Source organism: Bacillus pumilus (genome assembly GCF_900186955.1).
Taxonomy (GTDB): Bacteria; Bacillota; Bacilli; order Bacillales; family Bacillaceae; genus Bacillus; species Bacillus pumilus.
Genome location: NZ_LT906438.1, coordinates 57,672 through 115,342 on the forward strand (window position 1 = coordinate 57,672; position 57,671 = coordinate 115,342).

At 43.9% G+C, this 57,671-nt stretch carries 43 protein-coding genes, 11 tRNA genes, 6 rRNA genes and 2 pseudogenes (2 of these 62 cut by a window edge); all 62 read left to right on the forward strand.

All coding sequences use genetic code 11. The annotated features are described in order from the left end of the window. Positions 1-236: the 3' portion of a 2-iminobutanoate/2-iminopropanoate deaminase gene (gene ridA / locus CKW02_RS00310; protein ID WP_003217959.1), read on the forward strand. The gene continues 142 nt to the left of window position 1, outside the view; only the last 236 of its 378 coding nucleotides appear in the window; the start codon falls outside the window, past its left edge; it ends in the stop codon at positions 234-236. Between the two features lie 228 nt (positions 237-464). Further along, positions 465-758: pseudogene (gene spoVG / locus CKW02_RS00315) on the forward strand (septation regulator SpoVG); the annotation flags it as partial. A 198-nt stretch (positions 759-956) separates the two neighbouring features. Beyond that, a complete protein-coding gene (glmU, locus tag CKW02_RS00320) occupies positions 957-2,327 on the forward strand; it encodes a bifunctional UDP-N-acetylglucosamine diphosphorylase/glucosamine-1-phosphate N-acetyltransferase GlmU (protein WP_003217924.1) in 1,371 nt (456 codons plus the stop codon). Positions 2,328-2,349: 22 nt separating this feature from the next. Further along, on the forward strand, positions 2,350-3,303 hold the full coding sequence (locus CKW02_RS00325; protein ID WP_003217907.1) for a ribose-phosphate diphosphokinase: 954 nt from the start codon (positions 2,350-2,352) through the stop codon (positions 3,301-3,303). A gap of 137 nt (positions 3,304-3,440) precedes the next feature. Next, positions 3,441-4,067 carry a 50S ribosomal protein L25/general stress protein Ctc gene (locus CKW02_RS00330; RefSeq protein ID WP_003217956.1) on the forward strand — a complete coding sequence of 209 codons (627 nt, stop codon included), beginning with the start codon at positions 3,441-3,443 and terminating at the stop codon, positions 4,065-4,067. Positions 4,068-4,206: 139 nt separating this feature from the next. After that, a complete protein-coding gene (gene pth / locus CKW02_RS00335; RefSeq protein WP_003217909.1) occupies positions 4,207-4,773 on the forward strand; it encodes an aminoacyl-tRNA hydrolase in 567 nt (188 codons plus the stop codon). Between the two features lie 55 nt (positions 4,774-4,828). Then, positions 4,829-5,059, forward strand: a complete 231-nt coding sequence (locus tag CKW02_RS00340; protein ID WP_003217967.1) for an anti-sigma-F factor Fin — start codon at positions 4,829-4,831, stop codon at positions 5,057-5,059. 67 nt (positions 5,060-5,126) lie between these two features. After that, positions 5,127-8,660 carry a transcription-repair coupling factor gene (mfd, locus tag CKW02_RS00345; RefSeq protein WP_003217985.1) on the forward strand — a complete coding sequence of 1,178 codons (3,534 nt, stop codon included), beginning with the start codon at positions 5,127-5,129 and terminating at the stop codon, positions 8,658-8,660. A gap of 139 nt (positions 8,661-8,799) precedes the next feature. Further along, positions 8,800-9,336 carry a stage V sporulation protein T gene (gene spoVT / locus CKW02_RS00350; RefSeq protein ID WP_003217990.1) on the forward strand — a complete coding sequence of 179 codons (537 nt, stop codon included), beginning with the start codon at positions 8,800-8,802 and terminating at the stop codon, positions 9,334-9,336. Positions 9,337-9,529: 193 nt separating this feature from the next. Continuing rightward, the gene (locus tag CKW02_RS00355) at positions 9,530-11,134 is read left to right on the forward strand and encodes a putative polysaccharide biosynthesis protein (RefSeq protein WP_003217981.1); all 1,605 of its coding nucleotides are present in this window, start codon (positions 9,530-9,532) and stop codon (positions 11,132-11,134) included. After that, complete coding sequence (yabN, locus tag CKW02_RS00360) at positions 11,124-12,608, forward strand: bifunctional methyltransferase/pyrophosphohydrolase YabN (protein ID WP_003217954.1); 1,485 nt, start codon at positions 11,124-11,126, stop codon at positions 12,606-12,608. The genes CKW02_RS00355 and yabN overlap by 11 nt, the downstream gene beginning before the upstream one ends. After that, complete coding sequence (locus tag CKW02_RS00365) at positions 12,605-12,865, forward strand: RNA-binding S4 domain-containing protein (RefSeq protein WP_003217975.1); 261 nt, start codon at positions 12,605-12,607, stop codon at positions 12,863-12,865. The genes yabN and CKW02_RS00365 overlap by 4 nt, the downstream gene beginning before the upstream one ends. A 74-nt stretch (positions 12,866-12,939) precedes the next feature. Then, complete coding sequence (gene yabP, locus CKW02_RS00370; protein WP_003217974.1) at positions 12,940-13,248, forward strand: sporulation protein YabP; 309 nt, start codon at positions 12,940-12,942, stop codon at positions 13,246-13,248. Continuing rightward, a complete protein-coding gene (gene yabQ, locus CKW02_RS00375; RefSeq protein WP_003217942.1) occupies positions 13,245-13,883 on the forward strand; it encodes a spore cortex biosynthesis protein YabQ in 639 nt (212 codons plus the stop codon). Before yabP ends, yabQ begins: the two co-directional genes overlap by 4 nt. A gap of 18 nt (positions 13,884-13,901) precedes the next feature. Then, a complete protein-coding gene (locus CKW02_RS00380; RefSeq protein ID WP_003217952.1) occupies positions 13,902-14,276 on the forward strand; it encodes an FtsB family cell division protein in 375 nt (124 codons plus the stop codon). An 82-nt stretch (positions 14,277-14,358) separates the two neighbouring features. Next, the gene (locus CKW02_RS00385) at positions 14,359-14,757 is read left to right on the forward strand and encodes a S1 domain-containing RNA-binding protein (protein WP_003217901.1); all 399 of its coding nucleotides are present in this window, start codon (positions 14,359-14,361) and stop codon (positions 14,755-14,757) included. Between the two features lie 177 nt (positions 14,758-14,934). Continuing rightward, positions 14,935-15,008 (forward strand) — tRNA-Met (locus CKW02_RS00390). Between the two features lie 26 nt (positions 15,009-15,034). Continuing rightward, a tRNA-Glu gene (locus tag CKW02_RS00395) sits at positions 15,035-15,106 on the forward strand. Positions 15,107-15,310: 204 nt separating this feature from the next. Further along, entirely contained in the window at positions 15,311-17,794 is a 2,484-nt protein-coding gene (spoIIE, locus tag CKW02_RS00400; RefSeq protein ID WP_003217965.1) for a stage II sporulation protein E, read from the forward strand. Between the two features lie 77 nt (positions 17,795-17,871). Continuing rightward, the gene (locus CKW02_RS00405) at positions 17,872-18,606 is read left to right on the forward strand and encodes a vWA domain-containing protein (protein ID WP_003217969.1); all 735 of its coding nucleotides are present in this window, start codon (positions 17,872-17,874) and stop codon (positions 18,604-18,606) included. Then, the gene (locus CKW02_RS00410; protein WP_034620896.1) at positions 18,587-19,597 is read left to right on the forward strand and encodes a protein kinase domain-containing protein; all 1,011 of its coding nucleotides are present in this window, start codon (positions 18,587-18,589) and stop codon (positions 19,595-19,597) included. The genes CKW02_RS00405 and CKW02_RS00410 overlap by 20 nt, the downstream gene beginning before the upstream one ends. A 96-nt stretch (positions 19,598-19,693) precedes the next feature. Then, a pseudogene (gene tilS / locus CKW02_RS00415) lies at positions 19,694-21,116 on the forward strand (tRNA lysidine(34) synthetase TilS). Beyond that, positions 21,113-21,652, forward strand: a complete 540-nt coding sequence (hpt, locus tag CKW02_RS00420; RefSeq protein WP_003217950.1) for a hypoxanthine phosphoribosyltransferase — start codon at positions 21,113-21,115, stop codon at positions 21,650-21,652. The pseudogene tilS and the gene hpt overlap by 4 nt, the downstream one beginning before the upstream one ends. A gap of 95 nt (positions 21,653-21,747) precedes the next feature. Continuing rightward, positions 21,748-23,652, forward strand: coding sequence for an ATP-dependent zinc metalloprotease FtsH (ftsH, locus tag CKW02_RS00425; RefSeq protein WP_034620893.1), 1,905 nt, complete (start codon positions 21,748-21,750; stop codon positions 23,650-23,652). Between the two features lie 162 nt (positions 23,653-23,814). After that, positions 23,815-24,591 (forward strand): type III pantothenate kinase, encoded by a 777-nt coding sequence (locus tag CKW02_RS00430; protein WP_008341820.1) that lies wholly within the window; start codon positions 23,815-23,817, stop codon positions 24,589-24,591. Between the two features lie 15 nt (positions 24,592-24,606). Further along, positions 24,607-25,482, forward strand: coding sequence for an Hsp33 family molecular chaperone HslO (hslO, locus tag CKW02_RS00435; protein ID WP_003217983.1), 876 nt, complete (start codon positions 24,607-24,609; stop codon positions 25,480-25,482). Positions 25,483-25,534: 52 nt separating this feature from the next. After that, the gene (locus tag CKW02_RS00440) at positions 25,535-26,437 is read left to right on the forward strand and encodes a peptidyl-prolyl cis-trans isomerase (protein WP_223251241.1); all 903 of its coding nucleotides are present in this window, start codon (positions 25,535-25,537) and stop codon (positions 26,435-26,437) included. Between the two features lie 77 nt (positions 26,438-26,514). Continuing rightward, positions 26,515-27,438, forward strand: coding sequence for a cysteine synthase A (gene cysK / locus CKW02_RS00445; protein WP_003217917.1), 924 nt, complete (start codon positions 26,515-26,517; stop codon positions 27,436-27,438). A 124-nt stretch (positions 27,439-27,562) separates the two neighbouring features. Next, positions 27,563-28,981 carry an anthranilate synthase component I family protein gene (locus CKW02_RS00450; protein WP_003217936.1) on the forward strand — a complete coding sequence of 473 codons (1,419 nt, stop codon included), beginning with the start codon at positions 27,563-27,565 and terminating at the stop codon, positions 28,979-28,981. A gap of 13 nt (positions 28,982-28,994) precedes the next feature. Beyond that, positions 28,995-29,588, forward strand: a complete 594-nt coding sequence (gene pabA, locus CKW02_RS00455; RefSeq protein ID WP_003217897.1) for an aminodeoxychorismate/anthranilate synthase component II — start codon at positions 28,995-28,997, stop codon at positions 29,586-29,588. Next, the gene (gene pabC / locus CKW02_RS00460) at positions 29,585-30,433 is read left to right on the forward strand and encodes an aminodeoxychorismate lyase (RefSeq protein WP_003217905.1); all 849 of its coding nucleotides are present in this window, start codon (positions 29,585-29,587) and stop codon (positions 30,431-30,433) included. Before pabA ends, pabC begins: the two co-directional genes overlap by 4 nt. Positions 30,434-30,442: 9 nt before the next feature. Continuing rightward, positions 30,443-31,300: a dihydropteroate synthase gene (folP, locus tag CKW02_RS00465; RefSeq protein ID WP_003217987.1), complete on the forward strand. Its 858-nt coding sequence runs from the start codon at positions 30,443-30,445 to the stop codon at positions 31,298-31,300. Beyond that, positions 31,293-31,655 (forward strand): dihydroneopterin aldolase, encoded by a 363-nt coding sequence (folB, locus tag CKW02_RS00470; protein WP_034620891.1) that lies wholly within the window; start codon positions 31,293-31,295, stop codon positions 31,653-31,655. The genes folP and folB overlap by 8 nt, the downstream gene beginning before the upstream one ends. Then, entirely contained in the window at positions 31,652-32,155 is a 504-nt protein-coding gene (gene folK / locus CKW02_RS00475; protein WP_003217988.1) for a 2-amino-4-hydroxy-6-hydroxymethyldihydropteridine diphosphokinase, read from the forward strand. The genes folB and folK overlap by 4 nt, the downstream gene beginning before the upstream one ends. Beyond that, positions 32,107-32,340, forward strand: coding sequence for a helix-turn-helix domain-containing protein (locus CKW02_RS00480; protein ID WP_003217963.1), 234 nt, complete (start codon positions 32,107-32,109; stop codon positions 32,338-32,340). The genes folK and CKW02_RS00480 overlap by 49 nt, the downstream gene beginning before the upstream one ends. After that, positions 32,333-33,334: a tRNA dihydrouridine synthase DusB gene (dusB, locus tag CKW02_RS00485; protein ID WP_003217922.1), complete on the forward strand. Its 1,002-nt coding sequence runs from the start codon at positions 32,333-32,335 to the stop codon at positions 33,332-33,334. Before CKW02_RS00480 ends, dusB begins: the two co-directional genes overlap by 8 nt. A gap of 90 nt (positions 33,335-33,424) precedes the next feature. Next, positions 33,425-34,924 carry a lysine--tRNA ligase gene (lysS, locus tag CKW02_RS00490; protein ID WP_003217915.1) on the forward strand — a complete coding sequence of 500 codons (1,500 nt, stop codon included), beginning with the start codon at positions 33,425-33,427 and terminating at the stop codon, positions 34,922-34,924. A gap of 343 nt (positions 34,925-35,267) precedes the next feature. Then, a 16S ribosomal RNA gene (locus CKW02_RS00495) occupies positions 35,268-36,816 on the forward strand. A gap of 182 nt (positions 36,817-36,998) precedes the next feature. Beyond that, positions 36,999-39,929, forward strand: a 23S ribosomal RNA gene (locus CKW02_RS00500). A gap of 61 nt (positions 39,930-39,990) precedes the next feature. Beyond that, positions 39,991-40,106 (forward strand): 5S ribosomal RNA (gene rrf / locus CKW02_RS00505). Between the two features lie 792 nt (positions 40,107-40,898). Beyond that, positions 40,899-40,974 (forward strand) — tRNA-Val (locus CKW02_RS00510). 33 nt (positions 40,975-41,007) lie between these two features. Continuing rightward, positions 41,008-41,083, forward strand: a tRNA-Thr gene (locus CKW02_RS00515). Between the two features lie 37 nt (positions 41,084-41,120). Then, positions 41,121-41,196, forward strand: a tRNA-Lys gene (locus tag CKW02_RS00520). Between the two features lie 8 nt (positions 41,197-41,204). Beyond that, positions 41,205-41,287: transfer RNA gene (locus CKW02_RS00525), tRNA-Leu, on the forward strand. Between the two features lie 30 nt (positions 41,288-41,317). Next, a tRNA-Gly gene (locus CKW02_RS00530) sits at positions 41,318-41,389 on the forward strand. A gap of 12 nt (positions 41,390-41,401) precedes the next feature. Continuing rightward, positions 41,402-41,487, forward strand: a tRNA-Leu gene (locus CKW02_RS00535). 11 nt (positions 41,488-41,498) lie between these two features. Then, a tRNA-Arg gene (locus CKW02_RS00540) sits at positions 41,499-41,575 on the forward strand. 7 nt (positions 41,576-41,582) lie between these two features. Continuing rightward, positions 41,583-41,659, forward strand: a tRNA-Pro gene (locus CKW02_RS00545). Between the two features lie 8 nt (positions 41,660-41,667). Beyond that, positions 41,668-41,743 (forward strand) — tRNA-Ala (locus tag CKW02_RS00550). 126 nt (positions 41,744-41,869) lie between these two features. Then, positions 41,870-43,418 (forward strand): 16S ribosomal RNA (locus tag CKW02_RS00555). A gap of 182 nt (positions 43,419-43,600) precedes the next feature. After that, positions 43,601-46,531, forward strand: a 23S ribosomal RNA gene (locus tag CKW02_RS00560). A gap of 61 nt (positions 46,532-46,592) precedes the next feature. Beyond that, positions 46,593-46,708, forward strand: a 5S ribosomal RNA gene (gene rrf, locus CKW02_RS00565). Together the 16S, 23S and 5S rRNA genes with 9 tRNA genes alongside form the textbook arrangement of a ribosomal RNA operon. 177 nt (positions 46,709-46,885) lie before the next feature. Then, a complete protein-coding gene (locus CKW02_RS00570) occupies positions 46,886-47,350 on the forward strand; it encodes a CtsR family transcriptional regulator (protein WP_003217184.1) in 465 nt (154 codons plus the stop codon). Between the two features lie 14 nt (positions 47,351-47,364). Then, entirely contained in the window at positions 47,365-47,922 is a 558-nt protein-coding gene (locus CKW02_RS00575) for a protein-arginine kinase activator protein McsA (protein WP_034620770.1), read from the forward strand. A 4-nt stretch (positions 47,923-47,926) separates the two neighbouring features. Then, the gene (locus CKW02_RS00580) at positions 47,927-49,018 is read left to right on the forward strand and encodes a protein-arginine kinase McsB (RefSeq protein WP_003217181.1); all 1,092 of its coding nucleotides are present in this window, start codon (positions 47,927-47,929) and stop codon (positions 49,016-49,018) included. Beyond that, entirely contained in the window at positions 49,015-51,450 is a 2,436-nt protein-coding gene (gene clpC, locus CKW02_RS00585) for an ATP-dependent protease ATP-binding subunit ClpC (RefSeq protein ID WP_003216969.1), read from the forward strand. Before CKW02_RS00580 ends, clpC begins: the two co-directional genes overlap by 4 nt. 92 nt (positions 51,451-51,542) lie before the next feature. Continuing rightward, positions 51,543-52,922 carry a DNA repair protein RadA gene (gene radA, locus CKW02_RS00590; protein ID WP_034620767.1) on the forward strand — a complete coding sequence of 460 codons (1,380 nt, stop codon included), beginning with the start codon at positions 51,543-51,545 and terminating at the stop codon, positions 52,920-52,922. A gap of 2 nt (positions 52,923-52,924) precedes the next feature. Next, the gene (gene disA / locus CKW02_RS00595; protein ID WP_050945822.1) at positions 52,925-54,004 is read left to right on the forward strand and encodes a DNA integrity scanning diadenylate cyclase DisA; all 1,080 of its coding nucleotides are present in this window, start codon (positions 52,925-52,927) and stop codon (positions 54,002-54,004) included. 153 nt (positions 54,005-54,157) lie between these two features. Further along, on the forward strand, positions 54,158-55,258 hold the full coding sequence (locus tag CKW02_RS00600; RefSeq protein ID WP_003217214.1) for a PIN/TRAM domain-containing protein: 1,101 nt from the start codon (positions 54,158-54,160) through the stop codon (positions 55,256-55,258). A gap of 13 nt (positions 55,259-55,271) precedes the next feature. Further along, a complete protein-coding gene (gene ispD, locus CKW02_RS00605) occupies positions 55,272-55,961 on the forward strand; it encodes a 2-C-methyl-D-erythritol 4-phosphate cytidylyltransferase (protein WP_003217158.1) in 690 nt (229 codons plus the stop codon). 3 nt (positions 55,962-55,964) lie between these two features. Continuing rightward, entirely contained in the window at positions 55,965-56,441 is a 477-nt protein-coding gene (gene ispF, locus CKW02_RS00610) for a 2-C-methyl-D-erythritol 2,4-cyclodiphosphate synthase (protein ID WP_003216928.1), read from the forward strand. Positions 56,442-56,535: 94 nt separating this feature from the next. Next, positions 56,536-57,671, forward strand: partial view of a glutamate--tRNA ligase gene (gene gltX / locus CKW02_RS00615; protein WP_003217162.1) — the 5' portion only. It continues 316 nt past the right edge of the window; only the first 1,136 of its 1,452 coding nucleotides appear in the window; the start codon lies at positions 56,536-56,538; the stop codon falls past the right edge of the window.

Genomic DNA, 57,671 nt, shown 5'->3' on the forward strand with positions numbered 1-57,671 from the left:
AACAAACTCATCAAGTGTTCCGTAATCTTAAGGCCGTACTTGAAGCAGCAGGTGCTTCCTTTGAAACAGTCGTGAAAGCAACAGTTTTTATCAAAGATATGGAACAATTCGCAGAAGTAAATGAAGTGTACGGTGAGTATTTCCATACACATAAGCCAGCTCGTTCTTGTGTGGAAGTGGCAAGACTTCCTAAGGATGCACTCGTAGAAATTGAAGTGATTGCATTAGTAAAGTAAACAGGCAATCGTAACGAAAGCCGTTTGGTTTCATCATATGCAGGAAAAGACATCATCATGATGTCTTTTTTTCGCGCAGAGAATGTAAGCGTCGTCACTAAAATGACAAAAAATGTATAAATATCCCGATATTTCAAAAAAAGTTTAAAAAAAGAGCAGGAGAATCACCACAATCGTTGAATACCTAAGTAATGCTTTTATATTGGGAAAAGGTGGTGAACTACTGAGGAAGTTACTGACGTAAGATTACGCCGCGTGAATACCGATGGTCGCATGAGGGCGATTGCATCCATCACGCTGGACCACGAATTTGTTGTTCATGATATTCGTGTGATTGATGGAAACAATGGCTTGTTTGTTGCAATGCCTAGCAAACGCACGCCTGATGGAGAGTTTCGCGACATTGCACATCCAATTAATTCAGGTACTCGGGGAAAAATCCAAGATGCTGTATTAAATGAATATCATCGCTTAGGCGAAGAGGAAGAGACAATTGAATATGAAGAAGCTGGAGCTTCTTAATGATACGTTAACCTAAAAAGGCAGCTTTAAGAGAAAATGGATGTTTTCTTTTAAATGCTGTCTTTTTTGCGTTTTTCCTCATGTGTCTTATATGTTTCATCCGTTAGAAAAATATTGTACTTCCTCATGTATCCTTGAAATCAGTCCTTATTTAGGATATATTTTTCTATGGATAATAGGGATATTGGAGGCCAATCAATGGATAAGCGGTTCGCAGTGATTTTAGCAGCGGGAAAAGGAACGAGAATGAAGTCAAAGCTATACAAAGTACTTCATCCAGTTTGCGGAAAGCCAATGGTCGAGCATGTGGCAGATGAAGCGTTAAAGCTTTCTTTAGCCAAGCTAGTGACGATTGTCGGTCATGGAGCAGAGAACGTCAAAGAGCAGCTTGGAGACAGAAGTGAGTATGCACTTCAAGAAGAACAGCTGGGAACAGCACATGCCGTCAAGCAAGCAAAGTCGTTCCTTGCGCAGGAAAAGGGAACAACCATTGTCATTTGTGGTGATACGCCATTATTGACAGCGGAAACAATGGAAGCTATGTTGAGCGAGCATCAAAAACATCAAGCGAAAGTCACTATTTTAACAGCACATGCGGATGACCCGACAGGTTATGGTCGTATTATTCGTGACGAAACTGGTGCTGTCGTGAAAATTGTGGAGCATAAAGATGCGAATGATGCGGAACGTCAAGTGAATGAAATTAATACAGGGACTTATTGTTTTTCAAATGAAGATCTCTTCCGTGTGATTGAGCAAGTGTCGAATGAAAATGCACAGGGCGAATACTATTTGCCAGATGTCATTGAAATTTTAAAGAATGAAGGACAAACGGTTGCAGCATATCAAACACCGCATTTTGAAGAAACACTTGGAGTCAATGATCGTATCGCTCTATCACAAGCAGAGCAATTCATGAAGCGACGTATTAATCATCAGCATATGAAGAATGGTGTGACCTTGATTGATCCTGAGAACACGTATATTTCACCTGATGCAGTGATCGGTGAAGATACAATGATTTATCCTGGGACGGTCATCAAAGGGAATGTGAAAATCGGTGCAGACGCCACTATTGGGCCAAACACTGAAATTGTTGACAGCATCATCGGAGACCGCACAGTGATTAAGCAATCTGTCGTCTGCGATAGTGAGGTTGGAGTCGATGTGACAATTGGGCCGTTTGCTCATATTCGCCCGTTGTCGAAAATTGGCGATGAAGTGAAGATCGGGAATTTTGTCGAAATCAAGAAAACGGTTTTCGGTGACCGCAGCAAAGCATCTCATCTAAGCTATATTGGAGATGCAGAGGTCGGAACTGATGTAAACCTTGGCTGTGGATCTATTACAGTCAACTATGATGGGAAGAACAAATTCTTAACGAAGATTGAAGATGGCGCTTTTATTGGCTGTAATTCTAATCTCGTGGCACCAGTCACTGTCGGAAAAGGGGCATATGTTGCAGCTGGTTCAACGGTTACAGAAGATGTACCGCAGGATGCATTGTCTATTGCTAGAGCAAGACAAGTCAATAAAGAAGATTATGTGAAAAATATTCATAAAAAATAATCCAAATACCCGGAGGTTTACCATGTCTAATCGTTATGCTGATGCGAATTTAAAGATATTCTCTTTGAATTCAAACCCTGAACTTGCGAAAGAAATTGCCGATCGTATCGGAGTTGATGTAGGAAAGAGCTCTGTTAAACGCTTTAGTGACGGTGAAGTCCAAATCAATATTGAAGAAAGTATCCGCGGCTGTGATTGTTATGTCATTCAATCCACTAGTGCGCCAGTGAATGAGCACATTATGGAGCTGCTCATTATGGTAGATGCACTAAAACGCGCTTCTGCGAAAACGGTCAATATTGTGATCCCTTATTACGGATATGCACGTCAAGATCGTAAGGCAAAACCTCGTGAGCCAATCACTGCGAAGCTATTTGCGAACTTACTTGAAACAGCGGGTGCTACACGTGTCATTGCACTTGATCTTCATGCGCCGCAAATCCAAGGTTTCTTTGATATTCCAATCGATAACTTAATGGCTGTGCCAATCTTAACAAACTATTTCGAACAGAAAAACTTGAATGATATCGTCGTTGTATCTCCTGACCACGGTGGTGTAACACGTGCGCGTAAAATGGCAGATCGCCTGAAAGCACCAATCGCAATTATCGACAAACGTCGTCCAAAGCCAAACGTTGCTGAAGTGATGAACATCATTGGTAACATTGAAGGCAAAACGGCGATTCTCATCGATGATATCATTGATACAGCTGGTACCATTACACTTGCTGCAAATGCACTTGTGGAAAATGGAGCGGCTGAAGTCTATGCTTGCTGTACTCACCCAGTATTGTCTGGACCAGCAGTAGAACGTATCACAAATTCTAAAATTAAAGAATTAGTTGTGACAAACAGTATTCACTTAACAGATGACAAGAAAGTTGGAAAATTCATTCCACTTTCAGTTGGGCCTTTGCTTGCAGAAGCCATCATCCGTGTACATGAAGAAGAATCTGTGAGCTACCTTTTCAGCTAATTTTCTGATTAAAAAAGGCCCTAGGCACCCGCTTAGGGTCTTTTTGCTATCATCATTCACAGCAAATAGGTTTAAAATGATTCGGTTATGGGTAATTATGAGAGTAGTGACAAAAATGAAATAGGATGGTGCTGAATATGGCAACTTTAAAAGCAAATAAAAGAACTGATTTCAAACGTTCCACACTGCAAAAAATCCGTCATTCAGGACACGTTCCTGGTGTCATATACGGAAAAAATACAGACAACCTGGCTGTTTCACTAGACAGCATCGATTTATTAAAGACCTTACGTGATGAAGGGAAGAATACAATCATCACACTAGACGTGAATGGTGAAACAAAATCTGTGATGGTCACAGAATTACAAACAGACCCGCTGAAAAATGAGCTTGTCCATGCAGATTTCCAAGTGGTCGATTTACAGCGTGAAATTGAAGCGGATGTACCTGTTCAACTGATTGGCGAATCTAAAGGAGTTAAAGATGGCGGTGTGCTTCAGCAGCCACTATTTGAACTATCCATTACAGCGAAACCAAAAGACATCCCTCAGCATATAGAAGCAGATATTACAAACTTAGAAGTGAATGATGTCCTAACAGTCGCTGATTTGTCTGTTCAGTCATCATATCAAGTGAATAACGATCCAGAAGAAGTCGTGGCATCCATTTTACCGCCTCAGCAATCAGAGGTTCCTGAACCAGATAGCGCAGAGGAACCAAAAGAACCTGAGGCCATTAAAGAAAAGGATAACGATGGAGAATAACTGGTCATTTAGAGACGTAACCCTCCCGCGGTTGCGTCTTTTGTGCTAGAATGAAAAGAATTCATACGTTTTACATGAGGCAATCCTATTGGCTCATTTTTTAGGCGTGTGTTTTGTGACAAAGGAGGTTATTGGTTTCATGCTTGCATTCATTGGATTGGGTAATCCAGGAAAAGAATATGAAAAAACAAGACATAATGTCGGGTTTATGACAATAGATGAATTATCGAAAAAATGGGACATCCCTTTAAATCAGTCAAAATTCAATGGACTGTTTGGAACAGGGTTTGTTTCAGGGCAAAAGGTTCTACTTGTAAAGCCGCTTACATATATGAACTTATCAGGAGAATGCGTGCGTCCGCTAATGGATTACTATGATATTCCTCTTGAACATTTGAAAGTCATCTATGATGATCTTGATTTGCCAACTGGCCGGATTCGTTTGCGTACAAAAGGAAGTGCTGGCGGGCATAATGGAATCAAATCGTTGATTCAGCATTTAGGGTCACCTGAGTTTGATCGATTCCGTATTGGCATTGGACGCCCTCAAAATGGCATGAAAGTCGTCGATTACGTGCTAGGACGCTTTTCAGAAGAGGAGCAGCCTGACATTGCATCAGCCATTCAGGCGTCTGTTGAAGCTTGTGAGGCGGCTTTAACTAAGCCATTTTTAGAAGTGATGAATGATTTTAACAAAAAGGTATAAGAATGATAAGCAAAGCACATACTGATCATAAAATCTCAGCATGGGAGGATCACGTATGGCTTTGCATTATTACTGCCGGCACTGTGGTGTAAAGGTTGGCAGTCTAGATGAATCCGCTGTTCAAAGTGAAGCACTTGGATTTCATCACTTAACAAATGAGGAAAGAAACGATATGATTTCTTATAGGGAAAATGGTGATTTACATGTACAAACCATTTGTGAGGATTGCCAAGAGGCGCTCGAAAGAAATCCTGATTACCATCAGTATCATACCTTTATTCAATAAAAAGCTTTGGTGTAGATAATAGACCAAAGCGTTTTTCTGTTTTAAACAAGCAGGGAGGAGGAGCCAAATGAAAAATATACAATCATTTATCAAACAAAGTGATGATTTTCAGTCCATTTTTAATGGGCTAAAGGAAGGGTTAAAAGAACAGCTGCTCGCCGGACTATCAGGCTCCGTCAGATCTTTATTTACAGCCGCTATATCAGACGAACTTAAGCGGCCAATGTTTATTGTGACTCACAACTTGTATCAAGCGCAGAAGGTAACAGATGATCTTGCCAGTGTGATGTCAGATCGCTCGGTCCTTCTTTATCCTGTGAATGAACTCATTGCTTCAGAAATTGCCGTTGCAAGCCCTGAGCTCAGAGCACAGCGTCTAGATGTTCTGAACCGGCTGGCGAATGGAGAAAACCCCATTATCGTCACCCCGGCTGCTGCGGTGCGTCGAATGCTTCCGCCAGTTGAGCTCTGGAAGGAGAGTCAGATCCATTTAAAGCTTGGTGAAGAAATTGATTTGGAGGCGTTTTCAAAACAGCTTGTACAAATCGGTTATGACCGGACGTCAATGGTTGCTGCGCCCGGAGATTTTAGTGTGCGCGGAGGAATCATTGATATTTATTCGTTAACGGAAGATCACCCAATTCGTATTGAGCTGTTTGATACAGAAGTAGACTCAATTCGAACATTCCACTCGGATACACAGCGTTCATTAGAAACACTTCAAGAAATTAAAATCGGTCCCGCAAAAGAGCTGATTGTGAGAGGGCCTGAACGAGTGAGAGCCATTGAACAGCTTGATCAAGGACTTGCGAAGAGCTTAAAGAAATTCAACTCGGACCAGCAAAAAGAATTGTTGCATCAACATATTTCTGCTGATCGAGAGAAGCTGCTAGAAGGTATCGTGACACAGGAAATGACGAAGTACCTGTCCTATTTCTATGAAAAACCTGCTAGTTTGCTAGATTACACTTCACAGGATACGATTATTATTTTAGATGAAATTAGCAGGATTCAGGAGATGGAAGAACAGCTTGAGCAGGAAGAAGCCGATTGGACAATTAGCCTGCTTGAAGAAGGCAATATTCTTCATGATTTATCCCTTTCTTTCCCGTTCCAACAACTGATCAATCAGCAATCGCGGTCGATTCTGTACTACTCCTTGTTCCTGAGACATGTCCAGCAGACAAATCCGCAAAATATCGTCAATGTATCTAGTAAGCAAATGCAGAATTTCCACGGTCAGATGAATGTGCTTGCAAGTGAAATTGAACGCTACAAAAAACAACAATACACAGTTGTCTTCTTAGGTGCGGATGAAGAGCGGACAGACAAACTGTCTTCTGTCTTACATGATTACGACATTGAAGCCGCTCTTGCCAAGCCGGCCGCAGAGCTTGTAAGCGGGCAGGTGTATATTTTACAAGGTGAGCTGCAAACAGGCTTTGAACTGCCGTTATCGAAAATTGCCGTGATCACAGAAGGCGAGCTCTTCAAGAAACGTGTGAAGAAGCAGGCGCGTAAGCAAAAGCTGACCAATGCAGAGCGAATTAAGAGCTATTCAGAGCTTCAAGTCGGCGATTATGTGGTGCACATTAACCACGGGATCGGTAAGTATTTAGGAATTGAAACGCTTGAAATCGGCGGCATTCATAAAGATTATTTAAATATTCATTATCAAGGAAGCGACAAGCTTTATGTACCGGTTGAACAAATTGATCAGGTACAGAAATATGTGGGATCAGAAGGTAAAGAGCCAAAGCTGTACAAACTAGGCGGCAGCGATTGGAAACGTGTGAAGAAAAAAGTAGAGTCCTCTGTACAGGACATCGCAGATGATCTCATTAAGCTGTACGCAGAGCGTGAGGCAAGCAAAGGGTATGCCTTCTCGCCTGATCATGAGATGCAGCACCAGTTTGAATCAGCGTTCCCTTACCAGGAAACAGATGATCAAATCCGTTCGATTCATGAAATCAAACAAGACATGGAGCGGGAGCGTCCAATGGACCGCCTACTTTGTGGAGATGTGGGATACGGAAAAACAGAAGTGGCGATTCGAGCCGCCTTCAAAGCAATTGCTGACGGGAAGCAAGTTGCTCTACTCGTGCCGACAACCATCTTAGCGCAGCAGCATTTTGACACGATTATGGACCGATTCCAAGACTATCCGGTCAAAATTGCTCAGCTGAGCCGTTTCCGTACAAGAAAAGAAACAACCGAAACGTTAAAAGGGTTGAAAAATGGAACGATTGATATGGTTATTGGTACACACCGTTTGCTTTCTAAAGATATTGTCTATAAAGACTTAGGTTTGTTGATTATTGATGAAGAGCAGCGTTTTGGTGTGACCCATAAAGAGAAAATTAAACAGATGAAAGCCAATATCGATGTACTGACATTAACGGCTACGCCAATTCCGCGTACGCTGCATATGTCTATGCTTGGCGTACGGGATTTATCGGTTATTGAAACACCGCCTGAAAACCGTTTCCCTGTTCAAACCTATGTGGTCGAGTACAATGGCGCTTTAGTCAGAGAAGCGATTGAGCGAGAACTAGCACGCGGTGGTCAAGTGTACTTCCTGTACAACCGTGTCGAGGATATTGAACGAAAAGCAGATGAAATCTCTATGTTAGTTCCAGATGCGAAAGTCAGCTATGCACATGGGAAAATGAGTGAGAACGAGCTGGAATCAGTGATGATCAATTTCCTTGAAGGTGAATCAGATGTATTGGTCAGTACCACCATCATTGAAACGGGAGTCGACATTCCAAATGTGAACACGCTCATCGTCCACGATGCGGATAAAATGGGGCTTTCTCAGCTGTACCAGCTAAGAGGACGAGTAGGACGCTCGAATCGTGTCGCATATGCTTATTTCACGTATCGAAAAGATAAAGTTCTTTCTGAAGTAGCAGAGAAGAGACTTCAAGCTATTAAAGAATTCACAGAGCTCGGATCAGGATTTAAAATTGCGATGCGTGATTTAACGATTCGAGGAGCAGGAAATTTACTTGGTGCACAGCAGCATGGATTCATTGATTCTGTTGGATTCGACCTCTATTCTCAAATGCTGAAAGAAGCCATTGAGGAAAGAAGAGGCGATACAACGGCTCAAGATAAATTCGAACCGGAAATCGATCTGCAAATCGATGCTTACATCCCGGACACTTACATTTCGGATGGGAAGCAAAAGATCGAGATGTATAAACAGTTCAGAGCGATTGGATCAATTGAAGAGCGAAAAGAGCTTCAAGATGAGATGATCGACCGATTCGGTGAATATCCGCAAGAAGTGGCGGACTTGTTCACGATTGCGACGATGAAAGTATACGCAGTGCAGGAACGTGTCGAACTGATCAAGATGGAGAAAGGCATTGTCAGACTCACCCTTGAAGAGCAAGCAAGCAGTGAAATCGACGGTCAAAAATTATTTGCCCTCGGCAGTAAATATGGCCGTGATATTGGCTTAGGAATGGAAGGCAGCAAGCTAATTATTTCTGTCCAAACGAAAGGCAAGAAGACAGGGGAATGGCTTGAAATCGTTCTGAATATGCTTCGGGGTCTTCAAGATGTGAAAAAAGAAACCATTCCATCTTCATAAAAATTTGTTTGTCTCTCGTGTATATTACGGTTGATGTGACGGATACTAATCTCAGGGTCAAGTGGTGAATGTTGCATAAAGTGGACGCTTTTGCTCCATTCACCCAACACATCATCAAACGAAAGAGAGGCAGCAGTGAATGAAAGCAACTGGAATTGTACGCCGCATCGATGATCTAGGTAGAGTGGTTATTCCGAAGGAGATTCGCAGAACATTGCGCATCCGGGAAGGAGATCCGCTTGAGATTTTCGTCGACCGCGATGGAGAAGTCATTTTGAAGAAGTATTCGCCGATTAGTGAGCTAGGAGACTTTGCGAAGGAATATGCTGATGCATTATTCGACAGTTTGGGTCATTCCATCCTGATTTGTGATCGAGATACGTATATTGCTGTATCCGGCAGTTCGAAAAAAGAGTACTTAAACAAATCCATCAGTGATTTACTTGAACGAACAATGGACCAGCGCAATTCTGTATTAGAAGAAAGCAAAAAAGAAATTCAACTTGTCGATGGTATTGATGATGACGTATCTGCTTATACCATTGCACCTATTGTTGCAAACGGAGATCCGATTGGCGCCGTCGTCTTATTTTCTAAAGAGCGTTCAATGGGGGAAGTGGAGCATAAAGCGGCAGAAACAGCAGCTGGCTTCCTAGCCCGTCAAATGGAACACTAGGTCTAATAATTCTATATCATTTTGATGAAACGAAAGAATGCCGATGAAATCATTTGATTTTGTCGGCGTTTTTTATATGGAATGAAACAAAACGAGAAATGTGCCGTCTACTCCTTAGAAAGAAACGGCTTTTCATTCACGTATGATATAATGAGTGCGTTTAACTGTAGATCTATTTTTAAAGGAGTCATCCATGAAAAATGCTGTGAATCAGCCGCATTGGCTTTTCCAGGGTGCGGTGATTTTGACCATCGCAGGCTTGTTATCAAAGGTACTAAGTGCCGTTTATCGTGTTCCGTTCCAGAACATCGTAGGAGACACAGGGTTTTATATTTATCAGCAAGTGTACCCCTTCCTAGGTATTGCGATCATGCTCGGCACCACAGGGTTTCCTGTCATGGTGTCCAAGCTTTTGAGTGAGCATGGGGAGGAGAATCGACGAATTATTACAAGGGTATCCTTGGTCTATATCACTTTACTGAGCCTGGTCTTATTTCTTTGTCTTTACATAGGAGCAGGCAGTATTGCGAGCCTTATGGCGGACAGTCAATTAATCCTGCTCATCCAAATGAGTGCTTTCGTGTTTTTATTTCTGCCGCTTACCGTGATGCTGAGAGGCGTTTTTCAGAGTGACGGTATGATGCTTCCAACGGCTGTTTCTCAATTGGTTGAGCAGCTCATCAGGGTAGGCGTCCTGCTTGTTTTATCCTTCTATTTCGTCAGGCACGGCTATTCGCTTTATGAAACAGGGGCGGGTGCAGTCTTCTCCTCCATAGCGGGAAGCGCGGCCTCGCTTATACTGCTTCTTTTCCTTTGGCTGACTTACCGAAAACAGTCTTCTGCACCTATGACAGTCAAGCGGGCGACACTTCGGAAAAAGGATGTTTTGAAGAGTTTGGTGCTGTATACATTCACGATTTGTGTCAGCGGATTGCTCATTTTATGGATGCAAATGATTGATGCCTTTCATCTGTATGCGTTGCTGCGCAGTGAGGGACTGAGTGAAGCCGCGGCAAAGGCGGCAAAAGGTGTGTATGACCGAGGGCAGCCGTTTTTACAGCTAGGGACAGTGTTTGCCATTAGCATCGGGACCTCTCTTGTGCCATTTTTATCTGCTGCCATGAGGAATGGAGAGCATGAAGCGATCAGGCAAAAAGTACGTACATCGTTTAAAACCACGTCAGTTTTAGGGATTGGTTCCGCAGTTGGGCTGATTTGTATTCTTTCGTCAGTCAATACCATGCTTTTTCGTAATGATTTAGGTACCGATGCGCTGCAAATATTCTGTATTTCCATCGCATTTACATCGATTGCGATTACGCAAGCAGCTTTACTTCAAGGGCTTGGGCATACTGTGTATCCGGCTGTTGTGGTGCTTCTCAGTGTGCTAGTGAAATGGATACTCACGCTTGCACTTGTGCCGCTATTTGGCATCTACGGTGCCGCATGGTCAACCGTGTGCGGTTTTCTCGCTGCCGCTCTGCTCAATGCCGTTTATTTGAGGCATAAAGGATGGATTTCGTTGAGAGAGTTGTTCCCAGTGAAAATTCTTTTATCGGCCGCTTTCATGGCCATTGTCTTAATAGGGTATCAGGCACTGTTTTCTTGGGTCATTCCCTTTGAAAAACGTCCTTTTTCCGTTTTAGAGAGCCTGACGTCAGTTTTTATTGGTGGTTTCGCCTTTTTATATAGTATTCTTAAGCTAGAAGTATTTACGGACGAGGAATGGAGACTCATTCCATTAGGAGAAAAGATTTTATATTTTAAACAGATGAGAGGGAATCAAAATGGCAGGTAAGATTACCGTCGTCGGTCTTGGGGCAGGCGACATGGATCAGCTGACGCTCGGTGTATACAAGCAGCTGAAGCAGGCGAAAGAAGTATTTATGAGAACGCAGGACCACCCGCTTACCGCAGAGTTGATGCAGGAGGTTCCATCGCTGACCTTTTTTGATGAGATTTATGAAAAGCACGATCAGTTTGATTCGGTCTATCAGGAAATCACGGAAATTTTATTTACAGAGGCTGCGGAAAAGGAGATTGTGTACGCAGTACCAGGTCACCCATTTGTCGCTGAAAAGACCGTCCAGCTATTAGTTTCTCAGCAGCAAGAGCGCGGGATTGAGGTGTCCGTTGCTGGTGGACAAAGCTTTTTGGATGCGACGTTTAACTCCTTGCAGATCGACCCCATCGAGGGATTCCAATTCGTTGATGCAGGAGATATGAGAGCGGACGATCTGAAATTGACCCAGCATGTCCTCATTTGTCAGGTATATGATCAGCTCACCGCTTCGAATGTGAAACTCACGCTGATGGAAAAGCTTCCAGACGATTATGAAGTCTATATTGTGACTGCGGCTGGAAGCAGCCTGGAACAGATTACTGCCGTTCCTTTATTTGAACTTGATCGAGATGTGTCGATAAATAACTTAACGAGTGTTTATGTGCCTCCGATTCAAGATGAAAAGCTGCTTTACCAACAATTTGACACCTTCCGTGACGTCATCCGTACATTAAGAGGTCCGGGCGGCTGTCCATGGGATCAAAAACAAACCAATGAGTCACTTAAACCCTATTTAATTGAAGAATGCTATGAACTGCTTGAAGCGATAGATGAAGATGATCCAGACCATATGGTGGAAGAGCTCGGAGATGTGATGCTGCAGGTGTTACTTCATGCTCAAATTGGTGAAGATGACGGCTTTTTCTCAATTGATGACGTCATCCAGCATGTCACAGAAAAAATGATTCGTAGACATCCCCATGTGTTTGGTGACACAAATGTTTCTGAAGCAGAAGAAGTGGTCGTCAACTGGGAAAAAATCAAGCAGCAGGAGAAGCCGGAGCGGGCAGCCTCTATGTTGCAATCCATCCCGGCGACGCTTCCAGCATTAACAAAGGCATATAAGCTCCAAAAGAAAGCCGCCAAAGTAGGCTTTGATTGGACAGATGTGAAAGATATTTGGAACAAATACGAAGAAGAAAAGCAGGAATTTCTCGTTGAAGTGGCAGAGAAGCCGGACGAAAGTGCAACGAAGCAGATGAAAGATGAATTTGGAGATCTTTTGTTTGTTCTCGTCAACATTGGAAGGTTCTATCAGCTAGAGCCTGAAACGGCGCTCGCTTCCGCCAACACAAAATTCATGCGTCGCTTTCAGCATATCGAACAAAAAGCAAAGGACATGGGACGTTCATTAGAGGACTTAACGCTAGAGGAAATGGACGATCTATGGAACGATGCCAAACGTATAGAAAGAGGTGAGCATACATGAGATTAGATAAATTTTTAAAAGTGTCCCGTTTAATCAAAAGAAGAACATTGGCAAAAGAAGTCGCTGATCAAGGCAGAATTTCGATTAACGGCACACAGGCGAAAGCCAGCTCTGATGTGAAAGAAGGAGACGAGCTTAAAATCCGTTTTGGTCAAAAACTAGTGACGGTTCAAGTCAACGAGTTAAAGGACACAACGAAAAAAGAAGAAGCCGCTGGCATGTATACTGTGCTAAAAGAAGAAAAAACAGCAGAATAGGGCTTGTTCTAAATGATCCTCCTGTCACATACAATGCAGTAACAATGCAAGTATGAGATATGGGGGATGTATAAATGAATCAATATTATAATCAACCTCAAGGCACGAAGCTGTCATCAGAAGCGGAGCACAATATCACAATGCGAAACAGAAAGCATTTAGATATTACCGGCGTCAAACAGGTGGAAAGCTTTGATAATGAAGAATTTCTGCTTGAGACGGTCATGGGGATTCTCGCTATCCGTGGAGAAAATCTGCAAATGAAAAACCTAGACGTCGAAAAAGGCGTTGTGTCGATTAAAGGACGTGTCTTTGACTTAATTTATGTAGATGAGCAGCACGGGGAGAAAGCTAAAGGATTTTTTAGCAAGCTGTTTAAATGACGCTGACAGTCCAGTTTTATACGATGCTTTCGATGGTAGCGATGGGCATCTGGCTGGGCGCATCGCTTGATACGTACAAGCTGTTTGTGAATCGGGAAAAGACAGCAAAATGGCTTTTGATTATACACGATCTCCTTTTTTGGCTGGTACAGGGTCTCTTATTCTTTTATGTTCTGCTGCTGACAAATGAGGGAGAATTCAGGCTTTATATCTTTCTAGCCGTTGCACTAGGTTTCTCGATGTATCAGGCATTGATGAAACAGCTGTATATGAACATTCTCAAATTTATCACGATGTGTATTTATCAAACCGTTCTCATCCTTAAAAGGCTGGTCATGTCGATCGTCTTCCAGCCGATCCGTTGGATTGTCACAATGGTCATAAGTGTTATACTGTTCTTGTTCCACTCGCTCTTACGTCTTGTTCGTTTTACGTTTCGGCTCGTGTGGAAGGTGCTGTCCATTGTTTGTTATCCGCTCATCTGGTTACTTAATGTGACCATTATTCATCGGATTCCCGAAAAATGGCGAACATCAATGAGATTGTTTTTCTCTAAAGGAGCAGGAATTTTACAAGGGACCAAGAAATTATCTGGTACCATCAAAACGAAATGGAAACAATTCTGGACAAAGTAAGAGAGGAGGCCTTCAACCTTGAACAAGAGAAAAAGAAATATCGCACAAATTCAAAATGATTACCAAAAACAAATGGAACAGCAAGCGCAACGCTTAAAACGCAAACGCCGTGGACTCCTTAGAAGGCTTACCGTGTTTGGTGTGATCGTGCTCATGTTTGCTGTCTTGGTGACAAGTGCCCTCTGGTCGCAATCGTCCTCATTAAAGGAAAAAGAAGAGAAGAAGGTTGCGCTCGAAAAAGAATTAAAGCAATTACAAACAAAGCAGGAAGATATTTCTGATGAAATTAAAAAGCTGAAAAGCAAGGAATACGTACTCGAACTGGCACGACGAGACTATTATATGTCCAAAAAAGGCGAAAAAATCTTTGATGTGGGCAATAAGAGCGATTAGCCTTGTTGACACTTAAAATTCAGTTTATGTATAATTGAACAAATGAGATTTTTTTATAAGTCTAAGGAGGAGCACTTTTTTTATGTCGATTGAAGTTGGCAGCAAGTTACAAGGGAAAGTTACGGGCATTACAAATTTTGGAGCTTTTGTGGAGTTGCCAGGCGGTTCAACTGGTCTCGTTCATATCAGTGAGGTAGCCGATAACTATGTAAAAGATATTAATGAGCATTTAAAAGTCGGTGAACAAGTTGAAGTGAAAGTGATTAACGTTGAAAAAGACGGTAAAATCGGCTTGTCCATTAAAAAAGCAAAAGATCGTCCTCAACAACAACAATCAAGACCGAGCAGAAATGATTTCCGTCCGAAGGAATCGTTTGAGCAAAAAATGAACAAATTCTTAAAAGATAGTGAAGACCGCTTAACATCTTTAAAACGTAACACGGAATCAAAACGTGGGGGACGCGGAGCAAGAAGAGGTTAACTTGTTGCTGCTTTCTATATATCTTTCACAACAAAGCACCTGCTGTCCGCAGGTGCTTTTTTTCTTGATCCATACGACATTTTTTGAGATTTCGTCATTTAATTTAAAACTTCCTATTGACGGACAAGCGATTCCTTTGTATTATAGATCTTGTGCTTCTTAGCGCATTTTTATTATGGCGGTGTAGCTCAGCTGGCTAGAGCGTACGGTTCATACCCGTGAGGTCGGGGGTTCGATCCCCTCCGCCGCTATCCTTTTTATTAGAACATAAAAGCAAGGCCCGTTGGTCAAGCGGTTAAGACACCGCCCTTTCACGGCGGTAACACGGGTTCGAATCCCGTACGGGTCATCTTCGAAAACAGCTTTCTTTAGGAAAGCTGTTTTTTTGTGTCTTCGTAAAATTCTGATGAAAGACATCGACTTTCATGAAAGTATGCCTTTTTGACGAATAAAGCGTCGAACGTTTTATGGAAACGACAACTTCTTTTGACAAAATTTCTTTTTCACCTTCGCTATAATGACAAGCAACGAATATCAGGTGGGGGATGAAAAGATGGAAAAACTAGAAAGAAGAACTGATTTAACAGGAGCGGGGTTTGAAAGAATCAGTGCAGGGTTAAAAAAGATGAAAAACCTGTTTCTTCATCATACGCATTCTCTTTTTTTCTATAAAGGGTTTATTTATGTCGTTCTTGGTTTTTTATTAGGACGAGCCTTTATATTATCTGAAATTATGCCGTTTGCTCTGCCTTTCTTTGGCTCCATGTTGCTTATCAAAAGAGATAAGTCCATGCTTGCTTGTCTCGCTTTACTTGCTGGAGCCATGACGATTTCACCTCAAAATGCATTGTTTGTGTTTGCGTCGCTGATCGTATTCCTTCTTATGTCCAAGGTGGTTTCTTTCATCATCAAAGACCCAGTGAAAACATTGCCGGTTGTCATTGTGCTGTCAATGCTGATCACCAGAGGAGCGTTTGTTTACCTAGAGCAAGGTGCTGTGCAAAGCTACGATTACGTCATGGCGGGTGTCGAAGCAGGACTTGCCTTCATTTTGACACTGATTTTCCTTCAAAGCCTGCCGATTTTTACAGTCAGGAAAATCAAACACTCCTTAAAGGTTGAAGAAATTATTTGCTTTATGATTTTGATTGCCTCAGTTTTAACAGGTCTGGCAGGCATCACATTTCAAGGAATGCAGGCAGAGCATATTTTGTCACGATATGTAGTGCTGAGCTTTGCCTTTATTGGAGGAGCGAGTATTGGTTGTACAGTGGGTGTCGTGACTGGATTAATTCTCGGTCTCGCTAACATCGGAAACCTTTATCAGATGAGTCTTCTTGCCTTTTCAGGTTTATTAGGGGGATTGCTGAAAGAGGGGAAGAAAGCAGGCGCAGCCATTGGCTTAATTGTGGGTTCCTTACTTATTTCCTTGTACGGAGAAGGATCAGCAGGACTCATAACCACGCTATATGAATCATTGATTGCGGTTGCGCTCTTCTTGCTCACGCCACAATCAGTGACCTCTAAGGTAGCGAAATATATTCCTGGTACGGTAGAGCATGTACAGGAACAGCAACAATACGCCCGGAAAGTACGAGATGTGACAGCAAAAAAGGTAGACCAATTTTCTAATGTATTTCATGCGCTGTCTGAGAGTTTTGCGACATTTTACGATTCCATTCCTGAAGAAAAGAAACAGGAAGAGGATGTAGATCTTTTTTTAAGTACGATCACAGAACGATCCTGTCAAACGTGCTATAAGAAAAATAAATGCTGGGTGCAGAACTTTGATACAACCTATGAACTGATGAAACAAGTTATGCATGAATCTGATGAAAAAACCTACGAGCAAAACCGGAAATTGAAGAAGAAATTTAGCCAGCACTGCTCAAAATCAAAACATGTCGAGGAATTGATTGAAGAGGAGATCGCTTACTATAAAGCCAACCAGACTCTGAAGAAAAAAGTCCAAGACAGCAGACGCCTTGTAGCTGAACAACTGATGGGTGTCTCACAAGTGATGGAGGATTTTTCCCGGGAAATAAAACGGGAAAGAGAACAGCATTTTATTCAAGAAGAGCAGATGATAGAAGCACTTCAGCACTTTGGAATTGAAATTCAGCAAGTAGAAATTTATAGCTTGGAGCAGGGGAATGTCGATATTGAAATGAGAATCCCATATTGCCAGGGCCATGGTGAATGTGAAAAAATCATCGCCCCTATGCTCTCAGATATTTTAGAAGAACAGATTTTAGTCAAAGCAGAGCAGTGTGCAGAGCACCCAACAGGCTATTGCCACGTTGTATTTGGCTCTGCAAAATCATATCGAGTGGCTACAGGCGTAGCGCATGCAGCAAAAGGCGGAGGATTAGTGTCTGGAGACAGCTACAGCATGATGGAGCTGGGTGCGGGCAAATATGCCGCGGCTATTAGTGATGGAATGGGCAATGGAGCAAGGGCTCATTTTGAAAGCAATGAAACGATTAAGCTGTTAGAAAAAATATTGGCATCAGGCATCAATGAAAAAGTGGCGATTAAAACCATTAATAGTATTTTATCTTTACGAACGACAGATGAAATCTATTCAACGTTAGATTTGTCCATTATTGATTTACAGGATGCGAGCTGTAAATTCCTTAAGATCGGTTCAACACCCAGCTTTATTAAACGGGGTGATCAGGTGATGAAGGTACAAGCGAGCAACTTACCGATTGGGATTATTGATGAATTTGAAGTGGAGGTTGTGAGTGAACAGATGAAGGCAGGAGATCTGCTGATTATGATGAGTGATGGCATTTTCGAAGGACCAAAGCATATTGAAAATCATGATCTCTGGGTGAAACGCAAAATGAAAAGCTTTAAAACAGAAGATCCGCAAGAGATTGCTGATTTATTAATGGAAGAGGTCATTCGAACAAGATCGGGTCAAATTGATGACGATATGACGGTTGTTGTCATCAGGCTTGATCACAATACGCCTAAATGGGCATCCATTCCGACTGGTACATTCTATCTTGAGAAACAAGAGATTTCTTGAAATATCGTATAATATGAATTTCTTCTGGCGATGATGGGGATATAAAGCATTCAGTTACGATCCCAGGAGGAATGAAGATGCGAAAAGGTCACGTAAACCAAATCTTATTGATTACAGATGGCTGCTCAAATCACGGGGAAGATCCACTTGCGATTGCCTCATTGGCAAAGGAACAAGGGATTACAGTCAATGTCATTGGCATTATGGAGGAAAACAGACACGATCATGAAGCAATGAAAGAAGTTGAGGGGATTGCTCTAGCAGGCGGAGGCATTCATCAAGTTGTCTACGTCCAGCAGTTATCTCAAACGGTACAAATGGTTACAAAAAAAGCGATGACACAAACCTTGCAAGGTGTTGTGAATAAAGAATTGCAGCAAATCCTTGGTAAGGACACTGAAATTGAAGAGCTTCCGCCTGATAAGCGCGGGGAAGTGATGGAAGTAGTCGATGAGTTAGGAGAGACGGTTCACCTTCAAGTACTTGTGCTTGTTGATACAAGTGCAAGTATGAAACCGAAGCTGCCGACCGTTAAAGAAGCACTCATTGACCTCTCCATTAGTTTAAATTCAAGAATTGGTGAAAATCAGTTTGGAATGTGTATATTTCCCGGGAAAAACTCAGATGCTGAAATTGTGTTGAATTGGACGCCTCGATTCGATTCACTGTCATCTATTTTCCCGAAACTGACCACGGGAGGAATTACTCCAACTGGACCAGCGCTTCGAGAAGCACTCCAGCATTTCAAATCAGTTCGTTCACGTAAAGGGCTGCTTGAAGCAAAGGAAGAGCATGATGAATTCGGCTTCTAACATTCCGTTAGGCACGATGATTCAAGGGAAATGGCATCACCATCATTACCGCATCGTAAAAGAGCTAGGAAAAGGGGCGAACGGTATTGTCTATCTAGCCGAATCGCCAAATGGTCAAGTAGCCCTTAAAGTGAGTGATGACAGTATGCTCATTGCATCTGAAGTCAATGTGTTAAAATCCTTTTCTAAGGCTCCTGTGAAAACCATGGGGCCTTCTTTTTATGATATGGATGATGCGATTTATCCCGGCATGCTTCAAAAGCGTTCCTTTTATGTGATGGAGTATGTCAGAGGCCCATTACTACTTGAATTTGTAAAACAAAAAGGTGATGAGTGGATCGTTGTTTTAATGGTTCAACTTTTATCTAACCTGGCTCATTTACATCAAGAAGGCTGGATTTTTGGTGACTTGAAGCCAGATAATCTCATCGTGTCAGGTCCCCCGGCCGCGATCCGGTGCATTGATGTAGGGGGAACGACAAAAGCAGGCAGGGCAATCAAGGAGTATACCGAGTTTTTTGATCGAGGCTATTGGGGATTCGGCACAAGAAAGGCAGAGCCATCTTATGATCTGTTTGCCTTAAGCATGGTGATGGTGAACTGTGCGTATAAGAAAGAATTCAAAAAAGGAGCAGAACCGGAAAAGCAGCTTTACAGAGCCATTGAAGGACATCCTTTATTAAAGCGTTATGAAAGGGTGTTAAAGGCTGCTCTACATGGTAAATATCAATCAGCGGCGGCTATGAAGAGTGCAATGCTGAAAGAAGGACAGTTGATCGCTTCAAGAAAAGCGAGTCAAAAGAAGCAGCAGCAAAAAAACGGGCAAAAGCCCGCTGTTCAACAAAATCAACAGGCGACTTCACGATCGAGAGTTGCAGCAGCAAAAAGAACATCAGTACGCCAAAAATCAGGCGGGCTTTTTGAAACTGTTCTTATCGTGTGCAGTGTACTTGCTCTTTACTGTGCATATGTAGTTTTGTTCCTGCTATAGACCTGTAAAAAAGCAGGCTTCATCTTTGCTTGGAGCTACTGAAAGTGATAGGATATGTATATCTTTAAATTACCTGCTCTTTGTGAGGAGGAAGTTGTGAATAGAATTGAATCATTTTTGAAAAAACATGATGTTTACCTTGAAAATACGACAGTCATTGTCGGGGTTTCTGGCGGACCAGATTCCATGCTTTTACTGCACGAACTAAACAAACGTCGAAAAGGTTCATTTCAGCTGATTGCAGCCCATGTAGATCACATGTTCAGAGGAGAAGAATCCTTTGCTGATTTGGCATTTGTTGAGGCATACTGCAAGGAGCAAGGAATTCTTTTTAAATCGGCCCGCATACAAGTTGCCCAATATGCAAAAGAAAACCACTTAAACAAACAGGCAGCTGCAAGAGAGTGCAGATATGCTTTCTTTCGTCAATTGATGGAGCAATACAACGCTCAATTTCTAGCGCTTGCACATCATGGAGACGACCAAGTAGAAACAATGATGATGAGGCTTGTGAGAGGGACAGTTGGAATAGGACTCGCAGGTATCCAAGCAAAACGTCCTTATCAAGATGGATGGCTGATTCGGCCGCTCATTGGATATTCCAAGGATGACGTGCTGACCGCTTGTGAAAAAGAACATATTCCCTATGTCATTGATCAAAGCAATCACACAGATGACTACTTGAGAAACCGGATAAGAAGACACATTCTTCCTGTGTTAAAAGAAGAGGCACCTCATGTACATGAAAGCTTTCAGTTTGTAAGTGACATGCTGACTGAAGATGAGCAATATTTGCAGGCATTAACAAAGGAACAAATGAACCAAGTGATAACGAATCAATCGCCTAAGCAAATTAAGATCAAAACGAAGCCTTTGCTTGACCTGCCTTTGCCTTTACAAAGAAGAGGCATTCAACTAATATTAAACTATCTTTATGAAAACACTCAATCAGCGTTTTCAAACCAGCATATTCTAGGGACTTTGGACTGGTTATCTCATACCGAACAACCGTCTGGATCATTAGATTTGCCAAAAGGTTTACAAGCTGTCAAGTCTTATGATTACTGTATGTTTACCTTTGAACGATCGCTTGTACTAGACCAGACTTATGCTCTTCACTTAAAGGGTGAGCTTGGAGAGAAGCTTTTCCTTCCAAATGGGCAGTCTATCGTGGTATCAAATCATGTTCCGAAGGATGCACGGAACGGAAACCATTTTTTCTTGCTTCAAAAAGATCAAGTTCGTTTCCCTTTGATCATTCGCTCACGAAAAAATGGTGATCGAATGAAACTTAAAGGGATGAATGGATCAAAAAAGGTGAAGGATATATTTATTGATAAAAAAGTGCCTCTTGCAGAAAGAGACAGCTGGCCGATCGTCACTGACTCGGATCATCAAATCATCTGGATCCCAGGTCTGAAAAAATCCGTTTTTGAAGAAATTGATATGACAAACAGCGATCTCATTGTATTACAATATAGACAGCATGAAAATTTGTAGGGGGCAAGCAAAAGCATGAAACAAGATATTGAAAAGGTTTTGATCTCAGAAGAAGAGATCCAGCAAAAAGTGAAGGAACTGGGTGCAACATTAACCAGCGATTATGATGGTAAATTTCCCCTGGCTATTGGTGTTTTGAAAGGGGCTCTTCCATTCATGGCAGACCTGATCAAACACATTGATACATATTTAGAACTTGATTTTATGGATGTATCTAGCTACGGAAAATCTACCGTATCTTCAGGAGAAGTAAAGATCATAAAAGATCTAGATACTTCTGTTGAAGGAAGAGATATTTTAATTATGGAAGATATCATCGACAGTGGGTTAACTTTGAGCTATCTGGTAGAGCTTTTCCGATACCGTAAAGCAAACTCCATAAAAATTGTGACATTGCTTGATAAACCAAGCGGTCGTAAAGCAGACATCAAAGCAGATTATGTTGGATTTGAAGTGCCAGATGCATTTGTTGTCGGCTATGGATTGGATTTCGCTGAACGTTACCGAAACCTCCCGTATATTGGAGTGTTAAAACCATCTGTTTACGAAGGCTAATCAGCATACGTATACATGAGGTTATTGGTTGTATTGGAATGATTTTCTATGATACTATTGAACATAGTTGTGCTTACTGTGGGAGGAGGTAAGGAATGAATCGGGTTTTTCGTAATACGATTTTTTATATACTTATTTTATTACTTGTGATAGGGGTAGTCAGTTGGTTAGGATCCCCTAATCAAAAGCCTGAGAACATGTCTTACAGCAAATTTTCGCAAAATCTAAGTGCGGGAAAAGTGGAGAGTATCTCCATTCAGCCTGTAAGAGGGGTTTATGAAATTCGTGGTCAATTAGATGGCGCGAAGAAAGATGAATACTTCATTACCCATGTTCCAGATGGTCAAGGTGTTGACCAGATTTACAGTGCACTAAAGAATACAGATGTAAAAGTAGAACCAGCACCTGAAACAAATGGATGGCTGCAAGTTCTGACAACCATCATTCCGTTCATCATCATCTTTATCCTGTTCTTCTTCTTACTGAACCAAGCTCAGGGCGGTGGAAGCCGTGTTATGAACTTTGGTAAGAGTAAGGCGAAGCTTTACACAGAAGAGAAGAAACGTGTGAAATTTAAAGATGTTGCCGGTGCAGATGAAGAAAAGCAAGAGCTTGTAGAAGTGGTAGAGTTCCTGAAGGACCCACGTAAATTCGCAGAGCTTGGCGCAAGAATTCCTAAAGGGGTTTTACTAGTAGGACCTCCAGGTACAGGTAAAACATTGCTTGCGAGAGCATCTGCAGGAGAAGCAGGCGTTCCTTTCTTCAGCATCAGTGGTTCTGACTTCGTCGAGATGTTCGTCGGTGTCGGTGCATCACGTGTACGTGATTTATTCGAAAATGCGAAAAAGAATGCACCATGCTTAATCTTTATTGATGAGATTGATGCAGTGGGTCGTCAGCGTGGAGCCGGTCTAGGCGGTGGTCATGACGAGCGTGAACAAACGCTTAACCAGCTTCTTGTTGAAATGGATGGTTTTAGTGCGAACGAAGGTATTATTATCATCGCTGCGACGAACCGTGCAGATATCCTAGATCCTGCATTGCTGCGTCCGGGACGTTTTGACCGTCAAATTACGGTTGACCGCCCAGATGTCATTGGCCGTGAAGAAGTGCTGAAGGTTCATGCGAAAAACAAACCGCTTGATGATACAGTGAATTTGAAAGCCATTGCAAGCAGAACACCTGGTTTCTCAGGAGCAGATCTTGAGAACTTACTAAACGAAGCAGCACTTGTTGCTGCCCGTCATAACAAAAAGAAAATTGATATGCGTGATATCGACGAAGCGACTGACCGTGTCATCGCTGGGCCGGCGAAGAAAAGCCGCGTCATTTCGAAGAAAGAACGTAATATCGTGGCTTACCATGAAGCAGGTCATACCGTCATTGGTCTTATCCTAGACGAAGCGGACATGGTGCATAAAGTAACGATCGTTCCTCGTGGTCAGGCAGGCGGATATGCGGTCATGCTTCCAAGAGAAGACCGTTATTTCCAAACGAAGCCAGAGCTTCTTGATAAAATTGTCGGCTTGCTCGGCGGTCGTGTTGCAGAGGAAATTACGTTTGGTGAAGTAAGTACAGGTGCTCACAACGATTTCCAGCGTGCAACTGGCATTGCAAGAAAAATGGTTACAGAGTTCGGTATGTCTGATAAACTTGGACCACTTCAATTCGGTCAAGCACAAGGAGGTCAAGTATTCCTTGGCCGTGACTTTAACAACGAGCCGAATTATAGTGAAGCGATCGCTTACGAAATTGACCAAGAAATTCAGCGTTTCATCAAGGACAGCTACGAACGTGCGAAACAAATTCTCACTGAGAATAAAGATAAGCTAGAAATCATCGCACAAGCTCTTCTAGAAGTTGAAACATTAGATGCTGAGCAAATTAAATCTCTTTACGAAACTGGAAAGCTTCCAGAGCGTGTATACGCAGATGACGAAGAGAAAAACGATGATGTGAAAGTGAACATCAAGAAAAAAGAAGAAGATGAGGAGATCTAATCTCCTTCTGTGAAAGCTGCCGGGATCATCGGCAGCTTTTTTTATTTCGATTCCTGAATGGATCGGTTTCGAATTGTTTACAAATGGAACTCAATTCGTGTATGGTATGATAGAAAGTCGAAAAATGCTCTTTTTGAGAAACTATTCAAAGTGGTGATGAAGTTGTTACTCGTGATAGATGTAGGGAACACAAATACCGTTTTAGGTGTTTATCATAATGGCGATCTAAACTACCATTGGCGAATTGAAACAAGCCGTCATAAAACAGAAGATGAATTTGGTATGGCCATCAGGTCTTTATTTGATTATGTCGGGCTGATGTTTGACCAAATAGAAGGAATTATCATCTCGTCTGTTGTCCCGCCAATGATGTTTGCATTAGAAAGAATGTGCGAGAAGTACTTTCACATAACTCCCCAAATTGTAGGGCCTGGAATGAAGACTGGATTAAACATTATGTGTGACAATCCAAAGGAAGTCGGGGCTGATCGAATTGTGAATGCAGTAGCGGCGATTCATCTATATGGGGCACCTCTCATTGTCGTAGACTTTGGCACAGCGACAACCTACTGCTATATCAATGAACAAAAACAATACATGGGTGGGGCAATAGCACCTGGTATTACCATCTCAACAGAGGCTTTATATACAAGAGCGGCGAAACTGCCGAGAATTGAAATTGTCCGTCCAGATCACATTGTTGGAAAAAACACCATCAGTGCGATGCAATCCGGCATCCTTTATGGATATGTTGGGCAAGTCGAGGGAATAGTGAAACGGATGAAGCAGCAAGCGAAACAAACACCGAAAGTCATTGCAACAGGCGGTTTGTCAACATTGATTGGAAATGAATCAGACTGCATTGATATTGTCGATCCGTTCTTAACATTAAAAGGACTTCAACTCATTTATGAACGTAATCGTGTCGGTGTACTATAGGAGGTTTAAAATCGAATGGACTACTTAGTTAAAGCGTTAGCATATGACGGAAAAGTCCGAGCATATGCTGCAAACACAACAGATACAATCAACGAAGCACAAAGAAGACACCATACATGGCCAACAGCATCAGCAGCGATTGGCAGAACAATGACAGCTACAGTCATGATGGGTGCTATGCTGAAAGGTGAAAATAAGCTAACGGTCAAAATTGAAGGCGGTGGACCAATCGGTGCCATCATTGCTGATGGAAACGCAAAGGGCCAGGTGCGCGGATATGTCTCAAACCCACAAGTCCATTTTGACTTAAATGAACATGGCAAGCTGGATGTTAGACGTGCAGTCGGGACATCTGGAACGTTAAGTGTTGTTAAAGATATCGGGCTGAAAGATCACTTTACAGGACAAACGGAGATCGTTTCAGGTGAAATTGGAGATGACTTCACTTATTACCTTGTCTCTTCTGAGCAAGTGCCTTCCTCTGTAGGTGTAGGGGTTTTGGTCAATCCAGATAACTCGATCCTTGCAGCAGGCGGTTTCATCATTCAATTGCTGCCTGGAACAGAAGATGCTGTCATTGAAAGATTAGAAAAGCGGCTCTCAACCATTGAACCCATTTCTAAACTCATTGAAAAAGGGATGACACCAGAAGAAATCTTAGAAGAAGTACTCGGAGAAAAACCTCAAATTTTAGAAACTGTACCTGTCGAATTCTCTTGTAACTGCTCAAAAGAACGTTTTTCTAATGGCATTATCAGCCTAGGAAAAGCCGAAATTGAAGACATGATTGAACAAGACGGACAAGCAGAAGCTCAATGCCATTTTTGTAACGAAACGTATGTATTTACAAAAGAAGAGCTAGAAGAGCTACGTGAAGAAATAACCCGCTAAGCTCTAAGCAGCGGGTTTTCTTTTTAGAATGGAAAGGAGACGAAAGATGAGACTGAAAGCAAGAGTGGTATGGACATTTATTCTCGTGTTGCTTATGATCAATGCCGTTGTCATTGCATATGTATTAACAAAGTCGCAAATGTCACAGGCTTCTTCAAACGGGAAGAGCGGTGAAGAAATTGCGTCGATTGGAAAAGAGAAGGTGACACGTCAAGAATGGTTAAAGAAGATGGAAGACCGCTATGGAAAGGCAACACTTGAGCAAATGATTAATCAGAAGGTGGTCGATCAGCTTGCGAAAGAAAACAAGCTTGAGGTGTCCTCAAAAGAAATCAATCGTGAATTGTTAATGCTTAAAGCGGTATCAAATAATTTCTACGAAGATGGACATACGAGTGAAAAGGACTGGACAGAACAGATTCGTTATCAAATATTATTAGAGCAGCTTTTAACGAGAGATGCTGTCGTTTCTGAAAAAGAAGCGAAATCCTTTTATGAAAAAAACAAGGACTTATATCAATATGATGATTCATACCGTATTCGTCATATCGTCGTGAAGACAAAGGGCGAAGCTGAAAATGTATTGAAGGATCTAAAAGGCGGATCTAGCTTCGAAGCGGTGGCAGCTGAACGCTCCATTGACCGCTACACCTCTCCATATGGCGGAGATCTTGGGTTTGTGACAGAAGAACAAGAAAGTATCCCAGCCCTGTACATACAGGAAGCTCAAAAGCTTCAGCCAGATCAATGGACTAAAGAACCGATCGAGACCAAAAACGGGTATGCCATTATTCAATTGAAAGAAAAATTAGATGGCCGCTCCTTCTCGTATGAAGAAGTCAAAAATCAGATCAAAAGGCAGATTGCCATGGAAGATCTAGGTGAAAAGGCGAATGTTAAAACCCTGTGGAAAGAAGCAAAAGTCACATGGTTTTACGATGGCGAGCAGGACTAAAAGCATTGACAAAATTTTTCGAAATTGATAATTTAATATTAATACAATAAAATTACTCGGAGATAGAGGTGTTAGTGATGGCTCGTATTGCAAATTCAGTTTTTGAACTAATAGGAAATACACCAGTCGTTAAATTAAACCGTTTAGTAGATGAAGACAGTGCGGATGTCTACTTGAAACTTGAATATATGAACCCGGGCAGCAGTGTAAAAGATCGTATTGCGTTAGCGATGATCGAAGATGCTGAAGCGAAAGGTACTTTAAAAGCCGGCGACACGCTCATCGAACCAACAAGCGGAAACACAGGGATCGGTCTTGCAATGGTAGCGGCAGCTAAAGGAATTAACGCAATTCTAGTGATGCCAGACACAATGAGTCAGGAGCGCCGCAACCTTTTACGCGCTTATGGTGCAGAGCTTGTATTAACACCAGGTGCAGAAGGAATGAAAGGTGCCATCAAAAAGGCAGAAGAATTGGCAGAAGAGCACGGTTACTTCATGCCTCAGCAATTTAACAACGAAGCCAATGCGGAGATTCACCGTCGTACTACAGGAAAAGAAATTCTTGAACAGTTCGACGGCGAGCTTGATGCATTTATTGCAGGTGTTGGTACGGGCGGCACAATTACGGGTGCTGGTGAAGTCCTCAAAGAAGCCATCCCGTCGATTCAGCTTTATGCGGTAGAGCCGACAGATTCTCCTGTATTATCAGGCGGAAAGCCAGGCCCGCATAAAATCCAAGGGATTGGAGCAGGTTTTATCCCTTCCATCTTGAACACGGAAGTATATGACGGCATTATCCAAGTGAAAAACGAAGATGCATTTGAGCTTGCAAGAAAAGCAGCGAAGGAGGAAGGAATCCTTGGCGGTATTTCTTCAGGAGCAGCTATTTACGCAGCACTTCAAACAGCGAAGAAGCTTGGTAAAGGGAAAAAGGTTCTCGCAATCATCCCAAGTAATGGGGAGCGTTACCTCAGCACACCTCTTTATCAATTCGATTAAACCAATTACCCCAGCATTTGCTGGGGTTTTTTTATGAAATCTGTAGATGGAAAGCAAATACTATTTTCTAAATAAATTGGATTGCATTACAATAAGATTAATGAAAATGAAAAAGGATGATAACATGACACAACGCAGGCCGATGGGCATCAAAATTCCTTTTACGAAAGATGCATTCTTGAAAAGATACGAACAATTAACTGCTGGCGAAACACACCATGTTCTGCTTGAAAGTGCTCGCGGCGGTTCATACAGCATTGCTGGCATTCACCCAATCGCTAAAGCGAAGGGAAAAGACGGGATGACAACCATCCATTATCAAGATGAGGTGCTGTTCAAAGAAGGCGATCCATTTAGAGCGTTTACGGATTGGTTCCAAACCCTTCGAACCGAAACGAATGAGGAATACCCTGATTTTCAAGGTGGGGCGATTGGATTTTTAAGCTATGATTATGCTAGATATATCGAGCATTTTAAGATGCTGTCCATTGATGACCTGAAAACACCTGACCTTTATTTTCTCGTGTTTAATGATGTTGCGGTCTTTGATCATGAAGAAAACGTGCTGTGGCTGATCACTCACACAGAGGGAGCGGAATCTGTGAGTGACATTCATCAAAGACTCGAAGATTTGAAGCAAAAGTGGACAAGCTCTGCAAAAGAATCAGCACAATCACCTGTTTATGAACCTTCTGCAGAATGTGTACCAGCAGCACCTTTTACGGAAGAAACCTTTGGAGAAGCAGTAGAGAAGATTAAGCAATATATCGCAAGCGGTGATGTGTTCCAAGTGAATTTATCCATCAGACAAGATGAACAGCTCCACACCCACCCTTATGATTTATACAAAACGTTACGTCAAGTCAATCCATCTCCTTATATGTCTTATCTGCACACGCCTGATTTCCAAATTGTTTGTGGATCTCCAGAGCTGCTGATTAAGAAAAAGGGGACTCAATTAGAAACAAGACCGATTGCGGGTACAAGATCAAGAGGCAAAGACGATGCTGAGGATCAAGCGCTGGCAAAAGAGCTCATTGAAAATGAAAAAGAACGCGCGGAGCATGTGATGCTCGTGGATCTTGAGCGGAATGACCTTGGACGCGTGTCCACTTATGGCTCAGTAAGAGTGAACGAATTTATGGCGATTGAGAAATATTCACACGTGATGCACATTGTATCCAACGTACAAGGGGAACTGCGTGATGATTGTGATGCAGTAGATGTCATGAGAGCTGTATTCCCAGGCGGCACAATTACAGGTGCTCCAAAGGTGAGAACAATGGAAATCATAGAAGAGCTTGAGCCGACAAGGCGTGGGCTTTATACTGGATCTATAGGCTGGTTTGGATTCAATCAAGATATGCACTTTAACATCGTCATTCGTACGGCGTACTGCACTGAAGGCAAAGCCTTTATGCAATCGGGTGCTGGGATCGTCATCGATTCTGTACCAAAGCACGAATACAAAGAATCGATTAAAAAAGCCTATGCAGTAAAAAAAGCATTACAGTTGAGCAAAGAAGAGACTATTTTGAGTTAGAGGTGAGTAGAGCATGATATTAATGATTGATAATTATGATTCATTTACGTACAACCTGGTCCAGTATTTAGGTGAGCTTGGAGAAGAATTGATTGTGAAACGGAATGATCAAGTAACCATTCAAGAAATCGAAGAACTCAAGCCAGATTTTCTCATGATTTCTCCAGGGCCATGCAGTCCTGATGAAGCGGGAATTAGTATGGAGGCAATCAAGCACTTTGCGGGAAGTATTCCAATCTTCGGTGTGTGCCTGGGGCATCAATCCATTGCGCAAGTCTTTGGAGGGGATGTCGTTCGTGCTGAACGCTTAATGCATGGTAAAACGTCAGAGATTGCTCATGACGGAAAAGGTGTCTTCACTGGACTCCAAAATCCGCTCGTCGCAACGAGATATCATTCGTTAATTGTCAAAAATGAAACGCTGCCGGAGTGCTTTGACGCAACAGCTAGTACAAAGGAAGGCGAGCTCATGGCCATTCGCCATAAAGAGCTACCAATTGAAAGTGTACAGTTTCATCCTGAATCGATTATGACGTCCTTCGGAAAAGAAATGCTGAAAAATTTCATTGAAACCTATCGTAAAAAGGGGCATGAAGTAAACGCATGATCATTTATCTGAACGGTCAGTATATAGAGGAGAAAGACGCGACTCTTTCTCCTTTTGATCATGGTTTTCTATATGGCATCGGTGTATTCGAAACATTTACCAGCCTGGCAGGACAAGTCTTTCTGTTAGATTGGCACCTTGAAAGGCTCAATCAATCATTGCGTGACCTTTGCATCGAATCCACAATAGAGAAACCATTTGTACTCGACATCATTCGTACCTTACTGAATAAAAACGAAATAGCCGGTGCTCATGCGAGAATTCGCTTCAATGTTTCTGCAGGCAGAGGCAATGGATTTTCTGCAGATCCTTATGAAGAGCCTGTCGTGTTTGTCATGATCTCTCCATTCCGGCCCGAATCTATTTTAGATGAGAAGCAGGGGGTCATTCTTCAAACGAGGAGAAATACGCCGGAAGGTCCAAGGCGCCTCAAGTCTCATCATTATATGAACAACCTGCTGGCTAAAAGAGAAGTGGGAAATGATCCGTCGTTAGAAGGCATCTTTTTAACAAAAGAAAATGATGTGGCAGAAGGCATTACCTCCAATGTATTTTGGCGAAAAGGCGATGTGATTTATACACCGTCACTTGATACAGGCATTTTAAATGGGGTCACTCGTCGATATTGTATCGAAACACTCCAAGCGATGGAGGCGTCGCTAAAAGTAGGGCGATACCCGGTCTCCCATTTGCTATCAGCTGATGAGGCATGGATGACCAATTCTGTTCAAGGGATTGTGCCTTTCAGAAGTATAGGGGAAATCTCCTTTTCCCAAAACAGCCGGATCATCTCAATGAAATTGAGAACACAATATAAAAAAGAACGTCTAGAACATAAAGAGTAGGTGGACACAATGACACAACAAGTGATAAAACAGCCTAAAATCATACAAGCCAAGCACCACACCCTTAGTTATGAAGAAAAGACATTGGTCATGGGCATTTTAAATGTCACACCTGACTCTTTTTCAGATGGAGGAAAGTTTAATCAAGTGGATAAAGCGCTGGCTCATGCAGCGCAGCTGATAGAGGACGGGGCACATATCATTGATATAGGCGGAGAATCGACTCGTCCGGGAGCGGCATTTGTCTCAGAACAAGAGGAGCTTTCAAGAGTCATTCCCGTCATTGAAAAGATCACAAAAGAATTGGATGTACCGATTTCCATTGATACGTATAAAGCCCATGTGGCAGATGAAGCAGTGAAAGCCGGAGCTTCCATCATCAATGATGTATGGGGAGCGAAGGCAGATCCTCAAATGGCGCATGTGGCAGCGAAGCACAATGTGCCGATTATTTTAATGCACAATCGGCCAGAGCGAAACTATACACATCTAATTTCAGATATGATCGCAGATTTGAAAGAAAGTGTTCAAATTGCGAAACAAGCGGGTATCCGTGATGACATGATCATATTAGACCCAGGTGTAGGGTTTGCGAAAAATAAAGAGGACAACCTGATGGTCATGAATGAACTCGAACATTTTTGTCACCTTGGGTATCCACTGCTTTTAGCTACATCTCGAAAACGATTCATCGGAGCTGTCTTAGACCTGCCACCGGAAGAACGTACTGAAGGAACGGGGGCTACGGTCTGCCTTGGGATTCAAAAAGGCAGTGCGATGGTTCGTGTACATGATGTAAAAGAAATCGCAAGAATGGCAAAAATGATGGATGCCATGTTGAATAAGGGAGGCGCTTATCATCGATAAAGTATATGTAAATGGAATGGAATTTTACGGCTACCATGGCGTATTTGCAGAAGAAAATAAATTAGGACAGCGGTTCCGTGTGGATTTAACAGCTTCACTTGATTTAAGTAAAGCCGGACAAACGGATGACCTCAATGAGACGATCAATTATGCAGAGCTCTACCATATCTGCAAAAGCATTGTAGAGGGTGAATCAGTCAACCTCGTTGAAACACTGACAGAAAGAATTGCGAGCCAAGTGTTAAAGGACTTCCCGACAGTTCAGGAATGTACAGTGAAGGTGATCAAACCAGATCCGCCAATTCCAGGACACTATCAGTCCGTTGCCATTGAAATGACGAGATCGCGCGCATGAACAATACCGCATACATCGCTTTAGGTTCGAACATAGGGAAAAAGGAAACCTATTTAAAAGAAGCCGTCAAAAAACTGCACGAACATCCAGAGGTTCAAGTAGAATCAATCTCATCTATATATGAAACAACACCTGTAGGTTACGAAAACCAAGATGACTTTTTAAATATGGCTGTGAAAATTTCCACCTCGCTTCGCCCAGATGAACTACTGACACTTACTCAGAAAATCGAGCAAGAGTTAGGCAGAACAAGAGAAGTGAGATGGGGACCGCGAACGGCTGACCTTGACATTTTACTTTATAATCGTGAAAATATTGAAACAGAACAGCTTGTAGTGCCACATCCTAGAATGTACGAACGTTTATTCGTTCTCGTTCCGATGAGTGAGATTTGCCCAGAAATCGGCGAAGTACAAATAAATGCCGTAACAGACCAAGAAGGTGTAAGCATATGGAAAAAGATATGTGGGGTAGAAGAATTCGTGCATACCGAAAGCTAAAAGGGTATACTCAGGAAGGGTTCGCGAAAAGACTGGGCATCTCTGTCTCTGTCTTAGGAGAAATTGAGCGAGGCAATCGATTACCAACAAACCAATTGGTTGATCAAATAGCAGATGCTTTAAATATAACGGTGGAAGAACTTTCACCAATTCTTGAAGAAGGAAGGAGGGGAAATGATGTTTAAAATCGGAGATATCGACATTAAAAACAAAGTGGTGCTCGCACCTATGGCTGGTGTGTGCAACTCTGCCTTCAGACTGACAGTGAAAGAGTTTGGAGCAGGTTTAGTCTGCGCTGAAATGATCAGTGACAAGGCGATCCTGATCAACAATGCAAGAACAATGGGTATGCTATACATTGATGAACGGGAAAAGCCTTTGAGCCTTCAGATATTTGGAGGTGAAAAAGACACTCTCGTTGAAGCAGCAAAGTTTGTAGACCAGAATACCACAGCGGACATTATCGATATCAACATGGGCTGTCCTGTACCGAAGATTACGAAATGTGATGCAGGAGCGAAATGGCTGCTTGATCCAAACAAGATTTATGAAATGGTCTCTGCTGTTGTAGATGCTGTAGATAAACCTGTTACGGTGAAAATGAGAATGGGCTGGGACGAAGATCATATCTTCGCTATCGACAATGCCCGTGCTGTTGAACGAGCAGGTGGACAAGCGGTTGCGCTTCACGGGCGGACACGTGTGCAGATGTACGAAGGAACAGCGAATTGGGATATTATAAAAGAGGTCAAACAATCTGTTTCCATTCCTGTCATCGGCAATGGAGATGTTAAAACCCCTCAAGATGCAAAACGTATGCTTGATGAAACGGGTGTAGATGCTGTCATGATCGGAAGAGCCGCACTAGGAAACCCGTGGATGATCTATCGAACGGTTCATTATTTAGAAACGGGTGAACTGAAAGAAGAGCCAAATGTACGTGAGAAGATGTCAGTGTGCAAGCTTCACTTAGACAGACTCATTGATCTAAAAGGCGAGCATGTGGCTGTCAGAGAAATGAGAAAGCACGCAGCATGGTACTTAAAAGGTGTCCGAGGCAATGCGGACGTGAGAAATCAAATCAATCAAAGTGAAACGAGAGCGGAGCTTGTACAAGTTCTTGATGACTTTACGATCGAAGCCGAGGCAAAAGAGCTTCAAAGTATAAAAGTAGGATAAGACTATCTTTCTTTTTGTAGCTCACTGCTAGTGCATGTACTGGCAGTTTTTCTGCTTTTCTCTGCAAAATACATTATTGGAGTGATATAAATGAGTAATGAAGGGCTTAACAACGAAGAATTAAATGACCAATTTCAGGTCAGACGTGACAAAATGAATAAAATGAGAGAAGAGGGTATCGATCCATTCGGTGAACGATATGACCGTTCTCATCAATCTGCACAAATTATTGCAGAATACGATGAGTTTTCTAAAGAAGACTTAGAAGAAAAGTCTGCCCAAGTGACAATCGCTGGACGTATGATGACAAAGCGTGGAAAAGGGAAAGCTGGCTTTGCGCATATACAAGACTTAGAAGGACAAATTCAAATCTACGTTCGTAAAGATAGTGTAGGAGAAGAAGCTTACGAATTATTCAAAAGCTCAGACCTAGGCGATATTATCGGTGTAACAGGAGCGGTATTTAAAACGAATGTAGGAGAACTTTCTATTAAAGCGACTAGCTTTGAGGTTCTCACAAAAGCACTTCGCCCGCTTCCTGATAAATATCATGGACTTAAAGATGTTGAACAACGTTATCGTCAGCGTTACCTTGACCTGATTGTAAATCCAGAAAGCAAGCAGACGTTCATCATGCGAAGCAAGATCATTCAATCTATGAGAAGATACTTAGATTCTAAAGGATACCTAGAAGTTGAAACACCAACTATGCACAGCATCCCTGGTGGTGCATCAGCACGTCCTTTCATTACTCATCATAATGCACTGGATATGCCGCTCTATATGCGTATTGCGATTGAATTGCACTTAAAACGCCTCATTGTCGGTGGCCTAGAGAAAGTATACGAGATTGGCCGTGTATTCCGTAACGAAGGTGTATCAACTCGTCATAACCCAGAATTCACTATGATCGAGCTGTACGAAGCTTACGCAGATTACAAAGACATCATGAACCTAACTGAAAACCTGATTGCTCATATTGCCGAAGAGGTACTAGGGACAACCACGATTCAATATGGAGAAGATGAAATTGATCTCAAGCCTGAATGGAAAAGACTCCATATGGTTGAAGCGGTCAAAGAAGCAACTGGTGTAGACTTCTGGCAGGAGATGTCTATAGAAGAAGCGAAACAGCATGCAGCTGATCACGGAATTGAAATTACGAAAAACATGACAGTAGGTCATATCATCAATGAGTTCTTCGAGCAAAAAGTTGAGGAAACATTGGTGCAGCCTACCTTTATTTACGGACACCCAGTGGAGATTTCTCCATTAGCTAAGAAAAATCCTGAAGATCCTCGCTTCACTGATCGCTTTGAGCTATTTATCGTACGCCGTGAACATGCTAATGCATTCACAGAGCTAAACGATCCAATCGATCAAAGAGAACGATTCGAAGCTCAATTAAAAGAACGTGAAGAAGGAAATGACGAAGCGCATCTAATGGATGACGATTTTGTTGAAGCATTAGAATATGGTATGCCTCCAACAGGCGGACTAGGAATCGGTATCGACCGGTTAATCATGCTATTAACAAATTCTCCATCAATCAGAGATGTACTGCTTTTCCCACAAATGAGAAACCGCTAATACATCAATTAATGCGCCATTTTAACTATGGCGCTTTTTATTTTTCATAAAATGAAACTTTTTTTAAAAAAACTATTGCAAGGAAAGAATCAAGGTGGTATATTATTATTCGTTGCCGCAAAACAGCAACGAGGTTAAAAAAAGAAATTGAAAAAACTTCTTGACTTTAACCAATACGAAATGTTAAGATATTAAAGTCGCTTACGAGCGATAACGAAAATGATCTTTGAAAACTAAACAAGACAAAACGTACCTGTTAATTCGAGTTTTTATAAAAAATCCTATGTTATATCATAGGTAGTCAGTCAAACACTGACGAAAAACAAAACTTCGGTTTTGTACTTTTTCGGAGAGTTTGATCCTGGCTCAGGACGAACGCTGGCGGCGTGCCTAATACATGCAAGTCGAGCGGACAGAAGGGAGCTTGCTCCCGGATGTTAGCGGCGGACGGGTGAGTAACACGTGGGTAACCTGCCTGTAAGACTGGGATAACTCCGGGAAACCGGAGCTAATACCGGATAGTTCCTTGAACCGCATGGTTCAAGGATGAAAGACGGTTTCGGCTGTCACTTACAGATGGACCCGCGGCGCATTAGCTAGTTGGTGGGGTAATGGCTCACCAAGGCGACGATGCGTAGCCGACCTGAGAGGGTGATCGGCCACACTGGGACTGAGACACGGCCCAGACTCCTACGGGAGGCAGCAGTAGGGAATCTTCCGCAATGGACGAAAGTCTGACGGAGCAACGCCGCGTGAGTGATGAAGGTTTTCGGATCGTAAAGCTCTGTTGTTAGGGAAGAACAAGTGCGAGAGTAACTGCTCGCACCTTGACGGTACCTAACCAGAAAGCCACGGCTAACTACGTGCCAGCAGCCGCGGTAATACGTAGGTGGCAAGCGTTGTCCGGAATTATTGGGCGTAAAGGGCTCGCAGGCGGTTTCTTAAGTCTGATGTGAAAGCCCCCGGCTCAACCGGGGAGGGTCATTGGAAACTGGGAAACTTGAGTGCAGAAGAGGAGAGTGGAATTCCACGTGTAGCGGTGAAATGCGTAGAGATGTGGAGGAACACCAGTGGCGAAGGCGACTCTCTGGTCTGTAACTGACGCTGAGGAGCGAAAGCGTGGGGAGCGAACAGGATTAGATACCCTGGTAGTCCACGCCGTAAACGATGAGTGCTAAGTGTTAGGGGGTTTCCGCCCCTTAGTGCTGCAGCTAACGCATTAAGCACTCCGCCTGGGGAGTACGGTCGCAAGACTGAAACTCAAAGGAATTGACGGGGGCCCGCACAAGCGGTGGAGCATGTGGTTTAATTCGAAGCAACGCGAAGAACCTTACCAGGTCTTGACATCCTCTGACAACCCTAGAGATAGGGCTTTCCCTTCGGGGACAGAGTGACAGGTGGTGCATGGTTGTCGTCAGCTCGTGTCGTGAGATGTTGGGTTAAGTCCCGCAACGAGCGCAACCCTTGATCTTAGTTGCCAGCATTTAGTTGGGCACTCTAAGGTGACTGCCGGTGACAAACCGGAGGAAGGTGGGGATGACGTCAAATCATCATGCCCCTTATGACCTGGGCTACACACGTGCTACAATGGACAGAACAAAGGGCTGCGAGACCGCAAGGTTTAGCCAATCCCATAAATCTGTTCTCAGTTCGGATCGCAGTCTGCAACTCGACTGCGTGAAGCTGGAATCGCTAGTAATCGCGGATCAGCATGCCGCGGTGAATACGTTCCCGGGCCTTGTACACACCGCCCGTCACACCACGAGAGTTTGCAACACCCGAAGTCGGTGAGGTAACCTTTATGGAGCCAGCCGCCGAAGGTGGGGCAGATGATTGGGGTGAAGTCGTAACAAGGTAGCCGTATCGGAAGGTGCGGCTGGATCACCTCCTTTCTAAGGATATATGGAGCAGCGTGCGTTTTCGTCTTGTTTAGTTTTGAAGGATCATTCCTTCAAGACATGTCTCTAGCGAGACAGGATTGTTCTTTGAAAACTAGATAACAATAAGTAATACATTCACATTGAATGCAATGCAAAGTTCATCACACATAGTGATTCTTTCTAAAGTAAGAAATGGTTAAGTTAGAAAGGGCGCACGGTGGATGCCTTGGCACTAGGAGCCGATGAAGGACGGGACGAACACCGATATGCTTCGGGGAGCTGTAAGCAAGCTTTGATCCGGAGATTTCCGAATGGGGAAACCCACTGCTCGTAATGGAGTAGTATCCATACTTGAATACATAGAGTATGAGAAGGCATACCCGGGGAACTGAAACATCTAAGTACCCGGAGGAAGAGAAAGCAAATGCGATTCCCTGAGTAGCGGCGAGCGAAACGGGAACAGCCCAAACCAAGAGGCTTGCCTCTTGGGGTTGTAGGACACTCTATACGGAGTTACAAAGGAACGATATAAGCGAAGAGGTCTGGAAAGGCCCGCCAAAGAAGGTAACAGCCCTGTAACTGAAATGTTGTTCTCTCCAGAGTGGATCCTGAGTACGGCGGAACACGTGAAATTCCGTCGGAATCCGGGAGGACCATCTCCCAAGGCTAAATACTCCCTAGTGACCGATAGTGAACCAGTACCGTGAGGGAAAGGTGAAAAGCACCCCGGAAGGGGAGTGAAATAGATCCTGAAACCGTGTGCCTACAAGTAGTCAGAGCCCGTTAAAGGGTGATGGCGTGCCTTTTGTAGAATGAACCGGCGAGTTACGATCCCGTGCAAGGTTAAGCAGAAGATGCGGAGCCGCAGCGAAAGCGAGTCTGAATAGGGCGCATGAGTACGTGGTCGTAGACCCGAAACCAGGTGATCTACCCATGTCCAGGGTGAAGTTCAGGTAACACTGAATGGAGGCCCGAACCCACGCACGTTGAAAAGTGCGGGGATGAGGTGTGGGTAGGGGTGAAATGCCAATCGAACCTGGAGATAGCTGGTTCTCTCCGAAATAGCTTTAGGGCTAGCCTCAAGGTAAGAGTCTCGGAGGTAGAGCACTGATTGGACTAGGGGCCCCTACCGGGTTACCGAATTCAGTCAAACTCCGAATGCCGATGACTTATCCTTGGGAGTCAGACTGCGAGTGATAAGATCCGTAGTCGAAAGGGAAACAGCCCAGACCGCCAGCTAAGGTCCCAAAGTATACGTTAAGTGGAAAAGGATGTGGAGTTGCTTAGACAACCAGGATGTTGGCTTAGAAGCAGCCACCATTTAAAGAGTGCGTAATAGCTCACTGGTCGAGTGACTCTGCGCCGAAAATGTACCGGGGCTAAACGTATCACCGAAGCTGCGGACTGTTCTTACGAACAGTGGTAGGAGAGCGTTCTAAGTGCTGTGAAGTCAGACCGGAAGGACTGGTGGAGCGCTTAGAAGTGAGAATGCCGGTATGAGTAGCGAAAGACGGGTGAGAATCCCGTCCACCGAATGCCTAAGGTTTCCTGAGGAAGGCTCGTCCGCTCAGGGTTAGTCGGGACCTAAGCCGAGGCCGAAAGGCGTAGGCGATGGACAACAGGTTGATATTCCTGTACCACCTCCTCACCATTTGAGCAATGGGGGGACGCAGGAGGATAGGGTAAGCGCGGTATTGGATATCCGCGTCCAAGCAGTTAGGCTGGGAAATAGGCAAATCCGTTTCCCGTGAAGGCTGAGCTGTGATGGCGAGCGAAATTTAGTAGCGAAGTTCCTGATTCCACACTGCCAAGAAAAGCCTCTAGCGAGGTGAGAGGTGCCCGTACCGCAAACCGACACAGGTAGGCGAGGAGAGAATCCTAAGGTGATCGAGAGAACTCTCGTTAAGGAACTCGGCAAAATGACCCCGTAACTTCGGGAGAAGGGGTGCTTCTTAGGGTGTTAAAGCCCCGAGAAGCCGCAGTGAATAGGCCCAGGCGACTGTTTAGCAAAAACACAGGTCTCTGCGAAGCCGTAAGGCGAAGTATAGGGGCTGACGCCTGCCCGGTGCTGGAAGGTTAAGAGGAGCGCTTAGCGTAAGCGAAGGTGCGAATTGAAGCCCCAGTAAACGGCGGCCGTAACTATAACGGTCCTAAGGTAGCGAAATTCCTTGTCGGGTAAGTTCCGACCCGCACGAAAGGCGCAACGATCTGGGCACTGTCTCAACGAGAGACTCGGTGAAATTATAGTACCTGTGAAGATGCAGGTTACCCGCGACAGGACGGAAAGACCCCGTGGAGCTTTACTGCAGCCTGATATTGAATGTTGGTACAGCTTGTACAGGATAGGTAGGAGCCTTGGAAACCGGAGCGCTAGCTTCGGTGGAGGCATCGGTGGGATACTACCCTGGCTGTATTGACCTTCTAACCCGCTGCCCTTATCGGGCAGGGAGACAGTGTCAGGTGGGCAGTTTGACTGGGGCGGTCGCCTCCTAAAATGTAACGGAGGCGCCCAAAGGTTCCCTCAGAATGGTTGGAAATCATTCGCAGAGTGTAAAGGCACAAGGGAGCTTGACTGCGAGACCTACAAGTCGAGCAGGGACGAAAGTCGGGCTTAGTGATCCGGTGGTTCCGCATGGAAGGGCCATCGCTCAACGGATAAAAGCTACCCCGGGGATAACAGGCTTATCTCCCCCAAGAGTCCACATCGACGGGGAGGTTTGGCACCTCGATGTCGGCTCATCGCATCCTGGGGCTGTAGTCGGTCCCAAGGGTTGGGCTGTTCGCCCATTAAAGCGGTACGCGAGCTGGGTTCAGAACGTCGTGAGACAGTTCGGTCCCTATCCGTCGCGGGCGCAGGAAATTTGAGAGGAGCTGTCCTTAGTACGAGAGGACCGGGATGGACGCACCGCTGGTGTACCAGTTGTTCTGCCAAGGGCATCGCTGGGTAGCTATGTGCGGACGGGATAAGTGCTGAAAGCATCTAAGCATGAAGCCCCCCTCAAGATGAGATTTCCCATTCCGCAAGGAAGTAAGATCCCTGAAAGATGATCAGGTTGATAGGTCTGAGGTGGAAGCGTGGTGACACGTGGAGCTGACAGATACTAATAGATCGAGGACTTAACCTATATTCTAATGTGAAGCTTGAACATTGTTATCTAGTTTTGAGAGAACATTCTCTCCATCAGGTTTGGTGGCGATAGCGAAGAGGTCACACCCGTTCCCATACCGAACACGGAAGTTAAGCTCTTCAGCGCCGATGGTAGTTGGGGGTCTCCCCCTGTGAGAGTAGGACGCCGCCAAGCTTGTATAAGGATCAGTTCCATACGGAACTGGTCTTTTTTGTGTTTTTGAAAAAATTACTTCTATTAAATCACTTTGTAAAGTGAGAAGTGATGATGTAGTAAGCCTCATCGATCAATTAATTTTTCTGTTCGTCTCACTTTCATGTACTCTCATTGAACAACGCAGCTGTTGTGTGGATCGGTCGTTCAATTCGTTTAGAATGAAGATCAAAAGCATAGAAAGCAGCCAATAAGAATTTTCTTTGGCAGCCAGATACAGAGGGCTGTTTAGAGACACACTAGATAACTGAGTATTGCCAAAGAACATATAGCACCTTCAGTCAATTTTTTCGCCCGCTCTAAGTAAGAACAAGAAAGAATCAATAACTAACTTGTTAACCAAGTAACACTTTAATATTGAAGATGGTAAAGAACAGCATCATTCACGGATATTTTTGCACGAAAATGATTTCTCAGAAAAATAAAATAATAAAAGAATCCCTTCTCTAGATGATTTGTATGAGAAGATATATTGAAGAAAACAAGCATATAAAAAGCGTGAAAAGGGTCATTTCACACCAATAAAGCTTTATTAGAGCGCTTTTTAACAAAAAAACATAAAAAAATGAAAAAAAGACTTTTAAAATGATGAGACAAGTGGTAAACTTCTTTAGGTGCCTTAACGAAAAGATGAAAAAAACAACGTTGAAATAAATTCAAAAATTATTTTAAAAAAGTCTTTACAAACAATATCTTATCGTTATATAATACTACTTGTCGGATCGAGAGACATTCGAAATGACAACACAATATGGAGGATTAGCTCAGCTGGGAGAGCATCTGCCTTACAAGCAGAGGGTCGGCGGTTCGAGCCCGTCATCCTCCACCATATTTATTCTTACATAATGTTAGGATAGATAAAGCCGGTGTAGCTCAACTGGTAGAGCAACTGACTTGTAATCAGTAGGTTGGGGGTTCAAGTCCTCTTGCCGGCACCAGTTTCATATGGTAAGATAGACAAGTCGCTTTTAAAGCGAGCCATTAGCTCAGTTGGTAGAGCATCTGACTTTTAATCAGAGGGTCGAAGGTTCGAGTCCTTCATGGCTCACCATGTTTCATGCGGGTGTGGCGGAATTGGCAGACGCGCTAGACTTAGGATCTAGTGTCTTTATGACGTGGGGGTTCAAGTCCCTTCACCCGCATTGCCAAATAAAATAAAGAAATCCTGTAATGCGGAAGTAGTTCAGTGGTAGAACACCACCTTGCCAAGGTGGGGGTCGCGGGTTCGAATCCCGTCTTCCGCTTATACCATCCACGCCGGGGTGGTGGAATTGGCAGACACACAGGACTTAAAATCCTGCGGTAGGTGACTACCGTGCCGGTTCAAGTCCGGCCCTCGGCATTATAAAATAAGCGCCCGTAGCTCAATTGGATAGAGCGTTTGACTACGGATCAAAAGGTTAGGGGTTCGACTCCTCTCGGGCGCGCCATTAAGATCGGGAAGTAGCTCAGCTTGGTAGAGCACTTGGTTTGGGACCAAGGGGTCGCAGGTTCGAATCCTGTCTTCCCGACCATCTTTTATGGGGCCTTAGCTCAGCTGGGAGAGCGCCTGCCTTGCACGCAGGAGGTCAGCGGTTCGATCCCGCTAGGCTCCACCAATATGATCTTTGAAAACTAAACAAGACAAAACGTACCTGTTAATTCGAGTTTTTATAAAAAATCCTATGTTATATCATAGGTAGTCAGTCAAACACTGACGAAAAACAAAACTTCGGTTTTGTACTTTTTCGGAGAGTTTGATCCTGGCTCAGGACGAACGCTGGCGGCGTGCCTAATACATGCAAGTCGAGCGGACAGAAGGGAGCTTGCTCCCGGATGTTAGCGGCGGACGGGTGAGTAACACGTGGGTAACCTGCCTGTAAGACTGGGATAACTCCGGGAAACCGGAGCTAATACCGGATAGTTCCTTGAACCGCATGGTTCAAGGATGAAAGACGGTTTCGGCTGTCACTTACAGATGGACCCGCGGCGCATTAGCTAGTTGGTGGGGTAATGGCTCACCAAGGCGACGATGCGTAGCCGACCTGAGAGGGTGATCGGCCACACTGGGACTGAGACACGGCCCAGACTCCTACGGGAGGCAGCAGTAGGGAATCTTCCGCAATGGACGAAAGTCTGACGGAGCAACGCCGCGTGAGTGATGAAGGTTTTCGGATCGTAAAGCTCTGTTGTTAGGGAAGAACAAGTGCGAGAGTAACTGCTCGCACCTTGACGGTACCTAACCAGAAAGCCACGGCTAACTACGTGCCAGCAGCCGCGGTAATACGTAGGTGGCAAGCGTTGTCCGGAATTATTGGGCGTAAAGGGCTCGCAGGCGGTTTCTTAAGTCTGATGTGAAAGCCCCCGGCTCAACCGGGGAGGGTCATTGGAAACTGGGAAACTTGAGTGCAGAAGAGGAGAGTGGAATTCCACGTGTAGCGGTGAAATGCGTAGAGATGTGGAGGAACACCAGTGGCGAAGGCGACTCTCTGGTCTGTAACTGACGCTGAGGAGCGAAAGCGTGGGGAGCGAACAGGATTAGATACCCTGGTAGTCCACGCCGTAAACGATGAGTGCTAAGTGTTAGGGGGTTTCCGCCCCTTAGTGCTGCAGCTAACGCATTAAGCACTCCGCCTGGGGAGTACGGTCGCAAGACTGAAACTCAAAGGAATTGACGGGGGCCCGCACAAGCGGTGGAGCATGTGGTTTAATTCGAAGCAACGCGAAGAACCTTACCAGGTCTTGACATCCTCTGACAACCCTAGAGATAGGGCTTTCCCTTCGGGGACAGAGTGACAGGTGGTGCATGGTTGTCGTCAGCTCGTGTCGTGAGATGTTGGGTTAAGTCCCGCAACGAGCGCAACCCTTGATCTTAGTTGCCAGCATTTAGTTGGGCACTCTAAGGTGACTGCCGGTGACAAACCGGAGGAAGGTGGGGATGACGTCAAATCATCATGCCCCTTATGACCTGGGCTACACACGTGCTACAATGGACAGAACAAAGGGCTGCGAGACCGCAAGGTTTAGCCAATCCCATAAATCTGTTCTCAGTTCGGATCGCAGTCTGCAACTCGACTGCGTGAAGCTGGAATCGCTAGTAATCGCGGATCAGCATGCCGCGGTGAATACGTTCCCGGGCCTTGTACACACCGCCCGTCACACCACGAGAGTTTGCAACACCCGAAGTCGGTGAGGTAACCTTTATGGAGCCAGCCGCCGAAGGTGGGGCAGATGATTGGGGTGAAGTCGTAACAAGGTAGCCGTATCGGAAGGTGCGGCTGGATCACCTCCTTTCTAAGGATATATGGAGCAGCGTGCGTTTTCGTCTTGTTTAGTTTTGAAGGATCATTCCTTCAAGACATGTCTCTAGCGAGACAGGATTGTTCTTTGAAAACTAGATAACAATAAGTAATACATTCACATTGAATGCAATGCAAAGTTCATCACACATAGTGATTCTTTCTAAAGTAAGAAATGGTTAAGTTAGAAAGGGCGCACGGTGGATGCCTTGGCACTAGGAGCCGATGAAGGACGGGACGAACACCGATATGCTTCGGGGAGCTGTAAGCAAGCTTTGATCCGGAGATTTCCGAATGGGGAAACCCACTGCTCGTAATGGAGTAGTATCCATACTTGAATACATAGAGTATGAGAAGGCATACCCGGGGAACTGAAACATCTAAGTACCCGGAGGAAGAGAAAGCAAATGCGATTCCCTGAGTAGCGGCGAGCGAAACGGGAACAGCCCAAACCAAGAGGCTTGCCTCTTGGGGTTGTAGGACACTCTATACGGAGTTACAAAGGAACGATATAAGCGAAGAGGTCTGGAAAGGCCCGCCAAAGAAGGTAACAGCCCTGTAACTGAAATGTTGTTCTCTCCAGAGTGGATCCTGAGTACGGCGGAACACGTGAAATTCCGTCGGAATCCGGGAGGACCATCTCCCAAGGCTAAATACTCCCTAGTGACCGATAGTGAACCAGTACCGTGAGGGAAAGGTGAAAAGCACCCCGGAAGGGGAGTGAAATAGATCCTGAAACCGTGTGCCTACAAGTAGTCAGAGCCCGTTAAAGGGTGATGGCGTGCCTTTTGTAGAATGAACCGGCGAGTTACGATCCCGTGCAAGGTTAAGCAGAAGATGCGGAGCCGCAGCGAAAGCGAGTCTGAATAGGGCGCATGAGTACGTGGTCGTAGACCCGAAACCAGGTGATCTACCCATGTCCAGGGTGAAGTTCAGGTAACACTGAATGGAGGCCCGAACCCACGCACGTTGAAAAGTGCGGGGATGAGGTGTGGGTAGGGGTGAAATGCCAATCGAACCTGGAGATAGCTGGTTCTCTCCGAAATAGCTTTAGGGCTAGCCTCAAGGTAAGAGTCTCGGAGGTAGAGCACTGATTGGACTAGGGGCCCCTACCGGGTTACCGAATTCAGTCAAACTCCGAATGCCGATGACTTATCCTTGGGAGTCAGACTGCGAGTGATAAGATCCGTAGTCGAAAGGGAAACAGCCCAGACCGCCAGCTAAGGTCCCAAAGTATACGTTAAGTGGAAAAGGATGTGGAGTTGCTTAGACAACCAGGATGTTGGCTTAGAAGCAGCCACCATTTAAAGAGTGCGTAATAGCTCACTGGTCGAGTGACTCTGCGCCGAAAATGTACCGGGGCTAAACGTATCACCGAAGCTGCGGACTGTTCTTACGAACAGTGGTAGGAGAGCGTTCTAAGTGCTGTGAAGTCAGACCGGAAGGACTGGTGGAGCGCTTAGAAGTGAGAATGCCGGTATGAGTAGCGAAAGACGGGTGAGAATCCCGTCCACCGAATGCCTAAGGTTTCCTGAGGAAGGCTCGTCCGCTCAGGGTTAGTCGGGACCTAAGCCGAGGCCGAAAGGCGTAGGCGATGGACAACAGGTTGATATTCCTGTACCACCTCCTCACCATTTGAGCAATGGGGGGACGCAGGAGGATAGGGTAAGCGCGGTATTGGATATCCGCGTCCAAGCAGTTAGGCTGGGAAATAGGCAAATCCGTTTCCCGTGAAGGCTGAGCTGTGATGGCGAGCGAAATTTAGTAGCGAAGTTCCTGATTCCACACTGCCAAGAAAAGCCTCTAGCGAGGTGAGAGGTGCCCGTACCGCAAACCGACACAGGTAGGCGAGGAGAGAATCCTAAGGTGATCGAGAGAACTCTCGTTAAGGAACTCGGCAAAATGACCCCGTAACTTCGGGAGAAGGGGTGCTTCTTAGGGTGTTAAAGCCCCGAGAAGCCGCAGTGAATAGGCCCAGGCGACTGTTTAGCAAAAACACAGGTCTCTGCGAAGCCGTAAGGCGAAGTATAGGGGCTGACGCCTGCCCGGTGCTGGAAGGTTAAGAGGAGCGCTTAGCGTAAGCGAAGGTGCGAATTGAAGCCCCAGTAAACGGCGGCCGTAACTATAACGGTCCTAAGGTAGCGAAATTCCTTGTCGGGTAAGTTCCGACCCGCACGAAAGGCGCAACGATCTGGGCACTGTCTCAACGAGAGACTCGGTGAAATTATAGTACCTGTGAAGATGCAGGTTACCCGCGACAGGACGGAAAGACCCCGTGGAGCTTTACTGCAGCCTGATATTGAATGTTGGTACAGCTTGTACAGGATAGGTAGGAGCCTTGGAAACCGGAGCGCTAGCTTCGGTGGAGGCATCGGTGGGATACTACCCTGGCTGTATTGACCTTCTAACCCGCTGCCCTTATCGGGCAGGGAGACAGTGTCAGGTGGGCAGTTTGACTGGGGCGGTCGCCTCCTAAAATGTAACGGAGGCGCCCAAAGGTTCCCTCAGAATGGTTGGAAATCATTCGCAGAGTGTAAAGGCACAAGGGAGCTTGACTGCGAGACCTACAAGTCGAGCAGGGACGAAAGTCGGGCTTAGTGATCCGGTGGTTCCGCATGGAAGGGCCATCGCTCAACGGATAAAAGCTACCCCGGGGATAACAGGCTTATCTCCCCCAAGAGTCCACATCGACGGGGAGGTTTGGCACCTCGATGTCGGCTCATCGCATCCTGGGGCTGTAGTCGGTCCCAAGGGTTGGGCTGTTCGCCCATTAAAGCGGTACGCGAGCTGGGTTCAGAACGTCGTGAGACAGTTCGGTCCCTATCCGTCGCGGGCGCAGGAAATTTGAGAGGAGCTGTCCTTAGTACGAGAGGACCGGGATGGACGCACCGCTGGTGTACCAGTTGTTCTGCCAAGGGCATCGCTGGGTAGCTATGTGCGGACGGGATAAGTGCTGAAAGCATCTAAGCATGAAGCCCCCCTCAAGATGAGATTTCCCATTCCGCAAGGAAGTAAGATCCCTGAAAGATGATCAGGTTGATAGGTCTGAGGTGGAAGCGTGGTGACACGTGGAGCTGACAGATACTAATAGATCGAGGACTTAACCTATATTCTAATGTGAAGCTTGAACATTGTTATCTAGTTTTGAGAGAACATTCTCTCCATCAGGTTTGGTGGCGATAGCGAAGAGGTCACACCCGTTCCCATACCGAACACGGAAGTTAAGCTCTTCAGCGCCGATGGTAGTTGGGGGTCTCCCCCTGTGAGAGTAGGACGCCGCCAAGCTTGTATAAGGATCAGTTCCATACGGAACTGGTCTTTTTTGTGTTTTTGAGAGGTTTGACACCATATAAATGTGGAAATAATATTCTTAGTTGAGCGATTATCTTGAAAAATCGACCGAAAAAATTTATAGTAAGATTAAAGTCAAATATAGTCAAAGTCAATGGAGGAGGAGGCGGAGTGGCACAAAATATTTCTGATATCATCGAGCAGTATTTGAAAGAAGTCTTGGATCAGAATGGTCGAGAAATATTAGAAATTAAGCGCAATGAAATTGCAGATAAGTTTCAATGCGTACCTTCACAAATTAACTATGTTATCAATACACGCTTTACGAGCGAGAGAGGCTATATCGTTGAAAGTAAGCGTGGCGGCGGTGGCTATATCCGCATCATTAAAGTCAAAATGAATGATGAAGTCGACTTATTGAACAATATTATTTCCCAAATATATCATCGTTTATCACAGGCTGCCTCTGATCATATCATCATGCGTCTTGTCGAAAATAACATTTTATCTGAAAGAGAAGCAAAGATGATGATCAGTGTCATGGACCGTTCTGTTTTGCACATTGATTTACCTGAACGGGATGAATTGCGGGCTCGGATGATGAAAGCGATGTTAAATGCTTTGAAATTAAAGTAAAGCGGGTGAAAAGATTGATTTGTCAAGAATGCAATGAGAGACCAGCCACTTTTCACTTTACGAAAGTTATAAATGGAGAAAAACAGGAAATGCACATATGTGAACAATGTGCAAAAGAAAACAGTGATTCATATGCTATGAGTGGAAACCAAGGTTTCTCGATTCACAACCTATTATCAGGCTTACTGAATATTGATCCTAGCTTTACCACAAGTGCGAATAAGGGATCATCCATTTTTCAAGAAGCGAGAGAAGTGGATCAATGTCCTAAATGTGGCTTAACCTTTCAACAATTCAGAAAAACAGGCCGTTTTGGCTGTGCAGAATGCTATCGTTCATTTGATCAGTATCTAAACCCTGTTTTACGGAAAGTCCATAGTGGAAATACAGTCCATCATGGAAAAGTGCCTAAACGGATTGCCGGTAGTCTTCATGTGCGCCGGAAACTTGAGTTGATGCAGCAAGAGCTAAAGCAGTTAATTGAACAAGAAGAGTTTGAAAAAGCAGCGGAAGTTCGAGATCAAATTCGTGCATTAGAGCATGAGCAATCTCAGCAGAGGGAGGGAGATTAACAACATGTCGCTCCAGCATTTTATTCAAGACGCTTTAAGTCAATGGATGAAACAAAAAGGACCAGAAAGTGACATTGTTCTAAGCAGTCGAATCAGGCTAGCGCGCAATCTAGAGCATGTTCGTTTCCCAACTCAGTTTTCTCAGGAAGAGGCTGAAGCTGTTCTCCAGCAATTCGAGCAAAAGTTTGCTAGCCAGGAAGTGAAGGACATCGGAAACTTTGTTCTAATTCGAATGAATGAAACACAGCCTTTAGCAAAGAGGGTACTTGTTGAAAAGCATTTGATTAGCCCAAACTTAGCAGAATCAAGATTTGGCGGTTGTTTGCTTTCTGAAAATGAAGAAATCAGTGTGATGCTGAATGAAGAAGACCATATTCGGATCCAATGCTTATTTCCAGGATTCCAACTAGCCAATGCACTGAAAGCGGCTAACCAGATAGATGACTGGATTGAAGAGCAAGTGGATTATGCGTTTTCTGAAAAGCGAGGATACTTAACGAGCTGTCCAACCAATGTAGGTACAGGTATTAGGGCTTCGGTCATGATGCATTTACCAGCTTTAGCCCTCACAAGACAAATGAATCGGATTATTCCGGCGATTAATCAATTAGGTCTTGTAGTCAGAGGAATTTATGGTGAAGGCAGCGAAGCAATAGGGAACATCTTTCAAATTTCAAATCAAATGACACTTGGTCAATCAGAAGAAGACATTGTAGATGATTTAAATAGTGTGACCGCTCAGCTCATTGAACAAGAGCGATCTGCACGAAAAGCGTTATATCAAACATCTAAAATTGAACTTGAGGACAGAGTGTACCGTTCGTTAGGGATTTTGTCCAATTGTCGTATGATTGAATCAAAGGAAACAGCAAAGTGTTTGTCAGATGTGCGCCTTGGAATTGATTTAGGTATCATTAAGGGGCTTTCAAGTAATATACTGAATGAACTCATGATTTTGACACAGCCTGGCTTTCTTCAACAATATTCAGGAGGAGCTCTGGAGCCAAATGAACGAGATATAAAACGAGCAGCGATTATTAGAGAAAGGCTGCGTTTAGAAATGCATAGGAATGGACAGGAGGATGAAACGATATGATGTTTGGAAGATTCACTGAAAGAGCTCAAAAGGTATTAGCACTTGCACAAGAAGAAGCCATTCGCCTAGGCCATAAGAACATTGGTACTGAACACATTTTACTTGGTCTAGTTCGTGAGGGTGAGGGCATCGCCGCAAAAGCGTTAGAAGCACTGGGCCTTGTTTCAGATAAAATCCAAAAAGAAGTCGAAAGCTTGATTGGAAGAGGGCAAGAGGTGTCTCAAGCTATTCCTCATTATACGCCTAGAGCGAAGAAGGTCACTGAGCTTTCAATGGATGAAGCAAGAAAGCTAGGTCATTCCTATGTAGGGACAGAACATATTCTATTAGGTCTTATTCGCGAGGGAGAGGGTGTAGCTGCCCGCGTGTTAAATAACCTCGGAGTGAGCTTAAATAAAGCACGTCAGCAAGTCCTGCAGCTGCTTGGCAGCAATGAAACAGGTGCATCTGCCGCTGGCTCTAACAGCAATGCAAATACACCAACATTAGATAGCTTGGCAAGAGATTTAACAGCTATTGCGAAAGAAGACAGTCTGGACCCTGTCATTGGACGAAGCAAAGAAATTCAGCGTGTCATCGAGGTTCTAAGCAGAAGAACAAAGAATAACCCTGTGCTGATTGGTGAGCCTGGTGTTGGTAAAACAGCCATTGCTGAAGGTCTGGCACAGCAAATTATTCATAATGAAGTGCCTGAAATCCTGCGCGATAAACGAGTGATGACGCTTGATATGGGAACTGTTGTAGCGGGAACGAAATATCGTGGTGAATTTGAGGATCGCTTGAAAAAAGTCATGGACGAAATTCGTCAGGCAGGAAATATCATTCTCTTCATTGATGAGCTTCATACATTGATTGGTGCTGGTGGAGCAGAGGGTGCGATTGACGCATCTAATATTCTCAAACCATCCTTAGCACGTGGAGAGCTTCAATGTATTGGGGCGACAACGTTAGATGAGTACCGTAAATATATTGAAAAGGATGCTGCGCTTGAACGACGTTTCCAGCCAATTCAAGTAGATCAGCCATCTGTTGATGAAAGTATTCAAATTTTAAGAGGACTTAGAGATCGTTATGAGGCACATCACCGTGTGTCCATTACAGATGAAGCGATTGAGGCGGCGGTGAAGTTATCTGACCGTTATATATCTGATCGTTTCCTTCCAGATAAGGCGATTGATTTAATTGATGAGGCAGGGTCGAAAGTCCGCTTACGTTCTTTCACAACACCGCCTAACCTAAAAGAACTAGAGCAAAAGCTAGATGAAGTACGCAAGGAAAAGGATGCGGCTGTTCAAAGTCAGGAATTTGAAAAAGCAGCTTCTCTTCGCGATACAGAGCAGCGTTTGCGTGAAAAAGTAGAAGTCACAAAGAAATCTTGGAAAGAAAAGCAAGGTCAGGAGAATTCAGAGGTATCAGTGGATGATATCGCAATGGTTGTCTCTAGCTGGACGGGAGTGCCTGTTTCAAAAATTGCCCAAACCGAAACCGATAAGCTTCTGAATATGGAACAATTACTCCATTCTCGTGTAATTGGGCAGGATGAAGCGGTTGTCGCTGTAGCAAAAGCTGTGAGACGTGCGCGTGCTGGCTTAAAAGATCCAAAACGTCCAATCGGCTCATTTATCTTCTTAGGCCCAACAGGAGTTGGTAAAACGGAGCTTGCAAGAGCACTCGCAGAGTCTATTTTCGGTGATGAAGAAGCGATGATCCGTATCGATATGTCTGAATACATGGAGAAACACTCTACATCTAGACTTGTTGGGTCACCTCCAGGCTATGTTGGCTATGAAGAAGGCGGACAACTGACTGAAAAAGTGAGAAGAAAACCTTATTCTGTTGTGCTTTTAGATGAGATTGAAAAGGCGCATCCAGATGTATTCAACATCTTACTGCAAGTGTTAGAGGATGGTCGTCTGACTGATTCTAAAGGGCGTACTGTTGACTTTAGAAACACGATTTTAATCATGACATCCAACGTTGGAGCTAGTGAACTGAAGCGAAATAAATATGTTGGCTTTAACGTGCAGGATGAAGGTCAAAATTACAAGGATATGAAAGGCAAAGTGATGGGCGAGTTGAAACGTGCGTTTAGACCAGAATTCATCAACCGTATTGATGAAATCATTGTCTTCCATTCACTTGAAAAGAAACATCTAAAAGAGATCGTGTCTCTCATGTCTGATCAATTGACGAAACGATTAAAAGAACAAGACCTTTCAATCGAATTGACAGAAGCAGCAAAAGCGAAGATTGCCGACGAAGGTGTAGATCTTGAGTACGGTGCGCGTCCGTTAAGAAGAGCGATTCAAAAGCATGTGGAGGATCGACTTTCTGAGGAGCTTCTGAAGGGCAATATTGAAAAAGGTCAACAAATCGTATTAGATGTGGAAGATGGAGAAATTGTCGTAAAAACGACGGCTGCTACGAACTAATATAGTAAGAAAAAAGTGTGAGGCATACCAGTCAGGTGTATGCCTCCCTTTACTTATTTCTGACCAGTATAAGGAGTTGTATTCTTCAATCTATGGCTAAGACAAAATCAAAATTTATATGCCAATCGTGCGGTTATGAGTCAGCCAAATGGATGGGGAAATGTCCAGGCTGCGGCACGTGGAACAGTATGACAGAAGAGGTCGTTCGCAAAGAGCCGGCAAACCGTCGAAGTGCTTTTAATCATTCTGTTCAAACCATTCAAAAACCTTCACCTATATCTGCAATTGAAACATCTGATGAACCCCGAATCAAAACGAATTTAGAAGAATTTAACCGAGTATTAGGAAGTGGAATTGTCAAAGGCTCTCTTGTTCTCATTGGCGGAGATCCTGGGATTGGGAAGTCCACATTATTATTACAAGTATCAGCACAGCTCTCAGACAAAAATCAGAATGTATTATACATATCTGGTGAGGAGTCCATTAAACAAACGAAGCTAAGAGCGGACCGCCTTGGCATAAAAAGCACCTCTTTACATGTTTTGGCTGAAACCGATATGGAGTATATAACGTCTGCTATACAAGAGATGAAACCCGCTTTTGTCGTGGTGGATTCGATTCAAACCGTTTATCAAAGCGATATTACGTCAGCTCCTGGGTCTGTATCTCAAGTGAGAGAATGTACAGCACAGCTGATGAAAATTGCCAAGACAAATGGGATTCCAATATTTATCGTTGGTCACGTGACCAAAGAAGGCTCGATCGCAGGTCCACGCCTTTTAGAGCATATGGTGGACACGGTTCTTTATTTTGAGGGCGAGCGTCATCATACGTTTCGTATCTTGCGTGCGGTGAAAAATCGATTTGGTTCGACGAATGAACTAGGGATTTTTGAAATGAGAGAGGAAGGGCTCACGGAAGTATTAAACCCATCCGAAATTTTCTTAGAAGAACGTTCGGCAGGTGTATCTGGTTCGTGTGTTGTTGCCTCAATGGAAGGAACAAGACCTGTTCTTGTCGAGATACAAGCATTAATTTCACCGACAAGCTTTGGGAATCCGCGCAGAATGGCCACTGGTCTTGATCATAATCGAGTGTCACTGCTCATGGCGGTTTTAGAAAAACGTGTCGGACTGCTGCTGCAAAACCAAGATGCGTATTTAAAGGTCGCAGGCGGTGTGAAGCTTGACGAACCGGCGATTGACTTGGCCATTGCGGTCAGTATTGCATCAAGCTTTAAAGACGCAGCGCCGCATCAAGCGGATTGTTTTATAGGAGAGGTCGGTCTGACGGGAGAAGTCAGAAGAGTATCAAGAATTGAACAGCGTGTGCAGGAAGCTGCGAAACTTGGATTTAAGCGAATGTTTATTCCTCAGGCGAATATAGATGGATGGAAAAAGCCGAGAGGGATTGAGTTAGTCGGTGTAGAAAATGTAGCGGAGGCACTTCGAATTTCACTAGGGGGATCATAGAAATGGAAAAAGAGAAAAAAGGAGCGAAAGAACTCGATCTCTTAGATATCGTACAGTTTGTGGCACCAGGGACACCTCTTCGGGCTGGGATTGAAAATGTCCTGAGGGCAAATACTGGCGGGCTTATTGTTGTTGGTTATAACGACAAAGTAAAGAGTGTTGTAGATGGAGGGTTTCATATTAACTCTGCCTTCTCCCCAGCACATTTATATGAATTGGCTAAGATGGACGGGGCCATTATTTTAAGCGATTCTGGTCAAAAGATCTTGTATGCGAATACACAGCTCATGCCAGATGCAACGATCCATTCATCGGAAACAGGCATGAGGCACCGTACAGCTGAACGTGTAGCGAAGCAGACAGGCTGCTTAATCATTGCGATATCTGAACGGAGGAACGTCATTACCTTATACCAAGGGAATCGTCGTTATACGCTGAAAGATATTGGCTTTATTTTAACGAAGGCCAACCAAGCGATACAAACACTTGAGAAATATAAAACCATTTTAGATCACGCCATTTCTACGCTAAGTGCCCTAGAATTTGAAGAGCTTGTGACCTTTGGTGATGTATTATCCGTGCTCCATCGTTACGAGATGGTGCTCAGAATCAAAAATGAAATCAATATGTATATCAAAGAGCTCGGAACAGAAGGGCATTTGATCCGTCTGCAAGTCAATGAACTGATTACAGATATGGAGCAGGAAGCGGCTTTATTTATTAAAGATTACGTGAAAGAAAAGATTAAAGATCCATATGTTCTGCTTAAGCAGCTCCAAGATATGTCGAGCTTTGAGCTTTTAGATGATTCCATTCTGTACAAGTTACTTGGCTATCCAGTTTCTACAAATATTGACGAATATGTGTACACAAGAGGTTACAGACTGCTTCACAAAATCCCTAGACTGCCTATGCCAATCGTCGAAAACGTGGTTGAAGCGTTCGGTGTGTTAGATCGAATTATGGAAGCGGATGTACAAGATTTGGATGAAGTAGAAGGAATTGGAGAAGTAAGAGCGAAAAAGATAAAAAAAGGATTAAAAAGGCTGCAAGAAAAACATTATATCGACCGGCAGCTGTAAGAAGAGAAATTTTTCTTAAACACGGTTAAAAATGGATGAATATGGGTATATTAATGATGCTTTTGTTTTCTATTGATCATGATAGGAAACTTAAACATATATCAATGTCAGGTGAGGGTGGATTGACAGATGAAAAATAAAGGAGGTGAAGGTATGTTAAAAAGAATCGTTCAGGCGTTTTTTATCATTTTTGGTGCAGTTGTAGGGATTTTTATCATTCCAGAGTTATTTCTGCTGTTAAATGTAAAGGACATACCTTTCATAACAAATGCTTACTCTTCAGCACTAATAGGAGCCGCTGTGTTCTTTATCATCGGCAAATGGTGCACAGGCTATGTGGTTAATTGGGTGAAATGGATCGAGGATTCTCTATTAAAAGCGCCTCTTCCTGATCTTATTTCTGGAAGTTTCGGATTAGTATTTGGACTTATTCTAGCATATCTTATTGTAAACGTGATCCCGCTAAACAATATCCCATATCATATTTTTGGTACCATTATTCCGATTTTCCTGGCTTTCTTTTTAGGATACCTTGGATTTCAGGTAGGCTTTAAGAAGAAGGATGAAATGATGGGGCTGTTCTCCCGATCTGCAAAGGTCACCAAGAAAAAAGGAGCAGCCGATGATGAACCTGAAATAGAAGATAAAAAGCTGAAAATTTTAGACACAAGTGTTATCATTGATGGAAGAATCGCAGATATTTGTCAAACTGGATTCTTAGAAGGCGTCATGGTCATTCCTCAATTTGTGCTCGAGGAATTACAGCATATTGCAGACTCTTCTGATGTATTAAAGAGAAATAGAGGCCGAAGAGGTCTTGATATTTTAAATCGTATTCAAAAAGAATTAGATATCAAAGTTGAAATTTACGAAGGTGACTTTGAAGACATTCAAGAGGTTGATAGCAAGCTTGTGAAGCTCGCTAAATTAACTTCAGGTGTTGTTGTGACAAATGATTTTAATTTAAATAAAGTATGCGAACTTCAAAAAGTAGCAGTGTTAAACATCAATGATCTAGCCAATGCGGTGAAACCGGTTGTGCTGCCTGGGGAAGAAATGAAGGTACAGGTCATTAAAGATGGGAAAGAGCATAACCAAGGTGTTGCTTACTTAGATGACGGTACGATGATTGTGGTCGAAGAAGGACGCAATTACATTGGAAAAGACATCGATGTGCTCGTCACAAGTGTGCTGCAGACTGCTGCTGGAAGAATGATTTTTGCGAAGCCAAAACTTCTGGAGAAGGCGCTCTAAAGGGAGAACGAACATGTATTATGAAGTAGTTATTCCGGCTGCGGGGCAGGGGAAACGAATGAAGGCCGGCCGCAATAAGCTTTTTATTGAGCTGAAAAGAATGCCGGTCATTATTCATACACTAAAGGTGTTTGACGCTCATGCTCAATGCAAACGCATGATCCTAGCGATCAATGAGGAGGAGCGTCAAGACTTTGAAAGGCTACTCAAGGTACACGCTTTTCAAACGCCTGTTTCACTTGTCACTGGCGGTGAAGAACGTCAGCAAAGTGTATACGAAGGATTAAAGGCTGTGAAAGATGCGGACATCGTGCTTGTTCATGATGGGGCAAGGCCTTTTATTAAGCATACACAGATTGACTTGCTCGTTAAAGCAGCGATTGAAAAAGGCTCCGCAGTTGTAGCGGTACCAGTGAAAGACACAATCAAACGCGTTCAAGAAGGCAAAGTGGAACAAACCATTGAACGTCAGAGCTTGTGGGCAGTCCAGACCCCACAAGCTTTTCGTCATTCTATTTTAAAAGAGGCGCATGAATATGCAGAGCGGACCGGTTTCCTTGGAACAGACGACGCCAGTCTAGTGGAGCAATTACATGGTGAAAATGTGTATATTGTCCAAGGAGATTACACCAATATTAAGCTGACGACACCGGATGATTTATTGGTTGCCAAGGCAATTATGGATGCGGAAAGAGGGTACTAGATCATGTTGAGAATAGGACAAGGCTTTGATGTACATCAATTAACAGAGGGAAGACCTTTGATTATTGGCGGGGTCACCATCCCTTATGAAAAGGGGCTGCTTGGGCATTCAGACGCTGATGTACTGCTTCACACAGTGGCAGATGCCTGCCTAGGTGCGATTGCTGAAGGAGATATCGGCAGACATTTCCCAGACACAGATCCTGAGTTTAAGGATGCGGATTCTTTTAAATTACTGCAACATGTGTGGGCACTAGTAAAGGAAAAAGGCTACACACTTGTGAATATTGATTGCACCATCATGGCGCAAAAGCCCAAAATGGCACCTTACATTCAACCGATGTGTGAGAAGATTGCAGAAGCGCTTGAGGCAGATGTCACACAGGTGAATGTGAAAGCAACAACGACAGAGAAACTCGGATTTACAGGAAGAGGCGAAGGAATTGCCTCTCAGGCAACTGTGCTTCTTCAGAAAAAGTAAAACTCATTTTGATGAGAATGGGATTTGATGATAAAATACGTTTATAAAAAATTGGTGTCAGACAACATGATGCAGATGAAAGGAAGTTAAACTCATGGGAAATGAAGTGCGTGTTCGTTATGCACCGAGTCCAACTGGTCATTTACATATTGGGAATGCTAGAACGGCTCTTTTCAACTATTTGTTCGCACGCAGTCAAGGCGGCAAATTTATTATTCGAATCGAAGATACGGATCAAAAGCGTAATGTAGAGGGCGGAGAAGAAAGCCAGCTTCGCCACCTGCAATGGCTCGGTATTGATTGGGATGAGAGCATTGATAAAGATGGCGGCTACGGCCCTTACAGACAATCAGAGCGTAATGATATTTATAAAAAGTATTATGATGAGCTGCTAGAGAAGGACTTGGCGTATAAGTGCTATTGTACGGCTGAAGAGCTAGAGGAAGAGCGTGAAGCACAAATCGCCCGCAGTGAAATGCCTCGATATTCTGGTAAATGCAGTCATTTATCAAAAGAAGAAGAGGACAAGCTGATTGCTGAAGGAAGAGAGCCAAGCATCCGCTTCCGAGTGCCAAAAGGAGAAATTATCAAATTTGACGACATGGTCAAAGGCGATATTTCATTTGAGACAGACGGCATCGGTGACTTTGTCATTGTGAAGAAAGATGGTACGCCAACTTATAACTTCGCTGTAGCAGTGGATGATTATTTGATGAAAATGACTCACATTCTCCGTGGAGAGGATCACATTTCGAATACGCCTAAACAAATCATGATCTTCAATGCATTCGGCTGGGATGTTCCGCTATTCGGACATATGACGCTGATTGTGAACGAGAACCGCAAGAAATTAAGCAAGCGTGATGAATCCATTATTCAATTCATCGAGCAATATAAAAACTTGGGCTATTTACCAGAAGCCCTATTCAACTTCATTGCACTACTTGGATGGTCTCCAGTGGGCGAAGAAGAACTGTTTACAAAAGAGCAATTCATCGACATTTTCGATGTAAACCGACTTTCTAAGTCACCAGCTCTATTCGATATGCATAAACTAAAATGGGTGAATAACCAATACGTGAAGGCACTTGATCTTGATCAGGTTGTTGCGTTAACGCTTCCGCATCTTCAAAAGGCAGGCAAGGTAAGCGAGCAGCTGTCAGACGAAGAAAACACGTGGGTACGCAAGCTGATTGCTCTGTATCATGAACAATTAAGCTATGGAGCAGA

What these genes read in the sequence shown, in the direction of transcription:
- glmU (WP_003217924.1), top strand. Translation starts at nt 957, where the DNA reads ATGGATAAGCGGTTCGCAGTGATTTTAGCAGCGGGAAAAGGAACGAGA.
- CKW02_RS00325 (WP_003217907.1), top strand. Translation starts at nt 2,350, where the DNA reads ATGTCTAATCGTTATGCTGATGCGAATTTAAAGATATTCTCTTTGAAT.
- CKW02_RS00330 (WP_003217956.1), top strand. Translation starts at nt 3,441, where the DNA reads ATGGCAACTTTAAAAGCAAATAAAAGAACTGATTTCAAACGTTCCACA.
- pth (WP_003217909.1), top strand. Translation starts at nt 4,207, where the DNA reads ATGCTTGCATTCATTGGATTGGGTAATCCAGGAAAAGAATATGAAAAA.
- CKW02_RS00340 (WP_003217967.1), top strand. Translation starts at nt 4,829, where the DNA reads ATGGCTTTGCATTATTACTGCCGGCACTGTGGTGTAAAGGTTGGCAGT.
- mfd (WP_003217985.1), top strand. Translation starts at nt 5,127, where the DNA reads ATGAAAAATATACAATCATTTATCAAACAAAGTGATGATTTTCAGTCC.
- spoVT (WP_003217990.1), top strand. Translation starts at nt 8,800, where the DNA reads ATGAAAGCAACTGGAATTGTACGCCGCATCGATGATCTAGGTAGAGTG.
- CKW02_RS00355 (WP_003217981.1), top strand. Translation starts at nt 9,530, where the DNA reads ATGAAAAATGCTGTGAATCAGCCGCATTGGCTTTTCCAGGGTGCGGTG.
- yabN (WP_003217954.1), top strand. Translation starts at nt 11,124, where the DNA reads ATGGCAGGTAAGATTACCGTCGTCGGTCTTGGGGCAGGCGACATGGAT.
- CKW02_RS00365 (WP_003217975.1), top strand. Translation starts at nt 12,605, where the DNA reads ATGAGATTAGATAAATTTTTAAAAGTGTCCCGTTTAATCAAAAGAAGA.
- yabP (WP_003217974.1), top strand. Translation starts at nt 12,940, where the DNA reads ATGAATCAATATTATAATCAACCTCAAGGCACGAAGCTGTCATCAGAA.
- yabQ (WP_003217942.1), top strand. Translation starts at nt 13,245, where the DNA reads ATGACGCTGACAGTCCAGTTTTATACGATGCTTTCGATGGTAGCGATG.
- CKW02_RS00385 (WP_003217901.1), top strand. Translation starts at nt 14,359, where the DNA reads ATGTCGATTGAAGTTGGCAGCAAGTTACAAGGGAAAGTTACGGGCATT.
- spoIIE (WP_003217965.1), top strand. Translation starts at nt 15,311, where the DNA reads ATGGAAAAACTAGAAAGAAGAACTGATTTAACAGGAGCGGGGTTTGAA.
- CKW02_RS00405 (WP_003217969.1), top strand. Translation starts at nt 17,872, where the DNA reads ATGCGAAAAGGTCACGTAAACCAAATCTTATTGATTACAGATGGCTGC.
- CKW02_RS00410 (WP_034620896.1), top strand. Translation starts at nt 18,587, where the DNA reads ATGATGAATTCGGCTTCTAACATTCCGTTAGGCACGATGATTCAAGGG.
- hpt (WP_003217950.1), top strand. Translation starts at nt 21,113, where the DNA reads ATGAAACAAGATATTGAAAAGGTTTTGATCTCAGAAGAAGAGATCCAG.
- ftsH (WP_034620893.1), top strand. Translation starts at nt 21,748, where the DNA reads ATGAATCGGGTTTTTCGTAATACGATTTTTTATATACTTATTTTATTA.
- hslO (WP_003217983.1), top strand. Translation starts at nt 24,607, where the DNA reads ATGGACTACTTAGTTAAAGCGTTAGCATATGACGGAAAAGTCCGAGCA.
- cysK (WP_003217917.1), top strand. Translation starts at nt 26,515, where the DNA reads ATGGCTCGTATTGCAAATTCAGTTTTTGAACTAATAGGAAATACACCA.
- CKW02_RS00450 (WP_003217936.1), top strand. Translation starts at nt 27,563, where the DNA reads ATGACACAACGCAGGCCGATGGGCATCAAAATTCCTTTTACGAAAGAT.
- pabA (WP_003217897.1), top strand. Translation starts at nt 28,995, where the DNA reads ATGATATTAATGATTGATAATTATGATTCATTTACGTACAACCTGGTC.
- pabC (WP_003217905.1), top strand. Translation starts at nt 29,585, where the DNA reads ATGATCATTTATCTGAACGGTCAGTATATAGAGGAGAAAGACGCGACT.
- folP (WP_003217987.1), top strand. Translation starts at nt 30,443, where the DNA reads ATGACACAACAAGTGATAAAACAGCCTAAAATCATACAAGCCAAGCAC.
- folK (WP_003217988.1), top strand. Translation starts at nt 31,652, where the DNA reads ATGAACAATACCGCATACATCGCTTTAGGTTCGAACATAGGGAAAAAG.
- CKW02_RS00480 (WP_003217963.1), top strand. Translation starts at nt 32,107, where the DNA reads ATGGAAAAAGATATGTGGGGTAGAAGAATTCGTGCATACCGAAAGCTA.
- dusB (WP_003217922.1), top strand. Translation starts at nt 32,333, where the DNA reads ATGTTTAAAATCGGAGATATCGACATTAAAAACAAAGTGGTGCTCGCA.
- lysS (WP_003217915.1), top strand. Translation starts at nt 33,425, where the DNA reads ATGAGTAATGAAGGGCTTAACAACGAAGAATTAAATGACCAATTTCAG.
- CKW02_RS00580 (WP_003217181.1), top strand. Translation starts at nt 47,927, where the DNA reads ATGTCGCTCCAGCATTTTATTCAAGACGCTTTAAGTCAATGGATGAAA.
- clpC (WP_003216969.1), top strand. Translation starts at nt 49,015, where the DNA reads ATGATGTTTGGAAGATTCACTGAAAGAGCTCAAAAGGTATTAGCACTT.
- radA (WP_034620767.1), top strand. Translation starts at nt 51,543, where the DNA reads ATGGCTAAGACAAAATCAAAATTTATATGCCAATCGTGCGGTTATGAG.
- disA (WP_050945822.1), top strand. Translation starts at nt 52,925, where the DNA reads ATGGAAAAAGAGAAAAAAGGAGCGAAAGAACTCGATCTCTTAGATATC.
- CKW02_RS00600 (WP_003217214.1), top strand. Translation starts at nt 54,158, where the DNA reads ATGTTAAAAAGAATCGTTCAGGCGTTTTTTATCATTTTTGGTGCAGTT.
- ispD (WP_003217158.1), top strand. Translation starts at nt 55,272, where the DNA reads ATGTATTATGAAGTAGTTATTCCGGCTGCGGGGCAGGGGAAACGAATG.
- ispF (WP_003216928.1), top strand. Translation starts at nt 55,965, where the DNA reads ATGTTGAGAATAGGACAAGGCTTTGATGTACATCAATTAACAGAGGGA.